50 protein-coding genes and 1 pseudogene (2 of these 51 cut by a window edge) are annotated in these 57,671 nt (G+C 72.3%); 19 read left to right on the top strand and 32 right to left on the bottom strand.

Annotated elements, in window-relative coordinates; genetic code table 11:
• Together O7635_RS03645 and O7635_RS03650 are read left to right on the top strand one after the other, a co-directional pair.
• On the top strand, nucleotides 1-182 hold the 3' portion of the coding sequence (locus O7635_RS03645; protein WP_278085358.1) for an aspartate aminotransferase family protein. 1,165 nt of this gene lie to the left of the window's left edge; only the last 182 of its 1,347 coding nucleotides appear in the window; its start codon lies off the left edge, out of view; the stop codon is at nucleotides 180-182.
• A gap of 11 nt (nucleotides 183-193) precedes the next feature.
• Nucleotides 194-1,528, top strand: a complete 1,335-nt coding sequence (locus O7635_RS03650; protein ID WP_278085359.1) for an FAD-binding oxidoreductase — start codon at nucleotides 194-196, stop codon at nucleotides 1,526-1,528.
• A gap of 1,045 nt (nucleotides 1,529-2,573) precedes the next feature.
• On the opposite strand, the gene O7635_RS03655 is transcribed toward O7635_RS03650, so the two are convergent.
• Nucleotides 2,574-2,936, bottom strand: a complete 363-nt coding sequence (locus O7635_RS03655; protein WP_278078985.1) for a DUF3499 domain-containing protein — start codon at nucleotides 2,934-2,936, stop codon at nucleotides 2,574-2,576.
• 100 nt (nucleotides 2,937-3,036) lie between these two features.
• On the opposite strand from O7635_RS03655, the gene O7635_RS03660 reads away from it, so the two are divergent.
• A complete protein-coding gene (locus O7635_RS03660; RefSeq protein WP_203718471.1) occupies nucleotides 3,037-3,480 on the top strand; it encodes a metallopeptidase family protein in 444 nt (147 codons plus the stop codon).
• Between the two features lie 608 nt (nucleotides 3,481-4,088).
• On the opposite strand, the gene O7635_RS03665 is transcribed toward O7635_RS03660, so the two are convergent.
• The 5 genes from O7635_RS03665 to cofD all read right to left on the bottom strand — a co-directional run bounded on the left by O7635_RS03665 (nucleotide 4,089) and on the right by cofD (nucleotide 10,473).
• A complete protein-coding gene (locus tag O7635_RS03665) occupies nucleotides 4,089-4,352 on the bottom strand; it encodes a WhiB family transcriptional regulator (RefSeq protein WP_089245306.1) in 264 nt (87 codons plus the stop codon).
• 814 nt (nucleotides 4,353-5,166) lie between these two features.
• Nucleotides 5,167-5,448: a hypothetical protein gene (locus O7635_RS03670; RefSeq protein WP_278078986.1), complete on the bottom strand. Its 282-nt coding sequence runs from the start codon at nucleotides 5,446-5,448 to the stop codon at nucleotides 5,167-5,169.
• A gap of 277 nt (nucleotides 5,449-5,725) precedes the next feature.
• A complete protein-coding gene (locus tag O7635_RS03675) occupies nucleotides 5,726-8,245 on the bottom strand; it encodes a bifunctional FO biosynthesis protein CofGH (protein ID WP_278085360.1) in 2,520 nt (839 codons plus the stop codon).
• A 141-nt stretch (nucleotides 8,246-8,386) separates the two neighbouring features.
• Entirely contained in the window at nucleotides 8,387-9,493 is a 1,107-nt protein-coding gene (locus O7635_RS03680; RefSeq protein ID WP_278078987.1) for a coenzyme F420-0:L-glutamate ligase, read from the bottom strand.
• A 44-nt stretch (nucleotides 9,494-9,537) separates the two neighbouring features.
• On the bottom strand, nucleotides 9,538-10,473 hold the full coding sequence (gene cofD / locus O7635_RS03685; protein WP_278078988.1) for a 2-phospho-L-lactate transferase: 936 nt from the start codon (nucleotides 10,471-10,473) through the stop codon (nucleotides 9,538-9,540).
• Between the two features lie 90 nt (nucleotides 10,474-10,563).
• On the opposite strand from cofD, the gene O7635_RS03690 reads away from it, so the two are divergent.
• On the top strand, nucleotides 10,564-11,610 hold the full coding sequence (locus tag O7635_RS03690; RefSeq protein WP_278078989.1) for a hypothetical protein: 1,047 nt from the start codon (nucleotides 10,564-10,566) through the stop codon (nucleotides 11,608-11,610).
• A 957-nt stretch (nucleotides 11,611-12,567) separates the two neighbouring features.
• Complete coding sequence (locus tag O7635_RS03695; RefSeq protein ID WP_278078990.1) at nucleotides 12,568-13,467, top strand: winged helix-turn-helix domain-containing protein; 900 nt, start codon at nucleotides 12,568-12,570, stop codon at nucleotides 13,465-13,467.
• A 4-nt stretch (nucleotides 13,468-13,471) separates the two neighbouring features.
• Here the strand turns inward: O7635_RS03695 and O7635_RS03700 are convergent, their stop codons facing one another.
• Genes O7635_RS03700 through O7635_RS03710 form a run of 3 tightly spaced genes read right to left on the bottom strand, consistent with a single transcriptional unit; the run spans nucleotide 13,472 to nucleotide 16,806 of the window.
• Nucleotides 13,472-14,509: a hypothetical protein gene (locus O7635_RS03700; RefSeq protein WP_278078991.1), complete on the bottom strand. Its 1,038-nt coding sequence runs from the start codon at nucleotides 14,507-14,509 to the stop codon at nucleotides 13,472-13,474.
• 16 nt (nucleotides 14,510-14,525) lie between these two features.
• Nucleotides 14,526-15,626 (bottom strand): sugar phosphate nucleotidyltransferase, encoded by a 1,101-nt coding sequence (locus O7635_RS03705; RefSeq protein ID WP_278078992.1) that lies wholly within the window; start codon nucleotides 15,624-15,626, stop codon nucleotides 14,526-14,528.
• Between the two features lie 37 nt (nucleotides 15,627-15,663).
• A complete protein-coding gene (locus tag O7635_RS03710; protein WP_278078993.1) occupies nucleotides 15,664-16,806 on the bottom strand; it encodes a glycosyltransferase family 1 protein in 1,143 nt (380 codons plus the stop codon).
• A gap of 137 nt (nucleotides 16,807-16,943) precedes the next feature.
• On the opposite strand from O7635_RS03710, the gene O7635_RS03715 reads away from it, so the two are divergent.
• The gene (locus O7635_RS03715; RefSeq protein ID WP_278078994.1) at nucleotides 16,944-17,621 is read left to right on the top strand and encodes a TIGR03089 family protein; all 678 of its coding nucleotides are present in this window, start codon (nucleotides 16,944-16,946) and stop codon (nucleotides 17,619-17,621) included.
• Here O7635_RS03715 and O7635_RS03720 read toward each other — a convergent pair.
• Nucleotides 17,614-19,569, bottom strand: a complete 1,956-nt coding sequence (locus O7635_RS03720) for an acetoacetate--CoA ligase (protein WP_278078995.1) — start codon at nucleotides 19,567-19,569, stop codon at nucleotides 17,614-17,616. The two genes, O7635_RS03715 and O7635_RS03720, sit on opposite strands and share 8 nt — an antisense overlap.
• Before the next feature lie 120 nt (nucleotides 19,570-19,689).
• Here O7635_RS03720 and O7635_RS03725 point away from each other — a divergent pair, with 120 nt between their 5' ends.
• Entirely contained in the window at nucleotides 19,690-20,310 is a 621-nt protein-coding gene (locus tag O7635_RS03725) for a hypothetical protein (protein WP_278085361.1), read from the top strand.
• A 60-nt stretch (nucleotides 20,311-20,370) separates the two neighbouring features.
• The gene (locus O7635_RS03730) at nucleotides 20,371-21,897 is read left to right on the top strand and encodes a hypothetical protein (RefSeq protein ID WP_278078996.1); all 1,527 of its coding nucleotides are present in this window, start codon (nucleotides 20,371-20,373) and stop codon (nucleotides 21,895-21,897) included.
• A gap of 12 nt (nucleotides 21,898-21,909) precedes the next feature.
• Here O7635_RS03730 and O7635_RS03735 read toward each other — a convergent pair whose 3' ends face one another.
• Nucleotides 21,910-23,070, bottom strand: a complete 1,161-nt coding sequence (locus tag O7635_RS03735) for an acyl-CoA dehydrogenase family protein (RefSeq protein WP_278078997.1) — start codon at nucleotides 23,068-23,070, stop codon at nucleotides 21,910-21,912.
• A gap of 285 nt (nucleotides 23,071-23,355) precedes the next feature.
• On the opposite strand from O7635_RS03735, the gene O7635_RS03740 reads away from it, so the two are divergent.
• Together O7635_RS03740 and O7635_RS03745 are read left to right on the top strand one after the other, a co-directional pair.
• Nucleotides 23,356-24,783, top strand: coding sequence for a UDP-glucose/GDP-mannose dehydrogenase family protein (locus O7635_RS03740; protein WP_278078998.1), 1,428 nt, complete (start codon nucleotides 23,356-23,358; stop codon nucleotides 24,781-24,783).
• Between the two features lie 276 nt (nucleotides 24,784-25,059).
• Nucleotides 25,060-30,576 (top strand): permease, encoded by a 5,517-nt coding sequence (locus O7635_RS03745; protein ID WP_278078999.1) that lies wholly within the window; start codon nucleotides 25,060-25,062, stop codon nucleotides 30,574-30,576.
• Nucleotides 30,577-30,651: 75 nt separating this feature from the next.
• On the opposite strand, the gene purE is transcribed toward O7635_RS03745, so the two are convergent.
• The 5 genes from purE to O7635_RS03770 all read right to left on the bottom strand — a co-directional run bounded on the left by purE (nucleotide 30,652) and on the right by O7635_RS03770 (nucleotide 35,671).
• Nucleotides 30,652-31,149 carry a 5-(carboxyamino)imidazole ribonucleotide mutase gene (gene purE / locus O7635_RS03750; RefSeq protein WP_278079000.1) on the bottom strand — a complete coding sequence of 166 codons (498 nt, stop codon included), beginning with the start codon at nucleotides 31,147-31,149 and terminating at the stop codon, nucleotides 30,652-30,654.
• Entirely contained in the window at nucleotides 31,146-32,297 is a 1,152-nt protein-coding gene (locus O7635_RS03755) for a 5-(carboxyamino)imidazole ribonucleotide synthase (RefSeq protein ID WP_278079001.1), read from the bottom strand. The genes purE and O7635_RS03755 overlap by 4 nt, the downstream gene beginning before the upstream one ends.
• 24 nt (nucleotides 32,298-32,321) lie before the next feature.
• Entirely contained in the window at nucleotides 32,322-34,319 is a 1,998-nt protein-coding gene (locus tag O7635_RS03760) for a thioredoxin domain-containing protein (RefSeq protein ID WP_278079002.1), read from the bottom strand.
• Between the two features lie 144 nt (nucleotides 34,320-34,463).
• Nucleotides 34,464-34,586, bottom strand: coding sequence for a hypothetical protein (locus tag O7635_RS03765; RefSeq protein ID WP_278079003.1), 123 nt, complete (start codon nucleotides 34,584-34,586; stop codon nucleotides 34,464-34,466).
• A gap of 194 nt (nucleotides 34,587-34,780) precedes the next feature.
• Entirely contained in the window at nucleotides 34,781-35,671 is an 891-nt protein-coding gene (locus O7635_RS03770; RefSeq protein ID WP_278079004.1) for an oxidoreductase, read from the bottom strand.
• Between the two features lie 96 nt (nucleotides 35,672-35,767).
• Here O7635_RS03770 and O7635_RS03775 point away from each other — a divergent pair, with 96 nt between their 5' ends.
• Nucleotides 35,768-36,337, top strand: a complete 570-nt coding sequence (locus O7635_RS03775) for a TetR family transcriptional regulator (RefSeq protein WP_278079005.1) — start codon at nucleotides 35,768-35,770, stop codon at nucleotides 36,335-36,337.
• A gap of 11 nt (nucleotides 36,338-36,348) precedes the next feature.
• Here the strand turns inward: O7635_RS03775 and O7635_RS03780 are convergent, their stop codons facing one another.
• The 3 genes from O7635_RS03780 to mca form a co-directional block, all read right to left on the bottom strand.
• Nucleotides 36,349-38,874, bottom strand: a complete 2,526-nt coding sequence (locus O7635_RS03780) for a bifunctional diguanylate cyclase/phosphodiesterase (protein WP_278079006.1) — start codon at nucleotides 38,872-38,874, stop codon at nucleotides 36,349-36,351.
• 260 nt (nucleotides 38,875-39,134) lie between these two features.
• Entirely contained in the window at nucleotides 39,135-39,383 is a 249-nt protein-coding gene (locus O7635_RS03785; RefSeq protein WP_278079007.1) for a hypothetical protein, read from the bottom strand.
• A 53-nt stretch (nucleotides 39,384-39,436) separates the two neighbouring features.
• Nucleotides 39,437-40,318 carry a mycothiol conjugate amidase Mca gene (gene mca / locus O7635_RS03790; protein WP_278079008.1) on the bottom strand — a complete coding sequence of 294 codons (882 nt, stop codon included), beginning with the start codon at nucleotides 40,316-40,318 and terminating at the stop codon, nucleotides 39,437-39,439.
• Nucleotides 40,319-40,481: 163 nt separating this feature from the next.
• Between mca and O7635_RS03795 the strand changes: the two genes are divergently transcribed.
• Nucleotides 40,482-40,907, top strand: a complete 426-nt coding sequence (locus tag O7635_RS03795) for a DUF4307 domain-containing protein (RefSeq protein ID WP_278085362.1) — start codon at nucleotides 40,482-40,484, stop codon at nucleotides 40,905-40,907.
• A gap of 87 nt (nucleotides 40,908-40,994) precedes the next feature.
• Entirely contained in the window at nucleotides 40,995-41,495 is a 501-nt protein-coding gene (gene greA, locus O7635_RS03800; RefSeq protein ID WP_278079009.1) for a transcription elongation factor GreA, read from the top strand.
• Between the two features lie 51 nt (nucleotides 41,496-41,546).
• On the opposite strand, the gene ilvA is transcribed toward greA, so the two are convergent.
• The 5 genes from ilvA to O7635_RS03825 all read right to left on the bottom strand — a co-directional run bounded on the left by ilvA (nucleotide 41,547) and on the right by O7635_RS03825 (nucleotide 46,858).
• A complete protein-coding gene (ilvA, locus tag O7635_RS03805; protein ID WP_278079010.1) occupies nucleotides 41,547-42,758 on the bottom strand; it encodes a threonine ammonia-lyase in 1,212 nt (403 codons plus the stop codon).
• The gene (locus tag O7635_RS03810) at nucleotides 42,755-43,483 is read right to left on the bottom strand and encodes a DUF4328 domain-containing protein (protein WP_278079011.1); all 729 of its coding nucleotides are present in this window, start codon (nucleotides 43,481-43,483) and stop codon (nucleotides 42,755-42,757) included. The genes ilvA and O7635_RS03810 overlap by 4 nt, the downstream gene beginning before the upstream one ends.
• A complete protein-coding gene (locus O7635_RS03815; RefSeq protein WP_278079012.1) occupies nucleotides 43,480-44,178 on the bottom strand; it encodes a DUF4328 domain-containing protein in 699 nt (232 codons plus the stop codon). Before O7635_RS03815 ends, O7635_RS03810 begins: the two co-directional genes overlap by 4 nt.
• Before the next feature lie 86 nt (nucleotides 44,179-44,264).
• Nucleotides 44,265-45,665 carry an amidase family protein gene (locus O7635_RS03820; RefSeq protein WP_278079013.1) on the bottom strand — a complete coding sequence of 467 codons (1,401 nt, stop codon included), beginning with the start codon at nucleotides 45,663-45,665 and terminating at the stop codon, nucleotides 44,265-44,267.
• A gap of 50 nt (nucleotides 45,666-45,715) precedes the next feature.
• Nucleotides 45,716-46,858, bottom strand: coding sequence for a cystathionine gamma-synthase (locus tag O7635_RS03825; RefSeq protein ID WP_278079014.1), 1,143 nt, complete (start codon nucleotides 46,856-46,858; stop codon nucleotides 45,716-45,718).
• Nucleotides 46,859-46,881: 23 nt separating this feature from the next.
• On the opposite strand from O7635_RS03825, the gene O7635_RS03830 reads away from it, so the two are divergent.
• The 3 genes from O7635_RS03830 to O7635_RS03840 are packed head-to-tail and all read left to right on the top strand — an operon-like array spanning nucleotide 46,882 to nucleotide 48,601.
• On the top strand, nucleotides 46,882-47,292 hold the full coding sequence (locus O7635_RS03830; RefSeq protein WP_278079015.1) for an HIT family protein: 411 nt from the start codon (nucleotides 46,882-46,884) through the stop codon (nucleotides 47,290-47,292).
• 9 nt (nucleotides 47,293-47,301) lie between these two features.
• Nucleotides 47,302-48,156, top strand: a complete 855-nt coding sequence (locus tag O7635_RS03835) for an NAD(P)-dependent oxidoreductase (RefSeq protein WP_278079016.1) — start codon at nucleotides 47,302-47,304, stop codon at nucleotides 48,154-48,156.
• A 19-nt stretch (nucleotides 48,157-48,175) separates the two neighbouring features.
• Complete coding sequence (locus O7635_RS03840; RefSeq protein ID WP_278079017.1) at nucleotides 48,176-48,601, top strand: VOC family protein; 426 nt, start codon at nucleotides 48,176-48,178, stop codon at nucleotides 48,599-48,601.
• Here the strand turns inward: O7635_RS03840 and O7635_RS03845 are convergent.
• The 3 genes from O7635_RS03845 to O7635_RS03855 all read right to left on the bottom strand — a co-directional run bounded on the left by O7635_RS03845 (nucleotide 48,598) and on the right by O7635_RS03855 (nucleotide 49,589).
• Nucleotides 48,598-48,993 (bottom strand): type II toxin-antitoxin system VapC family toxin, encoded by a 396-nt coding sequence (locus O7635_RS03845; RefSeq protein WP_278079018.1) that lies wholly within the window; start codon nucleotides 48,991-48,993, stop codon nucleotides 48,598-48,600. The two genes, O7635_RS03840 and O7635_RS03845, sit on opposite strands and share 4 nt — an antisense overlap.
• Nucleotides 48,994-48,995: 2 nt before the next feature.
• Nucleotides 48,996-49,199, bottom strand: a complete 204-nt coding sequence (locus O7635_RS03850) for a hypothetical protein (RefSeq protein ID WP_278079019.1) — start codon at nucleotides 49,197-49,199, stop codon at nucleotides 48,996-48,998.
• A 63-nt stretch (nucleotides 49,200-49,262) separates the two neighbouring features.
• Nucleotides 49,263-49,589 (bottom strand): hypothetical protein, encoded by a 327-nt coding sequence (locus O7635_RS03855; RefSeq protein WP_278079020.1) that lies wholly within the window; start codon nucleotides 49,587-49,589, stop codon nucleotides 49,263-49,265.
• Nucleotides 49,590-49,642: 53 nt separating this feature from the next.
• On the opposite strand from O7635_RS03855, the gene O7635_RS03860 reads away from it, so the two are divergent.
• Nucleotides 49,643-50,221, top strand: a complete 579-nt coding sequence (locus tag O7635_RS03860) for a hypothetical protein (RefSeq protein WP_278079022.1) — start codon at nucleotides 49,643-49,645, stop codon at nucleotides 50,219-50,221.
• Between the two features lie 66 nt (nucleotides 50,222-50,287).
• Here O7635_RS03860 and O7635_RS03865 read toward each other — a convergent pair.
• The 5 genes and pseudogenes from O7635_RS03865 to O7635_RS03885 all read right to left on the bottom strand — a co-directional run.
• Nucleotides 50,288-50,371, bottom strand: a pseudogene (locus tag O7635_RS03865) (peptide-methionine (S)-S-oxide reductase); the annotation flags it as partial.
• A gap of 30 nt (nucleotides 50,372-50,401) precedes the next feature.
• Complete coding sequence (locus O7635_RS03870) at nucleotides 50,402-50,731, bottom strand: nucleoside triphosphate pyrophosphohydrolase family protein (RefSeq protein WP_278079024.1); 330 nt, start codon at nucleotides 50,729-50,731, stop codon at nucleotides 50,402-50,404.
• Nucleotides 50,732-50,818: 87 nt separating this feature from the next.
• Entirely contained in the window at nucleotides 50,819-51,478 is a 660-nt protein-coding gene (msrA, locus tag O7635_RS03875) for a peptide-methionine (S)-S-oxide reductase MsrA (protein WP_278079025.1), read from the bottom strand.
• Between the two features lie 170 nt (nucleotides 51,479-51,648).
• Nucleotides 51,649-52,896 carry a lectin gene (locus tag O7635_RS03880; RefSeq protein WP_278079026.1) on the bottom strand — a complete coding sequence of 416 codons (1,248 nt, stop codon included), beginning with the start codon at nucleotides 52,894-52,896 and terminating at the stop codon, nucleotides 51,649-51,651.
• A gap of 135 nt (nucleotides 52,897-53,031) precedes the next feature.
• The gene (locus O7635_RS03885) at nucleotides 53,032-54,708 is read right to left on the bottom strand and encodes a VWA domain-containing protein (protein ID WP_278079027.1); all 1,677 of its coding nucleotides are present in this window, start codon (nucleotides 54,706-54,708) and stop codon (nucleotides 53,032-53,034) included.
• A gap of 471 nt (nucleotides 54,709-55,179) precedes the next feature.
• On the opposite strand from O7635_RS03885, the gene O7635_RS03890 reads away from it, so the two are divergent.
• Nucleotides 55,180-55,707, top strand: coding sequence for a GNAT family N-acetyltransferase (locus O7635_RS03890; protein ID WP_278079028.1), 528 nt, complete (start codon nucleotides 55,180-55,182; stop codon nucleotides 55,705-55,707).
• 651 nt (nucleotides 55,708-56,358) lie between these two features.
• Nucleotides 56,359-57,671, top strand: the 5' portion of a protein-coding gene (locus tag O7635_RS03895; protein ID WP_278079029.1) for an aminotransferase class V-fold PLP-dependent enzyme. Its footprint extends 427 nt past the window's final position; the window shows 1,313 of its 1,740 coding nt (coding positions 1-1,313); it begins with the start codon at nucleotides 56,359-56,361; its stop codon lies off the right edge, out of view.

The raw sequence follows: 57,671 nt of genomic DNA on the forward strand, positions 1-57,671 counted from the left end.
AGCGGCTGCTGCGCGGCTTCCTGTCGTCCGCGCTGTTCCAGGCGGGCCTCTACTGCCGGGCCGACGACCGCGGCGACCCGGTCATCCAGCTGGCGCCGCCGCTGATCTGCGAGCAGCAGCAGTTCGACGAGATGGAGCAGATCCTGCGGGCGGTGCTGACGGAGGCGTGGCAGCGCCTGTGATCTCGTTCTGGATGGGCCCGCCGCCGCCGTTGCGCCCACCCTTGCCGAGTTCGTTGTCGTGCGACGTGGCGATCGTGGGAGCGGGCTTCACCGGGCTGTGGACGGCGTACTACCTGATCTCGGCGGACCCGTCGTTGCGGGTGGTGGTGTTGGAGGCGTCGTACGCGGGGTTCGGGGCGTCCGGTCGCAACGGCGGGTGGTGCTCGGCGCTGCTGCCGACGTCGCTGCCGACGCTTTCACGGCGGTTCGGGCGGTCGGCGGCGGTCGCCTTCCAGCGTGCGATGAACGCGACCGTCGACGAGGTGGGGCGGGTCGCTTCTGTCGAGGGCATCGCGTGCGATTTCCACAAGGGTGGGACGGTGGTGGTGGCCCGGTCGCCGGCGCAGCTCGCACGGGCCCGGGCCGCGGTCGAGTCTTCGGCGTCGTTCGGGTTCACCGATGACGTGCTGCTGACGGCGTCGGAGGCGTCGGCCCGGTTGGGCGCGACGTCGGTGGTGGGCGGCGTCTACACGCCGCACTGCGCGGCGATCCAGCCGGCCGCTCTGGTGCGGGGCCTGGCGTCGGTCGTCGCTGCGCGCGGTGTTTCGATCTACGAGGGGACGCCGGCGACTGCGCTGCGGCCGGGTGCGGTGTCGACACCGCACGGGACGGTGCGGGCGCCGGTGGTGGTGCGGGCGACGGAGGGTTACACGTCGTCGCTGCCGGGCCTCGGTCGCGCCGTGGCACCGATCTACTCGCTGATGGTCGCGACGCCGCCGCTGCCGGACTCGGTGTGGGCCTCGATCGGGCTGGGGTCGCGGGAGACGTTCTCGGACTTTCGGCATCTGATCATCTATGGGCAGCGGACCGCTGATGGGCGGTTGGCGTTCGGTGGGCGGGGGGCGCCGTACCATTTCGGGTCCGCGGTCTCGCCCTCGTTTGACCGGGAGCCGTCGGTCTTCCTGGCGCTGCGGCGGGCGTTGGGCGAGCTGTTCCCTGTGCTGGGGGCGTTGCCGCCGGTGTCGCATGCGTGGGGCGGGCCGCTGGGGGTGACCCGCGATTGGACGGCGTCGGTGGGGCTGGACCGGTCGACGGGGCTTGGGTGGGCCGGTGGCTACGTCGGGGACGGGGTCGGGACGTCGAACTTGGCCGGACGGACGCTGGCCGACCTGATCCTTGGCGCCGAGTCTGACCTTGTGCGGCTACCGTGGGTCAATCATCGGTCGCGGCGGTGGGAGCCGGAGCCGTTGCGGTGGTTGGGCATCAACGCGGCCTTGCGCGCGACGGCGTCGGCGGATGCGGTCGAGGCGCGTACGGGGCGGGGGTCGCGGTTGGCGGCCCTCACCGAACGCCTGACCGGCCACTGACGGCGACCACCGCTCATCCGGGGCGCATCCGGGGCGCATCCGCGTCAGCCGGCGCCTGTCCGCCTGAGCCGACGCCTGTCCGGCACAGCCGGCATCTGTCCGGCCCAGCCGACGCCCGCCCGGCACAGCCGACGCCCGCCCGGCACAGCCGACGCCCGCCCGGCACAGCCGACGCCCGCCCGGCCCAGCCCCCGGCGTGGCCGCCGACCAATCGGCATGGCCGCCAACCGCCCGGCCCAGCCGACGCCCGCCCGGCCCAGCCGACGCCCGCCCGGCCCAGCCGACGCCCGCCCGGCACAGCCGACGCCCGCCCGGCACAGCCAACGCCCGCCCGGCACAGCCAACGCCCGCCCGGCACAGCCAACGCCCGCCCGGCACAGCCAACGCCCGCCCGGCCCAGCCGACGCCCGCCCGGCCCAGCCGACGCCCGCCCGGCCCAGCCGACGCCCGCCCGGCCCAGCCGACGCCCGCCCGGCCCAGCCGGCACCTGTCCGGGCTCAGCCGGCACCTGTCCAGCGGAGCATCGAACCGCCCGGCCCAGCCTCCGGCGTGGCCGCCAACCAAACCGGCATGGCCCCCAACCGGCATGGCCGCCAACCAACCGGCATGGCTGCCAACCGCCCGCCTGAGGCAGCTTCCCGTCCGGTCACGCAGCGCGACCAGACGGTGGGCAAAGGCGAGCGGCGGCCCGGGCGGCGTACTGCGACCGGCCGCCGGTGGGTGTGCGCTGCAGCGTCGTCCTCCATGATCATGTGCAGCACACCTAGGAGTTCGCCGGCGGAAGGCGTGATCATGTGCAGCCCACCTGGAGGTTCGGGGGCGTGTCACCCTGGTCCGATACACATGATCTTGCAGTATGCGATCTGTCCACTCGACTCGGCGCACATGATCAAGGATTCAGCGGCCGAGAATCGGCTGTTCTGAACCCGCGCCACGGTTCCATCGGACGCCCACCCTCGGGGCGCAGGCATCCACTGGCAAGATCGCCTGGCTCCACGCGCCCGACGCGCGGCGGCTCGTCGATCTCGCGATGGAGAGCGGCTCGCTATTGGCTGGGCGGGATGACGCGGAGGTGGCCGCGGCGGCCCTGCTGGTGGCCGGCGTGCGGCATGTCGTCGAAGTCGTCGTAGCGGCCTGGGCGCGCGGCTTCGCGCACGGCGTCGGCGAGGGCTACCAGGTCGTCGGTGGTGGGGGGTGGGGGGTCGAACTCGCCCTCGTGGCGGACCACCTCCCAGCCGCGGGGGGCCGTGAGGGAGCGGGCGTGGGTCTCGCAGAGGTCGTACGTGTGGGGTTCCGCGAAGGCGGCGAGGGGGCCGACCACGGCGGTGGACTCGTGGTAAACGTAGGTCAGCGTGGCGACAGCCGGCCGGGGGCAGCCGTTTCTGGAGCAACGCCGTGGAGACCTCACGGCGGCACGTTATCTCCCCCACCCGGGCGGTGCCCCGCCTTGCGCCGCGACACGCCGATCGGGGGCTAGGCTGAGGCTGCTTTTCTGCAGGAGGTGTGCGATGACCAGCCCGGCCAACCGCCGGCCGCCGTCCGGCCGGCGCCGCGACCGTCACGGTCGTGGGTTGCGGGGGCGCTTGGTCCCGGCGACGGTACCGCTGGCGCGCACGAAGGCCGAGATCTTCGATGATCTTGTGCTCGACACGGTCGAGACGCTGGAACATCGGTTCGCCAAGGAGCTGGCGGGGGTCGAGTTCGCGGTGGAGGACGTGCCGCCGGACCTGAACGTGTACGACACCGACGTGCTGGAAGACGGCGAGGTCCCGCTGGCGCGGCTGTTGCCGGGGCGCCCCGGGCGGGCCGACATGGCCCCGCGAATCGTGCTGTACCGGCGGCCGCTCGAGTTCCGCGCCATGGACCACGACGACCTGGCCGACCTGGTGCACGACGTGATCATCGAACAGGTGGCGAATCTGCTGGGGCTGGATCCTGACGAGCTGAGCTGACGGTCGGCACGTCGGCCTGCCGGGCCGCGGTCGCCGCCTGCCGGCCGCGCTCACCGCCTGCCGGCCGCGCTCACCGCCTGCCGGCCGCGCTCACCCCCCCCGGCCGCGCTCACCGCCTCCCGGCCGCGCTCACCGCCTCCCGCCGTTGCCGCCTTTCGGGCTGCGCTCACCGCCTGCCGGCCGCGGTAGCCGCCTGCCGGTCGCCGTCGCCGCCTGCCGCCGCGATCGCCGCCTCCCGCCGTCGTCGCCTGCCGGACGCCGTCGTCGCCTGCCGGACGCCGTCGCCGCCTGCCGGACGCCGTCGCCGCCTGCCGAGCCGCGGTCGCCAGCCATGCCCTACCGACATTTGGCCATGGTCAGCGGGCCAGTGCGAGGGCCATGCTCGTCCGGTGCCTCAGCCGGCCGCCGGGCGGGTCGGCTCTCGTCGCCCAGCGTTCCCGGCCGCGCCTCGCCGGCGCGATTGTGGTTCTGGATGCGGTCGAGGGCCCGCATCGTGACGATGATGGCCCTCGCTCCCGCTTATGATCTTGTGCCGCTGCCGGTCGCGGGTTCCCCCTCCGCGGTTGTTCGGTCGCGGCTTGCTCCGCTCACTCTGCCGGTCGGCCCGGTCAGGCGACGACGCGCCGCTTCAGCTTGCGCCGCTCCCGCTCCGACAGGCCGCCCCAGATGCCGAACCGCTCGTCGTGCCCGAGCGCGTATTCCAGGCACTCGGCCTTGACATCGCAGCGCGAGCAGATCCGCTTGGCCTCGCGGGTCGAACCGCCCTTCTCCGGAAAGAACGCCTCCGGGTCGGTCTGCGAGCAGAGCGCCCGCTCCTGCCACTCCGGCGCGTTGCCCAGCAGGTCGGCGACCTCGACACGGCCACCATCCATAACGTTGCCTCCTTTCGCACGTCGGCCACTTGCGACCGACGTAACCCCCTCGCGGAAGGCCCTACTTTTTCGCCCGTACGGTCCGTTTTGTCATGTCCCGTTCGAACGACCCCAGTGAAATTACACGCGTGTAATGCGTGCGTCGTCAAGCGGAACCTGATAAATAGGCCCACTCACCGGCGTGCCGTGGGCGACTCGCGGGATGGCGCCTGGCCCTTCGGCTCCCTACCGATCCAGACCCCGAGCGGGTAACGCTCGATCGACCACATTCCCACCAGCTCGGATGTACCAACCGCACACAACAGATCAAACCATGACATCGCTACCTTGATCCACCCGGCCTCCGCTAGTCCCCCAGTCGAGAGCAGGAACCGGACGAGTGATTGCCCACCCAGTTGATCATGCAAACGGGCGGGCTGGGCGTGGCTTTGGTTAGGTTTCGGACCGGCGCGGGCACCGCCCGGGACAGGGACAGGGCCGGCTCGGACCGGCGCGGGGACCGCCCGGGACAGGGACAGGGCCGGCTCGGACCGGCGCGGGCACCGCCCGGGACAGGGACAGGGCCGGCTCGGACCGGCGCGGGCACCGCCCGGGACAGGGACAGGGCCGGCACGTCCTGGAGCATCGCGGCCGCCGCGCCGCCGTCCGGGCCGCGGCCACCTCCTTACCCTTGGGGACCCGCTCAGCCACAGGGCGATCTCCATCAGACGGCCTCGCCTGCCGATGCACGAGACCGATTCAGGGCTGCTTCGGGCGGAAGCTCCAGTTCAGCGTCGCGGCTCGGCGATTGGTGTCGGCACTGGCGCGGCCCGACTCATCCCCGGCGCACCACAACGGCCCGGGCAAGGACGACGGTCTTGCGGTCCAGGCAGTCGCCCGGCCAGACTGCGGCGTCTTGCCGCTGACATCGCACCCGCCCGCCGTGCGGCGCGACGCGCCGGCCCCGGACCCGCCAGCCGACCAGCCGCAGCTGCCGCACGAGCAGCGCCGTCAGGACCAGCGTGGTCGCGACCAGCCGACGGCGACCTGCCGCGTCGTCGCCGAATCCGGCCGTGAGCCGCCCGCGCCGGCGGGCCAGCGCGCTTTGCGCCGGCATGGCGGCTCGGTGGTTCATGGCGGCGCGGCTCAACTATTCCGCGACACACACCGCAGCGGCCTGAGCCTCGACGACGATCCGAGGCCGAAGAGATCGCTGCCCCAGACGGCGTCCTGCCGCCGACATCCCATCCCGGTCGCCTCGTTCGGCCTCACCGGTCGTTGGCGGACGAACCAAGGCGGCTGCTAGCCCGCTGCGACCGGCACGGCCGGTCCTGCTAAGCGATCAGCAGGCGCGCGACTCGGTCCGAGCGGAACCACGAGCCTCCGGGCCCGCGTCAGCGCAGGCCGTACGCGGTTGTGCGCTCGCGGGCCGGGCGTCCGGCCGCGGCCGCGATGGCCTTGAGCTGTTCGACCGTGCGGGCCGAGCCGTTGGCCGAGCCCGCCATGCGCGAGATCGTCTCCTCCATCAGTGTGCCGCCGAGATCGTTGCAGCCGCCGTTGAGCATGGCGACCGTGCCCTCGTCGCCCAGCTTGACCCAGGAGCACTGGATGTTGGCGAGGCGGCCGTGCAGCAGCAGGCGCGCCATGGCGTGGACGACCCGGTTCTCGCGCCAGGTCGGGCCCGGGCGGGCGATGCCGGCCAGGTAGATCGGCGCGTTCGTGTGGACGAACGGGAGCGCCACGAACTCCGTGAAGCCGCCCGTGCGGTCCTGCACGGACGCCAGCACCCGGAAGTGGCCGAGCCATTGGCGGGGGTGGTCGACATGCCCGTACATCATCGTGGAACTGGATCGGATGCCCAGCTCGTGGGCGGTCGACACGACGTCGACCCAGGTGGCGGCCGGCAGTTTGCCCTTGGTCAGCACCCAGCGCACGTCGTCGTCGAGGATCTCCGCGGCCGTGCCCGGGATCGTGTCGAGGCCTGCGTCGCGCAACGTCTCCAGCCAGTCGCGGACCGACATGCCGGCCTTGGCGGCGCCGGTGACGATCTCCATGGGTGAGAACGCGTGGACGTGCATGCCCGGCACACGCGCTTTGATGGCGCGGACCATCTCGGCGTACGCCGTGATCGGCAGTTTCGGGTCGATCCCGCCCTGCATGCAGACTTCGGTGGCGCCCGCGGCCCAGGCTTCCTCGGCGCGGTCGGCGACCTGGTCGACGGATAGTCGGTAGGCGTCGGCGTCGCGCTCACGCTGGGCGAACGCGCAGAACCGGCAGCCGACGTAGCAGACGTTGGAGAAGTTGATGTTGCGATTGACGACATAGGTGACGTCGTCGCCGACCGTGTCCCGGCGGACGTCGTCGGCCAGCCGGCAGAGCTCGTCGAGCGCCGACCCGTCAGCGGTGAACAGCGCCATCGCGGCCGACTCGTGACGCTCCTCGAGCAGCGCGGCGGGGTCGGTGGCGGCGAGGCGCAATCCTTCGAGTACGTCGGACGGCTGCCGCTCCCCCGGCCCCGAGCGCGCTTCCGGCGCAATGCGGTCGGCGATCTCGGACCAGTCGCCGTAGACCGAGTCGAAGTCGCCGCGGCGGTCGCCGGTGCGGCCGGTGGTGTCGATCGTGGCGTGCAGGTCGGTGCGGCCGCCGGGGACGAACGCCTCGTCAGGCTCCTGCCAGGGCCGGCCGACCGGCATCGCGCCCTCGGTCGCCAGGCCCGTCGCCGGGTCGACCAGCGCCGCCACGTGCGCGGCCAGGCGCGGGTCGAGCCAGGGGTCGCCGCGCTGCACGTAGTCGGGATAAATGGTCAATCGCTCGCGCAGCGTGAAACCGGACGCGGCCGAACGGGCGGCGAGTTCGTCGATCATCGGCCACGGGCGTTCGGGGTTGACGTGGTCGGGCGTGACCGGCGAGACGCCGCCCCAGTCGTCGATGCCGGCGTGTAGGAGCAGGTCGTATTCGCCCTCGATCAGGTTGGGCGGCGCCTGGATGCGGGCGCCGGGGCCGAGGACGATGCGGCCGACGGCGATCGTGGCGGCGAGATCGAGCAGCTCGGCGTCGGGCATGCCGCGCATCGCGGTGTCCGGCTTGGCCCGGAAGTTCTGGATGATGACTTCTTGGATGTGGCCGTATTCGCGGGCGGTGCGCCGGATCGCGAACAGCGCGTCGGCCCGCTCGGCCAGGTTTTCGCCGATGCCGATCAGGATGCCGGTGGTGAACGGCACGCCGACCCGGCCCGCGTCGTCGAGCACCCGCAGCCGGACGGCGGGCTCCTTGTCGGGCGAGCCGAAATGCGGGCCGGTCTTGTCGGACCAGAGCCGGGTCGCGGTGGTCTCGAGCATCATGCCCATGCTCGGCGCCACCGGCTTGAGGCGCTGCAGCTCGGCCCAGCTCAGCACGCCGGGGTTGAGGTGCGGCAGGAGGCCGGTCTCCTCGAGGACGGCGATCGCGCTGGCCCGCACGTAGTCGAGCGTCGAGTCGTAGCCGCGCGCGTCGAGCCACTCGCGCGCCGCCGGCCAGCGCTCCTCGGGCCGGTCGCCGAGGGTGAACAGGGCCTCCTTGCAGCCCTGCGCGGCGCCTTCGCGGGCGATCGCGACGACCTCGTCGCGGTCGAGGAAGGCGGCCGGTAGGCGGTGCGGCACGGTCGCGAACGTGCAGTAGTGGCAGCGGTCCCGGCAGAGGCGGGTCAAGGGAATGAAGACCTTGCGCGAGTACGTCACGACGCCCGGCCGGCCGGCGTCGCGTAGCCCGGCGTCGCGGATCCCGCCGGCGATGCGCAGCAGCTCGTCGAGCGCGTCGCCGCGGGCGGCCATCAGATCCGCGGCTTCGCCCTGGTCTAGCGCCTTGCCGTCGGCGGCGCGGGCGAGCGCCCGCCGGATGCTCGCGGCGGTCGGCGGCGTGGGCGCGGTCGGGATCAGATCAGCCACCGTTGAAGCGTAGGCGCTACCACCGACAGGTTCCGTGGCGGCGGTCACGCGGGATAAATCTTGGGCGTGGCGGTGAACCTTTCGCAGCCGCCGGGCTACCAACTGACATGAGCGAACGAAGCCCGCTGGGCGTCAGCCGACGGCGACCACCACGTGCGTCCCTTGGCCGTCGTCGGCGGTCTCCATCGTGGACGGTAGGCCTTCTGCGGCGAGGGCCGCGCGGAGGCGGTGCACGTCTGCGCCCAGCGCGATGAGGGCGGCGGCGGCTGCCGTCGTCGTTGGCTCGGCGCGGCAGACGACCCGGTAGCGGGGGGCGTTTGTTGCCGCCTCGGCGCCGGTGCCGGTCGCGGCCGCTCGCCGGGGTTCGGTGTCGAAGGTCGTGGTTGCGGACCGGCGGACGGCGGCCAGGGCGCGAGCGAGCGCCTTCTGCACGTCGACGTCCTCGAGCACCGGGAAAGGAGGTGGTGCGGTGTCGGCGAGGCGGGCGGCGGCCCGGAGACCGTCGGCGCGGGCCTCGGCGGTGCCGAGGGAGAACAGGTCCTGGTCGGCGCCGCGGACCAGGACGGCGGCGCCGTCGCCGTCGGCGGTGGGCAGTGGGGCGTCCAGGTAGCCGCGGACGACGGCTACCGGGACCTGGGCGCACTTGCCCTTGACCAGTTCGCCGGCTGCGGCCAGTTCGTCGACCACGGCCATCTGGGTGATGGAGAGCTCGTTGCCGTAGGGGTCCACCTCGCCGCGGTGGTCGCGGATGGCGGGGATGCCGGCGGCGCCGAGGGCGACGTCGGTCAGGCCGTTGCGCCACGGGCGGCCCATGGTGTCGGAGATCACCACGGCGACGTCGAGGCCGTGCCGCTCGCGCAGCGTGGTGCGCAGGGCACGGGCGGAGGCGTCCGGATCTTTGGGAAGGAGCACGAGGTGCGCACGGTCAACGTTGGACGCGTCGATGCCGGCCGAGGCCATCACGAAGCCGTGGTGGGTCTGGACGATCCGGGTCTGCCCACGGCGGGCCACGGGTCGCGCCGTCTCGGCCCGGAGCACCTCTTCGCGGGCCACGGCGCGTTCGTTGCCGTCGACCGGCACGTCGACGAGGCTCCCCTCCGCCTTCGACACGATCTTGCTCGTCACCACCAGCACGTCGCCCGAGCGCAGCCACGGCGCGGCGCCGGTGATGGCGGCCGCCAGGTCGTCGCCGGGTCGCACGTCGCCGATGCCTTCGACCGGCAACACCTCGAGCCGCATGCGCCCACTCCCGCCAGCTGTCGTGGTCAACTCGCTCGCCGCAGTCATACCAGGTCGACGGCCGCTCGGACCATGTCGGCGGTGGCCTGCTCGTCGCTCATCCAGAGCGGCACGGCCCGCACCGTGACACCGGGCACCTCGGCGCCGGCGTCCGACTCGTCGACGAGCCAGCCGTCGAGGATGCCGCCGTTGGCGCGGGCGCCATAGAGGTCGCCGACCGCGGCCGCCGTGCAGGGGACGCCCAGCACGGCCAGGCACTTGTCGGCCATCCCGCGGACCGGGCGACCGCCGATGATCGGCGAGAGGCCGACGACCGGGGCCGACAGCGCGGCGCGCAGGCCCGGAACCGCGAGGATCGGGCCGATGCTGACCACGGGGTTGCTCGGGGCGACGAGGACCACATCGGCGGTGGCCAGCGCCTCCAGCACGCCGGCGGCCGGCTTGGCGGTGTCGGCGCCGACGAAGACGAAGCGCTTGGTCGGCACGTCGCCGCGGTGGCGTACCCACCATTCCTGGAAGTGGATCGCCTTCTCGCCCTCAAGATCGACCACGACGTGGGTCTCGAAGCGATCGTCTGTGGCGGGAAGCACACGCACGCCCGGCTGCCAGCGCTGGCACAGTGCCTCGGTCACCGCTGACAGTGGGTAACCGGCGTTGAGCATCTGACTGCGTACGAGATGGGTGGCGATGTCCTTGTCGCCCAGGCCGAACCAGCCCGGCTCGGCTGCGTACGCAGCGAGTTCGTTCTTCACGGCCCAGGTTTCGCCGACCCGTCCCCAACCGCGTTCTGGGTCGGCGGCGCCACCCAGGGTATACATGACGCTGTCGAGGTCCGGGCAAATCCGCAGGCCGTGCATGGTGACGTCATCGCCGACGTTCACCACGGCGGTCACCTCGGCGCCGGTGGACCGGGCATAGGCTCGCACGCCGGTCAGGAACCGCGCCCCGCCGATACCTCCAGCCAAAACGACGATGTGCATCCCGCAATCCTTACCTACACTGCCGGATTCCCGGCGTCCGGGCGACTACGCTCACGAAAGCCATCTTCCGTCATCGCCCCAGGGGGAGCCGTGACCACCCAACCCGAGGCCGGGTCGAGCGAACAGCAGACGACCTCGGCTAGTCAGATCACCAAACCCTGGCGCGAGCTGATCGCGCTGGTTCTCGTGGGCGCGAACGCCGTCCTCCTGTTCGTCGGGCTCATCGATCTCCTCGTGCCCTATTCGGCGAATGTCGGTTTCTCCAGTCGGGCCGGCGGTAGTTTCTTCGACTTCGTCGGCATCGAGGCGATCGTGCTGCCGCTGGTGGCTGTGCTCCTGGCCACACACATCAAGCCGCCGGTGCCGCGAGCGAAGCTGATCACACAGGCAGCTTTGATCGAGTACGCCGTGTCCGCCGTATTCGGCGTCATCGCGCTGCTGGCCTGGCTGTTCGGCTCGCTGGTCGACGGCGAGGTGCGCGCGGCGTTCACCGGCCTGCTGGTGCGCGTCGCCTACGCGGGCATCTTCGCGGTCGCCGGATTCCTGATCTACAAGATCTGGCGGACGCTGTACTACGTGCCGCGCCCCAAGCCGCAGCCCGGTGTCTACGGCGCGCCGGCCGGTGGTCCCGGTGGCTACCCGCCCGCGGGTCCGGGCCCGATGGGCCAGGGCCAGCAGGGATACGGACAGCCGCAGGCGTACGGCCAGCCCGGCTACCCACCGCCGCCGGCCTACCCGGGCGCCACGCCCGGGCTCGGTGGTCCGGCCGCTCCGGGTGCGGGCCAGCCCGCTCCTGGTCCGGGTGCGGCCCCTGGCCAGACCGGTGCGATCCCGCCCGGCGGGGCGGCGCCGTCGGCCTCGGCTCCGTCGGAGCCGGCGACCTGGCCGCCGGTCCCGGGTGCGCCCCAGGCGACCCAGACGATCACCGCGCCGCCTGTTTCGGGAGCACCGGCCCCCGCCGCTCCGGCGGCGCCCGCGGCCAGCCCGCACGACGAGCCCACGGCGGCGATCCCGACACCGGAGGGCGAGCGGACCCAGGTGATCAACCCGGCCAGCCAGCAGCCGAGCGCGGGCTCCGCCCCGCCGCCGGCAGCGACAGCGACCGGCGACGAGCCCACCCGGCCCGACATCCGCTGACACCGCATCGGGGGCAGCAGGCCCGGCACAAGCCGGACCCGCTGCCCCCGACGCATGTCCGAACCAGATGGACCAGAGCCAGCCGGGCCGCTGGCCCGGGAAGCCCGGCGCGGGACGCTGGGTCGCCAGACGCGGAAGGCGCAGCGCGGGGCACGCGGAGAACGCGGCGCGGAGAACGCGGCGCGGAGAACGCGGCGCGGAGAACGCGGCGCGGAGAACGCGGCGCGGAGAACGCGGCGCGGAGAACGCGGCGCGGAGAACGCGGCGCGGAGAACGCGGCGCGGAGAACGCGGCGCGGAGAACGCGGCGCGGAGAACGCGGCGCGGAGAACGCGGCGCGGAGAACGCGGCGCAGGGTCCAACAGCCCCAGGGTCGCGCGGAGAGCACGGCGCGGGAGGCGCGGCGCGGGCGGCGCGGCGCGGCGCGGACGGCGCGGCGCGGCGCGGACGGCGCGGCGCGGCGCGGAAGGCGCGGCGCGGAAGGCGCAGCGCGGAAGGCGCAGCGCGGAAGGCGCAGCGCGGAAGGCGCAGCGCGGAAGGCGCGGCGCGGGAAGCGCGGCGCGGAGGGCGCCAGGAAAGAAAGTGGCACCACCCGCCGGGCCCCCACGTCGCGGCGGGTGGTGCCGGCGTGGACCCGGGAGGAAGGTCTACGCGTGGGTGCCGCCGGCCGCCCACCTCCACGACGTGTGTCGCGGGCCCTCGTTGGTAGGTCGGCCGGACGGCTATGCCGCCCCGCGGCTTGCGGGGCGTTAACACGAGCATGGCCAATCTGCATGCCCAATGCGACAACATTCAGCCTCTGCTGAAACATGCTGGTCAGCGGTAGGCTGAGGGCCCTTCGGACGCCAGTCCGCCCCCGACTACCGGAGCCACCGAGACCGTGCTGCGGATCCACTTCACCCGTGACGACGTCGCGCGCACTCGGGTTGCGCCTGGGGCGGATTCGGTTTGGGAGCTGGTGCTCAGCCTGCATCTGTTCCAGGGCCGGCGGCCAGCGCGGGATCCGTTGCTCAGCGGGTGGCGGCGCGATGTCGCCGCTGGGTTGCGGCTCAGTCCCGACCGCGACAGCGTCAAGCTGTTGTTGGCGCTCAACCCGCCGCAGGGCTATTTCCCGGACTTCCTGACGCCCTACGCCAGCCGGGCCGGGTTGGCGCCCGCGCTCGACGCCATCCGGTCCACGCCGGCCGCCCACCTCCGCCGGGACCTCACGCTGCTGGCCAGCGGTAACCGGCTGCCGGCCAGTGCGGGGGCGCTCGCGCACGGCGACAAGGCCACGCTGATCAGGCTCACCGACTCCATGGAGCGTTACCGCGCCCTCGCGCTCGCTCCCTACTGGCACAGGATCGAGAGCGCTGTCGAGGCCGATCGCGGGCAGCGCGGCCGGGCCATGCTCGCCGACGGCGCCGACGGGCTCCTGGCCAGCCTCCGGCCGGCGATGCGGTGGGACGGCCAGACGCTGGAGGTACGGCACTACCCCGTCAGCCGCGACCTCTACCTCGACGGTCGCGGGCTGCTGCTGGTGCCCTCGTTCTTCTGCGCCCGCACGCCGGTCACCCTGGTCGACCCTGAGCTGCCGCCGGTCCTCGTCTACCCGGTGGACCGGCTCGGCGGCCTCGACCAGGAGCCCGGCCGGCACGCGGCACTCGCCGCCCTGCTCGGGCGCACCCGGGCGCGGGTGCTCGAGGTGGTCGACGGCGGCGCGTCGACCACCGAGATCGCCCAGCGCCTCGCCATCTCGGCCGCCGCCGCAAGCCAGCACACCGCCGTGCTGCGCAACGCCGGTCTGCTCGTCAGCCGCCGCGACGGCAACACCATGCTGCACACCCTGACCCCGCTGGGCCGGGCGATGCTCAACTAGGGGCTCAGTCGTGCCAGAGGGCGATGCGGTGGTCCTCGTCGGTCACATAGATCCGCTCGCCGTCGACCACCGCCAGACCCTCCACGTTGTGGAACGGCGCGAGCTCATCGACCACCGTCCCGGCGACCCGACTGTCCGGGCCCAGGTTGAAACGCACGTGCGTACACGTGATGTCGCCGCCCGTCGGGTGGTCGTCCAGGAGCACCGAGCCCTTCCCGAGCGCGTCGATCGACCCGACTACCGCCTCGAACCCAGATGGCGTCGCCGTCAGCGCGCGGAAGCCCGTCAAGGTGCCCGACGGCGTGACCCCGGTCAGGGCGTACGCCCGCACGACGGCGGGCCAACTGCGCGGATCCGAATCGAACATGCCCTCCACGCCGGAGATCTCCACCATGATCGGCTCGCCGTCCTGGGTCACGGGGAACCGCAAACCCAGCAGCAGCGTCCCGGCCGGGGTGAACGCCGCCGCCTCCACGTTGAGCGGCAGATCGCCGGTGACCACGCGCGTCACCCAGCTCTTCGCCTTGGCCGAGCCGCGTACCTGCGTGTCGCGAATGAAGCGCTGCTGCACCCGCGAACCTGGCGGCAGCGGGCTGATGTCGGCCTGGGCCAGCGCGTCGTTGATCGCCCGGTGCAGCCGGAACTGGTTGCGCACCACGTCGAGCCGCACCACGCCCCGCGCCGCGTCATCCTCGCGGAACCGCGCGAAGAACGCCCGCTTCGGCCGCAGCGGCCCCGCCTTCGAGCCGAAGTGGGAGCCGACCACATAGACCCAGCCGTCGCGGTGGGCCAGCGCCTCGCCGTCCTCGGTGCGGCCCGCCTCCGGCCCGGCGTCGAAGCCCTGGTGGTGCGCCACCCAACCGCCGTCGTGACCCTGCACCAGCAGCGCCACGCAGGCCTCGACCGGACCTTCGTCGAGCACCGTCCACAGGCCACGGCGCGCGCCGTGGGCTTCGAGCAGAGCCGGCGAGAGTACGGGCAGCAGGTCGCTCGCCTCGTTGCCGGCGACGGTGAGCTCCACATGGCGCAGCGGTGCGGTCATGCGATCAGCGTAAGAGTCAGCAGAAACCCTCGTCGCCACGTGCCTTCAGCTCGTCGACCAGCTGTTTCACCTCTTGGGAGCGCTCGCGCGCGCAGACCAGCACCACGTCGGGCGTGTCGACGATCACCAGACCGGACACGCCGAGCGCGGCCACCAGCCGGCCCGACTGCGGGACGACCACGAGCCCGTCGGTGTCACGGAGCAGCACGCCGGGCTTCTCCCCGGAGTCGGGGCCGCCGCCGAGCACCACGTTGCCGCGCGAGTCGCCCGGCAGCACGTCACCCAGCGTCTGGAAGTCGCCGACGTCCGTCCAGCCGAAGTCACCGGGCACGGTGCCGACCTTGCCGGCCGCCGCCGCGCCTTCCATCACCGCATAGTCGACCGAGATCTTGGTCAGCGTCGGCCAGGTCACCGACAGGACCTCGTCGCGCGTCGGCTCGTCCCAGGCCGCGGCGACCCGCATAAGGCCCTCGTGCAGGGTCGGCTGCTGCCGTTGGAGCTCGGCGAGGAACGCGTCGACCCGCCACACGAACATGCCGGCGTTCCACAGGTGGTCGCCGGACTCGACATAGTGCTTGGCCAGCTCGTACGCCGGCTTCTCCTTGAACTCGCGGACCATCCGCACCGGGCCCGGGCCGACCTCTTCGCCGCAGGCCAGATAGCCGTAGCCGGTCTCGGGCCGGGTCGGCTTGATCGCAATTGTCATCAGCAGCCCGCGCTCCGCGCCGGCGACCGCCTGGCGCACCACGTCGACGAACTGCCCCGGGTTGGTGATCAGGTGGTCGGCGGCGAAGGCACCCATGATCGCTTGTGGATCGTGCCGGGCGATCAGCGCGGCGGCTAGCCCGATCGCGGCGCAGGAGTCCCGCGCCGAGGGCTCGACCAGGATGTTCTCCTCAGGCACGGCGGCCAGCTGCCGGGCGACGGCGGCCGCGTGGGCGGCGCCGGTGACCACCAGCGTGTGTTCCGGACCGGCCAGCGGAGCGACCCGCTCGACCGTCGCCTGCAGGAGCGACATCGGGCTGCCGGACAGCGGGTGGAGGAACTTCGGCTGGTGGAGACGGGACAGCGGCCACAGTCGGGTTCCGCTGCCGCCCGCGAGGATGACGGCGTGCATCGGGCAATCATGCCCGAAGGGGGCAACCACGGTTGAGCTACGCTCGCGCCCGTTGCCAAGCCGCGATGTGCACCTCGGCGCTCGACTCCCAGGTGAACTCCTTGGCCCGGTCGAGGCCGGCCTTGCCCAGCGTCGCCCGCCGCGGCTCGTCGTCGAGCAGCGCGACCAGGTCGACGGCGATCTGGTCCGGATCTTCGCTCGTGTAGGCCACCGCGTCGCCGCCGACCTCGGGCAGCGACAGGCGCGGCGTGGTCAGCACCGGCACCGCGCACGCCATGGCCTCGAGGATCGGCAGGCCGAAGCCCTCGCCGAAGGACGGGTAGGCCGCGATCATCGCGCCGCCGAGAAAGCCGGGCAGGTCGGCGTAGCGCAGGTAGCCCGGGCGCAGCAGGCGCAGGTGGCCGGGCACCTCGGCGACCGCGCGGTCGATGTCGTCGTCGTGCCCCTGGCCGCCGGCGACCACCAGGGCCGGCGGGTTGGGCCGGTCGTGCACCGCCTTGACCCAGCCGCGGATCAGGCTCGGCACATTTTTCCGCGGCTCCTTGGCGCCGAGGAACGCGATGTAGCTGGTGCCGGCCAGCCCCAGCCGGGCGGCGACGCGGGCCTTCTCGTCGGCGGTCGGCGGGTGGAACGCGGTCGGGTCGACGCCGTGGTAGGCCACGTCGACCCGGGTCGGGTCGGCGTCGAGCAGGCGGATCAGCTCGTCGCGGGTGGCCTTGCTCGGCACGATCACGCGGTGGGCGCGGCGCAGCGAGGTCTTGATCGCGCTGCGGAAGAAGGTGCGCCTGGACTTGTCGTAGTGCTCCGGCTCGGTGAAGAACGTGGCGTCGTGGACGGTGACCGTCACGGGGCAGCCGGCCCGCAGCGGGCAGGTGTAGAACGGCGAGTGCAGCACGTCGGCGCCGACCTGCTGGGCCAGCAGCGGCAGCCCGGTCTGCTCCCAGGCGAGGCGGGCGGGCCGGTGCGCGACGGCGGCCGGCGCGGCGACCACCTCGGCCGCCGGCAGCATCCGGCTGTAACGCTCCGCGTCGGTGCGCAACCCCACCACGGCAAGCTCCACCTCGGAGCCGATCACCTTGCCCAGCGCACCCAGCAACCCGTCGACGTAGCGGCCGACCCCGCCGCGGTCGGCGGGGACGCTGGTGGCGTCGACGAGTACGCGGGGCGGACCGGAAGTCACGGTGCGGGCTCCTCAAGCGTGTGGTGTGTGCCAGGCCACTATGGCCCCAAGCCTACGCTGGGTCGCCGACCGGTCGGAGCCGGTGACACCGTCACGACACGGCGAACGATCGATGGCTAACCGGTAAGGTGCGACCGATGGTCGAAGTGAGCGCTGACGGAATCGCCCGGATGTTCGCGGCGGCAATCCGGAGAGATCCGACAAGACCCCTTTTGACCTGGTACGACGACGCCACGGGCGAGCGCACCGAGCTATCCGGAGCCACTCTCGACAATTGGGTCGCGAAGACCGCCAACCTGCTCGTCGACGGCGCGGGGCTGGGCGAGGGCGACCGGGCCGGCGTGCTGCTCCCTCCGCACTGGCAGACCGCCGCCGTCCTGCTCGGCTGCTGGGCCGCCGGCGTCGAGGTCACCGCCGAGCAGCAGCCGGTCGACGTGCTGTTCGCCGCCGAGGGCCGGATCGCCGAGGCCGCGGGCTGGTCGGCCGGCGACCGCTACGCGCTGTCACTGCACCCGCTCGCCCTGCCGATGCGCGACGTGCCGGCCGGCTGGCAGGACTACACGGTCGCGGTCCGGGCCTACGGTGACGTCTTCGCCGCGTACCCCCGTGGTGCTTCGGACTGGCACCCGGCCGATCCGTTCGGTCTCGTGCCGGGCGACCGCGTGCTGATCGACGCCGGCCGGCATCCCGACCCGCGCGACTGGCTGCTGGTGCCGCTGGCCGCCGGGGCCAGCATCGTGCTGTGCGGCAACCTCGACCGGGCCAAGCTCGCCGACCGGATAGCCAGCGAGCAGGTCACCCGCGACCTCAGCTGACCCCGTCGCGGGCCAGCTTCTCGAACTCGGCCAGCGACTCCGGGTTGGCCAGCGCGCCCTTGGCCGCCGCCGCCTCCACGGGCGCCCCGGTGAGGATCTTCTTGACCGGCACCTCGAGCTTCTTGCCGCTCAGCGTGCGCGGGACGCCGGTGATCCGGTAGACCGCGTCCGGCACGTGCCGCGGCGACAGGGCGGTGCGCAGCTCTTTGGCGATCTTGGCTGTCAGCGGGCCGTCCAGGTCGCGGCCGTCGGCGGTGACCACGAACAGCAGCAGCTCACCGGCACCGCCTTCGTTGTCTTCCAGGTGTACGACCAGCGAGTCGGCGATCTCCGGCAGCCCTTCGACGACGGAGTAGAACTCGGCGGTGCCCAGCCGCACGCCGCCCCGGTTGAGCGTGGCGTCGGAGCGCCCGGTGATCACGCAGCCGCCGTGGTCGTTGATCGTGATCCAGTCGCCGTGCCGCCAGACACCGGGATAGACGTCGAAGTACGCCTCCCGGTAGCGGCTGCCGTCCGGGTCGTTCCAGAAGCCGACCGGCATGCTCGGCATCGGCTCGGTGATCACGAGCTCGCCGAGCTGGTCGAGCACCGGGGTGCCGTCGGGCGCGTACGCCTCGACCGCCGCGCCCAGCGCCCGGCACGCGATCTCGCCGGACCGCACCGGTAGCAGCGGGACCCCGCCGACGAAGCCCGTGCAGACGTCGGTGCCGCCGGACAGCGACTGGAGCTGCAGAGTGGGGCTGACCGCGTCGTACACCCACTCGAAGCCCTCGGGCGGCAGGGGCGCGCCGGTCGAACCGAGCCCGCGCAACGCGGTCAGGTCGTGGTCGGCCCGCGGCACCAGAGCCGACTTGCGGCAGGCCAGCAGGAAGGGGGCCGACGTCCCGAAATAGGTCATCCGGGAGTCCTGCGCCAGCGCCCACAGCGTGTCGAGGCTCGGCGCGCCCGGGTTGCCGTCGAACAGCACGATCGTCGCGCCGACCGCCGGGCCGGAGACGAGGAAGTTCCACATCATCCAGCCGGTGGTGGTGAACCAGAAGAACCGGTCGGCCGGGCCGAGGTCGTGGTGCAGCGCCAGCATCTTGAGGTGCTCGAGCAGGATGCCGCCGTGCCCGTGGACGATCGGCTTCGGCAGGCCGGTGGTGCCCGAGGAATAGAGCACGTAGAGCGGGTGGTCGAACGGCACCGCCGCGAAGGTGAGCGGCTCGTCCGTCGGCGCGGTCAGCTCGCTCCAGCCCGACCCGGCGCCCGGCTCCAGGTAGTCGATCATCACCAGGTGCTCGACCGAGGGCAGCGCATCGCGGATCGCGGCCACCTCGGCCCGGCGGTCGACCGGCTTGTCGCCGTAGCGGTAGCCGTCGACGGCGACCAGCACCCGCGGCTCGATCTGCTGCCAGCGGTCACAGACGCTGCGGGTGCCGAACTCGGGCGCGCAGGAGGAGAAGATCGCGCCCAGGCTGGCGGTCGCCAGCATCAGCACGTACGTCTCCGGGATGTTCGGTGCGTACGCGGCGACCCGGTCACCCGGTCCGACACCGAGGCGGCGCAGTCCCGCGGCGCACCGGCGTACGGCCTCGCGCAGCTCGTCTTTGCTCAGCGTGACGGGCGCACGGGTCTGGCCGTGCGCGATCACGGCGGGGTCGTCGCCGGCCCGGCCGGGCATCCGCAGCACGTTCTCCGCGTAGTTGAGCGTCGCGCCGGGGAACCAGCGGGCCCCGGGCATGTGCCGGTCACCGACCGTCTCCGTCGGCGGGGTGTGGGCGACCACCTCGAAGTAGTCCCAGATCGAGCTCCAGAAGCCCGCCAGGTCGGTGACCGACCAGTGCCGCAGCGCCTCGTAGTCGGCGAACGCCAGACCCCGCTCGCGCTCGAGCCACCGCAGGTAGTGGCCGATCCGGCTGGTCTCGCGTACGTCGGACGGCGGCGTCCACAGCACCTCGTTGCTCATCCGGCCATCCTCCCCCATCGAGGCAGGCAGACATGTAGGTCCCACGCACACATTCACGGGTCAGAGCCGCTCCGGTACGGTGCTCGCGTGCGTCATCTGTGGAGCCTGCTCGCCGGCATCGTGGTCGCGCCGCTGGCCTGGATCCTGCTCGCGCTCGGCCAGGACGGATCGAACTCGACGATCACCACCTGGGCCGAGACGTCGACGTTCAACACGGCGCGGCTGATCGAGCCCGCGGTCTACCTCGGCGCCGCCGGCGTCGTGATCGGCGTGCTCGCCACGCTGCGCTGGTCGCCGCTCGGCCCGCTGGTCGCGGGGCTGCTGCTGATGGCGCCGTACGTCGGGATGTTCATCGCGCCGCTGCGGGTGCGTTCCGCGGTGCCGGGCGGCTGGCGGCTCTTCGGCGACCCGCTGCCGCTGCGCCTGCCGCTAGACAACGGCACGCTTTTCTTCCTAGGCCTGCTGCTGGCCATGGCGGCGTTCAGCGTGCAGCGGTGGCGCCGCTGGCCGCTCGGCGTCGCCGCCACCGCGGACCGGTCCGGAGTGGACGACACCGACCCCGACCTGTTCGGCGGCGGCTACCCGTCCGACCCCGACACGCGGCCGCCGTCGCTGGCCTACCCGCCGGCCGACGTGCCCGCGCCGCGGTCGGAGCAGCCGTTCGGTGGCGCGCCCACCGCCGGCACCTCACCCTGGGCGTCGCCGCCCGCGCCCTACCGGTCGGAGGGTAGGGCCGAATAGGCGACAGAGTTCGCCTGCCACCCGGGGTAGCGTGCGCCTCACCTACCCGCGGGAGGCCCGATGCGTCACCTCGGATCGCTGCTCCTGTCACTGGTGCTGGGCCCCGCGATCTGGGTGCTGGCCGGCTACGGGATGAGCGAGGTCGCGACCGGGCCCGGCGGGGTCGACCTGCGTGTGGTCGGTGGCTACGCCGCCTTGGCCGCGGCGGGGGTGCTGCTCACGCTGCTCGTCATGACGCGGCTGTCGCCGGTCGGGCCGGCCGTGGTCGGGGTGGCCTTCATCGTGACCAGCCTCTGGGCCGCGCAGGACGCGGGGCTGTTTCGTGACCTTTCGACGGTCGACGTGTTCGACCGATCGGCGGGGCTGGCCAATCCCGTGGTCGGCCTCGGGCCCGTAGTCGGCACGCTGCTGTTGCTCACCGTGACCAGCCCGCGGCGGTGGCGGCGGCATCCTTCGCCCGCCGGCCAGCAGCCGGTTGGCCAGCCGCCCGTCTATCCGGGTGCCGCCGTGGCGGGGGCGCCGGGTTACCCGCCTCCGCCTCCGCCGCCCCCGCATCCGGGGGCGCCCGGCTTCGATCCTGGGCCCTATGCGACGGCGGCGATCTACGGACCGGGGCGCGGCGGACCGGCGCCGGCCACCGTCACTCCGGCGCCGACGTCGGGGGCACCGGCTCCCTGGGGCCCGCCGACTTCTGGCGCTCCGGTGGGTGGGGTCGGCGCGCCAGCGCCGACCAGCGGCGCGCCAGCGCCGACCAGCGGCGCGCCAGGTTTTGGGGCGCCAGCGCCGACCAGCGGTGCGCCGGGCTACGGGCCGTCGGCGCCGACCAGCGGCGTGCCCGGCCCTGCCTCGGCACCGTTCAGTCCTGCGCCCGCGCCGCCGGTGGGGCATTCCGGGTCGTTCAGCCCTCCACCGGCCGGGCCGCCGACGCAGGGTCCGGCCGGGCGACCGCCCGCGACTCCGCCGCCGCCACCGCCGCAGTTCACGCCGCACGTGCCGCGTCAGCCGGGCGCCGACGAGGCCGCGGACGCCACCGAGGCCACCACCCGGCTCAGCGCCCCACCACCACCGCCGCCGCCCGCGGACGAGACGACCCGGCTCAGCGCCCCACCACCGCCGCCGCCCGCGGACGAAACCACCCGGTTCAGCGTCCCGCCGCCGGCCGCACCCGCGGACGACACGACCCGCCTCACCGCTTCGGAAGCGACGGACGAGACCACGCGGCTGACGCCGCGCGCGGAGCCGCCGGCCACCGCGGACGGCGACGAGGACACGACCCTCCTGCGCCGGCCGACCGAGGAGGCCGCCCCGCCGGCCGCCGGAGACGGCGACGAGGAGACGACGCTGCTGCGCCGGCCCGATGCGCCGGACGACGACGAGAAGACGACGGTCCTGCCGTCCCGATCAGCCGACGAGGAGACGACGCTGCTGTCGCCGCGGGCCGAACCAGCCGCCGACGAGCCCAGTGACGACAGCGGCACCCGGCCGCTGCGGGGCACACCGCCGCCGCCGGCGGCGTACCCCCCGCCGGGTCATGCGACCCCGACCTCGCCCCCGTCGGACCCGGACGCGACGACCCGGCTGAGCTGACGCTGACGACCGTCAGCCGGCCAGCAGCTGGCGGGCCATCACGACCCGCTGCACCTGGTTGGTGCCCTCGTAGATCTGCGTGATCTTGGCGTCGCGCATCATCCGCTCGAGCGGGTAGTCGCGGGTGTAGCCGTAGCCGCCGAGCAGCTGGACCGCGTCGGTGGTGATCTCCATGGCGGCGTCGGAGGCGAAGCACTTCGCGGCCGCGCCGAAGTAGGTCAGGTCGGCGTCGGCCCGCTCGGAGCGGCCGGCCGCGGCATAGGTCAGCTCCCGGGCGGCCGTCAGCTTCATCCCCATGTCGGCGAGCATGAACTGCACACCCTGGAAGTCGGCGATCGGCTTGCCGAACTGGCGGCGCTCCTGGACGTAGCCGAGGGCGTAGTCGAGCGCGCCCGACGCGATGCCGACGGCTTGCGCGGCGATGGTGACCCGGGTGTGGTCAAGGGTGCGCATCGCGGTCGCGAAACCGGTGCCGGGCTCGCCTATAATCCGCGAATCCGGAATATGCACATTGTCGAAGTAAACTTCGCGAGTCGGTGAGCCCTTGATGCCGAGCTTCTTCTCCGGCGCGCCGAACGACACACCGGCATCCGACTTGGACACCACGAACGCGGATATGCCGCGCGACCGCGCGCCGGGCTCGGTGACCGCGAAGACGGTGTAGAACTCCGACACACCGGCGTTGGTGATCCAGCGCTTCACGCCGTTGAGCACCCAGCCGTCACCGACGCGCTCGGCCCGGGTCGTCATCGACACCGCGTCACTGCCCGCCTCGGGCTCCGAGAGGCAGTAGGAGAACATCGCCTCGCCGCGCGCGACCGGCGGAAGGAACTCGGCCTTGACGGCGTCGGATCCGGCCAGCAGCAACGGCATCGTGCCCAGCTTGTTGACGGCGGGGATCAGCGATGACGCCGCGCAGGCGCGGGCCACCTCCTCGATCACGATCGCGGTGGCCAGGGCGTCCGCGCCGGCGCCGCCGTATTCCACCGGGATGTGCGGCGCGTGGAAGTCGGCCGCGCGCAGGGCCTCGTACGACGCCTTGGGGAACTCGCCGGTTTCGTCCGCGTCCGCGGCGTTGGGCGCGACCTTGGCGTCGCACACCTCGCGGACCGCCGCCCGAATAGTCCGATGCTCTTCGGGTAGTTGGTAAACATCGAACGAAGCGTTTGTCATGATTGCGGCCCTCCCCTTGGCCGGCGGTGAGCGCCACCGGTAGCGTGCGTCGGGCATGCGTCTATCTGGCCCAGTGCAGAGGATACCGACCGGTAACGTCGGCTCGGATGCACAGTGGGTAGGCTCACGCACTATCCTCGCCTGCGCGGGCGAACCGCAGGCGAGCCCGCCCAGTGGCGGGGATACAAGAAAATGTCCTAACTGACGCGCCGTGCGGGCGCGGCCAGCCCCGACAACCGACGTGGCGCGAAGAAGCGCCGCCGAGCGTGAGCGGAGAACCAAGGCGTGACGATCCCGTACCCGAACACCCAGCCCATGCCGGCGATCGCGGCGGTGACACCCCCGTCCGGCGCGGCCCGCCCGCGGCTGACCTTCCTCGGCACCGGTTACCTGGGTGCGACGTACGCCATCTGCTACGCCGAACTCGGCTACGAGGTGCTGGGCGTCGACGTCGACGAGGCGAAGATCGCCGGCCTGGCGTCCGGCGTCGTGCCGTTCCACGAGCCCGGTCTTGACGAGCTGCTGCGCCGCAACATCGCCGCCGGCCGCCTGCGGTTCTCCACCGACTACAAGGAAGCCGCCGACTTCGGCGACGTCCACTTCATCTGCGTCGGCACCCCGCAGCGGGGCGACGGGATGGGCGCCGACCTGAGCTACGTCGAGGGCTCGGTCGTGGCGCTGACCCAGCACATGACCCGCAAGGCGCTGATCGTCGGCAAGTCCACGGTTCCGGTCGGCACCGCCGAGTGGATCGAGCAGCTCGTCGGCAAGCACGTCGCGCCGGAGCTCGGCGTCGAGGTCGCCTGGAGCCCCGAGTTCCTGCAGGAGGGCTTCGCCGTCGAGGACGTGCTGCGGCCCAACCGGATCGTCGTCGGCGTGAAGAGCGACTGGGCCAACGGCCTGCTCTACTCGGCGCACAAGGGCGTCTTCGACCTGGCCGCGACCGAGGACCGCGAGGTCCCGCTGGTCATCACCGACTTCGCGACGGCCGAGCTGGTCAAGGTCGCCGCCAACGCGTTCCTGGCCACCAAGATCTCGTTCATCAACGCGATGGCCGAGGTCTGCGAGGTCGCCGGCGGTGACGTCACCCAGCTGTCCCGGGCGATCGGCTACGACCCGCGCATCGGCAACCGGTTCCTCCAGGCCGGTGTCGGCTTCGGCGGCGGCTGCCTGCCCAAGGACATCCGCGCGTTCCAGGCGCGGGCCCAGGAGCTGGGCGCCGGCGAGGCGCTGCGGTTCCTGCACGAGGTCGACCTGATCAACCTGCGCCGCCGCACCCGGGTGCTCAACCTGGCCGCCGACCTGCTCGGCCGCCGCTCCGGCCCGGCGGGCCCGGACCTGTCCGGCGCCAAGATCGCGGTGCTCGGCGCCACCTTCAAGCCCAACTCCGACGACATCCGCGACGCGCCCTCGCTGGCGGTCGCCGGGCTCCTGCTCAAGGCCGGCGCCGACGTGCGGGTCTACGACCCCGAGGGCATGGACAACGCCAAGAAGGCCGCGCCCGACCTGACGTACGAGCCGACGCTCAACGACGCCGTGCGCGAGGCCGACCTGGTCTGCGTGCTGACCGAGTGGGCGGACTTCCGCAACGCCGACCCGGTGGCGCTCGGTGAGCTGGTCGCCGGCAAGAAGGTGATCGACGGCCGCAACTGCCTCGACCCGGCGCTGTGGACCCAGGCCGGCTGGGTCTACCGGGGCATGGGCCGCCCGTAACAGTCCGTTTCGCCGAAGGGCGCTTCCGGGGTTCCGTACCCCGGGGGCGCCCTTTCACATTGGAGGGACGTCACCGATTTCGGGTGTCGCGTCCGGACACGCCCAAAGGGACTGTTCAATCGACGTCCGGTATGGGCATGCTTCGGTATAGGCGTCACTGTCCTGCCGCGGAGAGGTGCGATGGAAAGGTATCCCTGTCCCTCCTGCGGCCGGGAGATCGACCCCGCGCCCCGGTGCCCCTATTGCAACGCGCAACAGGGCCGGTGGGCCGACGAGGTGTCGCGCATCGAGCGCGAGATCTCCGAGATCCGACGCAAGGACATCCAGCTCGTCCGTGAGCAGCGGCTGCTGGCACAGCGGATGCAGGCCGCGCAGTTCCAGCGCGACATCCTCAACGCGGCCAACCAGGAGCGGCTCAAGGAGCAGATCAAGAAGCCGCGCAAGGTGCTGCGCAAGCGGGTGTTCCGCCGCCCGCCGACCGCGGACCCCACCGGCCCGCGGATTCCCCGACAGCAGCCCGCCGGGGGCACGCCACCGACACCGGAGCCGCCTCCGCCGCCGCGGGTGCAGGACCTCGACGACGACGGCGTACGCGAAGAGGCCTCCACCCGCGAGATCCAGAACGTCTATCTCGGCCTGGGCGCCCTGCTCCTGGGCGTGGCGGCGGTCGTGTTCGCCGGTGTCACGCCCTACGCGATCCCCCGGCTCGTGATCCTGGCCGGCGCCGCCGCCCTGATGCTGGGCGTCGCGCCGTTCGTGCGGGCCCGACGGCTGAGCTCGACCGCCGAGACCATCTCCGCGGTCGGCCTAGTGCTGGTGCCGCTGATCGGCTACGCCTTCTGGCTCGTGCCGGACGTGCGCGTCGGGCCGGTGCCGGGCGACGTGTTCGCCGGGATCGTGTTCGCGGTGACAGCGGCCATCGCGGCGGTCTACGCGAGCGCCACCGGGCTGAGCGTGCCGCGGTACGGGACCGTGCTCGCCCTCCAACCGGTGATCCCGCTGCTCACCCACCGGTGGATCGAGGGGCCGACGGGTTGGGCCTTCTCGCTCGCGGCGGTGGCCGCGCTGGACATCTGGCTGGGCCGGCAGTACGCCGCGTTCGGCGCCCTCGTCCCCCCGGCCTGGTCGGCCCGGCTGGTCCCGCCGGCCGACGAGCCCCCACCCACAGCCGCCGGGCGGTTCTGGCGGCGTGCCGACGGTTCGGGCGCGGACGGGTCGGCAACCGTCGCGGAGCCTTCCCGGCGAACCGACGCTCCGGCCGGTGATTCGCCCGCCGCTGGCGGGCGCTTCTGGCGCCGTTCCGAGGGCCCGGCCGATGTGGGGCCGATTTCTGGGAAGCGGGGGACCACCGGGCGTGCGTGGCGGCGTTCGGACGACGCCACCGATGAGCCGGCGACCGGCGGCCCGTCCGGGGCGGTTCCGGCCACGGGCGGCCCCAAGGTGTCGCGGATCGTGTCCTCACCGATCCCGCCCAAGCAGCGCACCGACGAGGCGCCGGCCGAGCCCACGGGCAAAGCCGCGACGGAACCGGCGGGCGGCCCGGACCAAGGCCCGACGGCTGGTCCGACACCGGAGACTGCGGCGACGCCGAAGGAAGGTGCGGCCGCCGGGCCAACCCCGAACGCCGGCGCGACGCCGACGAAGGCCGCGGACGCCGGGCCAACTCCGGAGGCCGCCCCGACGCCGAAGGACGCGGCAGAGCCGCGGCGTCGGCCCGAAGGGGCCGCCGAGGAAGACGAGGTGTTGATCGACGCCGGCCCGGTCGACGCGCCGGTGTCCGGACCGCCGCCGCAGACCGAGGTCGCCGCCCGCTGGCTGCGCGAGATGTCGTGGGTGCTGTTCGGCATCGCGATCGGTGCCGCGCTCATCTACGCCGTGGCCGGGCTCGTCGACGCCCGCACCCTGCCAGCCGCCACCGTGGCCGGCATCGCGCTGGTCACCGCCGCCGGTGTCGGCCTGATCGGCTCGATGTCGCTGCGCCACCGGCCCCTGCCCGACGTTGCCGGCGGCATCATGACGCTGGCCATCGTCGGCGCCGCCGGTCGGGTCGCCGCGGTCGCGATGCCCGGGCACGCGCTCGTCGTGATGGCGGCGATCATCGTGCTGATCGGCTTCGCGATACGTGCGCTGCCCGACGACGCCAGAAAGGGCCCGCAGCTCGCCTCGACCGCGGCGCTGCTGGTGATCGGCATGGTGGTCGCCGGCAACACGCTGCGCGCCGCGATCGCGCCGATCGACGCCGCGCTGCCGATGTGGGGCGCGGACCTGACGGCGTACGACGCTCGCCTGGACGCCGCCATCGGCTCCGCGCAGTGGCAGCTCGCGGTCGCCGCCGCGCTGCTCACGGTCGCCGCCGTGCTGGCCGCGCCGGCGGAGATCCGGCGGGAGCTCGCCGTCGCGGGCGCCGCGCTGACCGCCCTCGCCGCGCCCGCCTCGTTCGACCTCAGCTGGGCCGCCGCGCCGTGGCCGCCGGCGATAGCCGCCATCGCCATCGGTGTGGCCGGGCTCTGGGCCCGCACCCCGCGAGCCGGCGCCGCCCACGCCGTCGGCGCGGCCCTGGTCGGGCTGGCCGCCGCCGGCGCCTCCGCGGCCCGGCCGTCGCTCAGCGCCGCGGTGCTGTTCGTGATCGCGGCCAGCGGCGCGCTGATCGCCGCGGCCGCCCGCAGCGCCCCGCTCCGCTCGCAGAACGCGGGCGCCGAGCCGGTCGGCGAGTGGGCCGCCGGGGGCGCCGCGTTCGCCTTCCCGGGCGCGGTGGCGAGCTTCGTCGCCGCTACCGTGCCGGCCAACGCGGCCACGGTGCCGATCCTGGCCACCGCCTTCCTCGCCGTCTGCGCCACGCTGAGCTTCGCGGCGCTCAACCAGGTCGCCGAGCGGCAGCTCAGCGTCCCGCTGACGGCGGGCACCGGGCTCGGGGCGATCACCGTGGCGATCACGGCGTTCGCCGCGAGCCAGTCCACCGTCGCCGACAAGCTGGTCGGCGCGCTGATGCTGGTCGCCGCCGTGCTGCTGTTCCTGGCCCCGTCGATCGACCACGGCCGGCGGGCCGACCGGATGCTGGACGGCGCCGACTTCGCGTCGGCCGCGGCGACCACGGCGCTGATCGGCGCGCTGGCCCGCATCGCCGCGATCCTCGCGCCGGGCGGCGAGATCGCCACGGTGGCCGCGATGATCCTAGTGGTGGCGATCGTCGTCCGGGCGCTGCCGGAAGGCTGGCGGCGCGGTCCGGCGCTCGGCATCGCCGTCGGCGGGGGCGTGATCGCGGCGATCGCCGGCTACCAGTGCCTGGCCGGCGGGCTGCGCATCCTGGCGACCCCGGGCGCGCTCTGGTCGGCCGACCTCAGCCAGTGGCCCGGCAGCACCGACGCGGGCGGCGCCTGGCAGGCCCCGGTCGCCCTGGTGCTGCTCGCCGGCGCGGCCGCGATCGTGCTGCCCCGCCCCTGGTCCTACGACGTCGCCGCGGTCTTCGTCGGTCTCGCCACGATCGGGGCGCCGGCCGCGCTCGGGCTGCCGTGGTACTCCCCGATCATCGTCGGCGGCGCGGTCGCCACCATCTACGGCGTGGCCGCGGTGATGGCCGCCGACCCGCGGGCCGGGCTGGCCCGCATCTGGGTGGCCGCTGCCGTCGCGCTGCACGCCGTCGGCGCCAGCGTGGTGCGCCCGTGGACCACCGCGGCCGCGCTCGCCATCATCGTGCTGATCGGCGGGGTGGTCGCCGCCCTCGCCGGCAACGTCGTCGCCACCCCGCCCGGGGAGCCCCGCGAGCCGGTGGCCACGGGCGGAGGCACCGGCGCGACCACCGAGTCGTCGGGCTATCCGGGCGCGGAAGCGGCCCCACCCGTCGGCGCCGAACGGATCGTCGTCGACAACGGTGTCGGCGTCGGCGCCGGCGCGGCGACCGCCACGATGACCCGGCCCCGACCGACCCCGACCGGTGCGGCCGTCGCGGCGCCGGCCGAGGTCGCCGCGGCGCCACCACACCTGAGCACGATCGGCGGCCTCGCCCTCGGTGGCGCGTTGCTGGCCCTGCCCGGCGCGCTGGCCGGCTTTGCCGCGTCGATGGGGAGCTCGGCCGTCGTGGTGCTGACCGCCGCCCTGGCCGGTTCGAGCCTGGGGATGGCGGTGCTGGCGGCGTCGCGTACCCGGATGGCGCCGTTCCTGTCCTATGCCTCCGTCGGCCTCGCCGGCGGCGCCACGGTGACTGCCGGCACCGCGCTGGCCACCAACGTCTCCCCGGGGGTTTACGCGGCCGGCGCGGCCATGCTGGGCATCCTCGCGGAGCTGCTGCGGTCGACCGCCCCGCCGAGCGGTGAGATCGACTCGGCCCGCCGCTGGAGCGCGGCCGGATCAGGCCTGTGGCGACGGGTGCCCGGAGGCTTCGGCCGGCGGTGGTCGCTCGACCCGGCGATGGGTGCGCTGCTGCTGGCCGTACCCGGCGTGCTGTTCGCCCTCTATGCCCTCGGCCCGGCGCTGATCGCCGCCCTGATCGACCCGCTGCAGGTCCTCAACGGCGTCTGGGAGGGCCCGCCGGCGGCGCTGCTCGACCCACCGCCGGGCGCCGTCGAACCGTCCAATGTGCTCGCCGCGCTGCTGCTCACGCTCGCCGCCGGCCTGGCCGCGCTGGCGTTCTCCGGCGGCCGGCCGCTGCGGGCCGTGCCGGTGGCGCTGCCGGGCATCGCCGTCACCATCCTGATCACGCCGGTGTCGCTCGGCTACGGCTGGCCACACAGCACCCGGGCCGCGCTGGCCGTGTTCGCGGTCGCGATGCTCGGCCTGGCGCTGACCCCGCCGCCGCCGGAGTCGGAGCTGGCGCAGTCGCTGCGCACGGCCCGGATCGCCACGTTCGTGATCGGGCTGGCCGCCGGAAACGCCGGCCTGGTCGGCAGCCTCGCCACCCGCGCGATGACGCTGCTGACCCTCGGCAGCGCGGTGCTCGTGGGCGCGATCGCGGCGTTGTACGGGCGGACCGAGCGCTCCCGCATCCTCGGCTGGCTGTTCGCGGCGATCATGGGCCAGGCCTTTGTGCTGACCGTCGGCCTCGTCGGCGGCCTCCCGCGCACCACGTCGGCGTTCGGCGTCCTGGCGGTCGGCGCCGCGCTGCTGATCGGCGCCGCACTGCTGCCCCGGCTGCGCCGGCCCGAGGCGTCCCGCGAGGCGACGACCGTCGAGTGGAGCGGCTACGCGGGCGGCCTGATCGCGTTCGCGCTCGCCTTCGACTCGCGGCCGCACCTCGCCGGCCTGCTCGCCGCCTGGGGCGCGGTGCTCGGCGTCGCGGCGGGCCGCCCCGGCCGGCAGGCGTCCCGGCGCCGGGTCATCTTCTACACCGCGCTCGGCTGCGAGGTGGCGGCCTGGTGGCTGCTGATGGACCTGGCCGAGGTGCGGCTGCTGGAGGCCTACACGCTGCCGTTCGCGGCGGTCGCGCTGGTGGCGGGCCTGATCGAGCTGCGGCAGCGGCCGTCGCTGGGGAGCTGGGTGGCGTACGGACCGGCCCTGGTCGCGGCCTTCCTCCCGACCACGGTGATCGTGCTGATCGGCGACACGACGGACACCCGCGAGCTGCTGCTGCTGGTCGGGGCGGCGGCGACGCTGGTCTTCGGCTCGATGGTCAAGCAGCAGGCGCCCTTCATCGTGGGCGCGGTGGTCACCGCCATCTCGGCCATCCATTTCACGGTGACTCGCGTCGGCCCGTACTACGTCGTCCTGCCGATCGGCGTCATCCTGCTGATCCTCGGCGCCAGCAACGAGAACCGCCGCCGCGCCCAGGAACGCATCCGCAGCCTGGGCCGGATGCGTTAGGACGCGCCGCGGCAGGCTGCGCCGACCGACAGCCCACGCAGGTCGACTTCCGACCGCGGCCGGATCACGCCGCCGTCACGCCGGGCGCAGGGAGGCCTTGAGCGCCGCTTCCTTCTCGGCGACCAGCACCTCGAGGCCCGCCTGGAAGTCGACCATGCGTTGCCGCAGGGCCGGATCGGCCGCCGCGAGGATGCGGACCGCGAGCAGGCCCGCGTTGCGGGCGCCGCCGATCGAGACCGTGGCCACCGGCACGCCGGCCGGCATCTGCACGATCGAGAGCAGGGAGTCCATGCCGTCGAGATATTTCAGCGGCACCGGGACGCCGATCACCGGCAGCGGGGTGGCCGACGCGACCATGCCCGGCAGGTGGGCGGCCCCGCCCGCACCCGCGATGATCACCTGGAGGCCACGGTCGGCCGCCGTTCGGGCGTACGCGATCATCTTGTCGGGTGTGCGATGGGCGGAGACGACGCCGACCTCGTAGGCGACGCCGAACTCGTCGAGGGCCTCCGCCGCGGCGCGCATCGTCGCCCAGTCGGAGTCGCTGCCCATGATCACGCCGACGGCGGTCACCAGTGCGTCCCTTCGCGTAGCCACCAGGCCGCACGGGCGGCGCGGGCGCGCAACGACTCGAGGTCGTCGCCGAGAACCGTCACGTGGCCGATCTTGCGGCCGGGCCGCGACTGCTTGCCGTAGAGGTGCACCCGGGCGCCCGGATCCTCGGCGAACAGGTGGTGCAGCCGCTCGTCGGTCGACATGCCGCCCGCCGGCCCGCCGAGCACGTTGGCGCTGACCACGACGGGCGCCGCCAGCGCCGTGTCGCCCAGCGGGTAGTCGAGCACCGCCCGCAGATGCTGCTCGAACTGCGACGTGCGAGCGCCCTCGATCGTCCAGTGGCCGGAGTTGTGGGGGCGCATGGCCAGCTCGTTGACGACCAGCCCGCCCGGCGTCTCGAACAGCTCCACCGCCAGCAGGCCGACCACGTCGAGCGCCGTCGCCAGGTCGATCGCCAGCTTCTGCGCCTCGACCGCGAGGTCCTCGGGCAGCAGCGGCGCCGGCGCCAGCACCTCGACGTTGATGCCGTCGCGCTGCACGGTCTCGACCACCGGGTACGCGGCCACCTGGCCGAACGGCGACCGCGCCACCTGCACCGCCAGCTCGCGCCGCAGCGTCACCAGCTCCTCGGCGATCAGCTCGGTCCCGCTGCCCAGGACCTCGGCAGCCGCGGCGGGCGAGTCGACGACCCACACGCCGCGCCCGTCGTAGCCGCCCCGGGCCGCCTTCAACACCAGCGGCCAGCCGGCCTGCGCGCCGAACGAGGCCAGGTCGGCCGGCGAGGCGATCGGCTGCCACCGCGGCACCGGCGCGCCCAGCCCCGACAGCCGCTCCCGCATGCGCCGCTTGTCCTGCGCGAACACGAGCGCGTCGGCGGACGGGAACACCTTGACGCCCTCGGCGGCCAGCGCGCGGATGTGCGCCTCCGGCACGTGCTCGTGGTCGAAGGTGACGACGTCACAACCCTTGGCGAAGGTACGCAGCGCGGCCAGGTCGGTGTGCTCGCCGATCTGCACGTCGGCGACGACCATCGCGGCGCCGTCGTCGGGGTGGGCGGCGAGCACGCGCAGCGACTGGCCGAGCGCGATGGCGGCCTGGTGGGTCATCCGGGCCAGCTGGCCCGCGCCCACCATGCCGACGACAGGCAGTCCGGTCCGGGAATCCATGGCGCGGGAAAGCCTATCCCGGGGTCACCGACGGGCGAGCTGCGCGGTGAGGTCCGCCACCGCCGTCGTGGGGCGATCACAGACGAAACCGCGGCAGACGTACGCCGTGGGCGCGCCGTCGAGCAACGGACGATCAGCCAACAGTGGTACGCCCGGCGCGTCCGGCGGCCCGACCAGCACCACGGCGCCCGGCGGGGCGAGCTCGTAGGCGGTCGCCACCAGCGGATCGCCGGTCGGGTCGTCGGTGGTGGCGATGACGATTTCGTAGGGGCCGGAAAGCAGTGCCTCCGCGGTGGCGGCGGCGTACCCGGAGAACCGCGGGTACTGGGCGACGATCGGGGCGACCGTGCCCAGCGCGGCCTCGGCCGCCTCCCGGTAGGCGGGCTCGCCGCTCACCGCGGTGAACGCGGTCAGCGCCGCCGCCAGCGCCGTCAGCCCGGACGGTGTCGCGTTGTCGGTCGGGTCGGCCGGCCGGGTGACGAGCCGCTCCGCGTCGTCGGCGGTGTCGTAGTAGCCGCCGTTGCCGGTCGGGAAGTGCGCCAACGCGGCGTCGAGCAGCGTGCGGGCGAGGTCGAGCCAGCGCGGGTCGAGGGTGGCCTGGTGCACGGCGCAGAACGCCTCGGCCATCGCGCCGTAGTCGTCGAGCACCCCCGGCGGGTCGCCGACCACGCCGTCGCGGGAGACCCGGCGGAGCCGGCCGTCGACCACGTGCCTGTCCGCGATGAGACCGGCCGCCCGGACCGCGGCGCCGAGCGACTCGCCGGTGCCGGTGGCCATGAAATGCTCGACCAGGCCGGTGATCGCCAGGCCGTTCCAGGACGCGACCACCTTGTCGTCGCGGGCGGGCTGCGGGCGCTGGGCCCGGGCCGCCAGCAGGCGCGCGCGGACGTCGGTCCACCGGTCGACCACCGGCGGGTTGGCGTCGTCGATGTCGCGGGCCAGCCGCAGCACGCTGGCGCCCTTCTCGAACGTGCCGGCGGCGGTGACACCGAAGACACCGGCGGCGTACGCCCCGTCCTCCGGACCGAGCGCCTCGACGAGTTGGGCCGGGGTCCACGAGTAGGTGAGGCCCTCCACGCCGTCGGTGTCGGCGTCGAGCGACGAGGCGAACCCGCCTTCGGGGGTGCCGAGGTCGCGGACGATGAACTGTGCCGTCTCGTCGGCGATGCGGCGGGCGAGCGGGTCGCCGGTCAGCCGCCACAGGTGCGTGTAGACGCGCAGGAGCAGGCCGTTGTCGTACAACATCTTCTCGAAGTGCGGCACGATCCACCGGGCGTCGACCGAGTAGCGCGCGAACCCGCCGGCCAGCTGGTCGTAGATGCCGCCGCGGGCCATCGCCTCGCAGGTGTGCCGCACGATCTCGAGCGCCTGCTCGCTGCCGGTGCGCTGGTAGTGCCGCAGCAGGAACAGCAGGTTCATCTGCGGCGGGAACTTCGGTGCGCCGGAGAAGCCGCCGTTCTCGCTGTCGTACTCCGTGGCCAGTTTCTCCGCCGCGGTGTCGAGCATCTCCGCGGTCAGCGGCGCGCTGATCCCGCCGAGCGCCTGCGCCCCGCCGACCGCCTCGACCACCGCGGCGCCCTGGCGCATGACATCGTCGCGCTGGTCGCGCCAGGCTTTGGTGACCGACTCGAGCAGCCGGCTGAAGTTGGCCTTGGGAAAGTAGGTGCCGCAGAAGAACGGCGTGCCGTCGGGCGCCGCGAACACCGTCATCGGCCAGCCACCCTGACCGGTCATCGCCTGGGTAGCCGTCATGTAGACCGCGTCGACGTCGGGCCGCTCCTCGCGGTCGACCTTGACGCTGACGAAGTTGTCGTTCATCAGCTTGGCCACACCGGCATCTTCGAAGCTCTCGTGCGCCATCACATGACACCAGTGACAGGCCGCGTAGCCCACCGAAATGATCACCGGCACGTCCCGCCGTTTGGCCTCGGCAAAGGCGTCGTTTCCCCACTGCCACCAGTCGACGGGGTTGTCGGCATGCTGCAGCAGATAGGGCGACGTGGCGTTGGCTAGCCGGTTCACTTCTCCACCATGGCACATCGGGCCGTCCCACGACCGCCTGCGGCCCGCCGGTCGCTGTGTCGCGCGGTCGGCGCCCTGCCCGCCGTCAAAGTGAGCTGGCCATGGGTCACAGTCCCCTGTCCGCTGTACGAGGTTTGGCGGTGGTCACCGCCGCTGGGTCTCGACCGGGTGGCGTCTGTAGGTGGAGCCGGGTTCGTCGAATTCGAAGCCGTTCTGGTCCAGGGCGTTGAAGATGGTCAGCCAGGATGGTGCGAAGTGGAAACCCACCGCGATGCTGCCGTTGGCGACGTCGCGGCCGACCCATTCGAGCAGCTCGACGCCGCCCAGTTGGCTGCCGGGGAAGCCGGCCAGCCGCGGAAGCGGTTCGGCCCGCCAGGCGATGCGGAAAAGTCAACCACTGCGGCTCCGAACCGCCATCCTCTGCGGACAGGACGCCAAGCCCACGCCGCACCCACAGCCTTTCAGACGACGTGCGGCCGGTCGCGGGACGACGCCAGCTCATAGGACACTCCGGTCAGTCGCTCCGATGTAGCCCACAGGCGAGCACGAAACTCAGGGTCCTGGGCGGCCGCGGGGATCCGGGCCGGCGCCGGGCGGCCGCGGCCCTCGCCGATGCCGTTGGGGGCGTAGTAGGCGCCGCTGGCGATGGTCGGGTCCGTGGCGGCCAGGAGCGACGGACGGGCGGCGTCCGCCGCGCTCTGGCCGGCCAAGGCGACCACACGGTCGGCGACGAAGCGCAACCACGGCGGCACGTGGCGCTGGATGCCGGTCGGTGCCGTGCCCGGGTGGACGCCGATGCTGCGCAACCGGTCGGTGCGGGCCGCGAGTTCCAGGGCGAACGCCACGTTGGCCAGCTTGGACGCGCTGTAGGCCCGCATCGGCCGGTAGCCGCGGTGCAGGTCGAGGTTGTCGAAGTCGATGCGGCCCCGCCGGGCGATCACGGCGCTCACCGTGACCACGCGCGGCGCGGGGGCGGCGAGCAGGGCCGGCAGGAGCAGCCCGGTCAGCGCGAAGTGCCCCAGGTGGTTGGTGCCGAACGTGAGCTCGAACCCGTCGGCGGTCAGCCGGCGCTCGGGTACGGCCATCACACCGGCGTTGTTGACCAGGACGTCGATCCGCGGGTGTTCGGCGCGGACCCGCGAGGCGAACTCCCGCACCGACGCCAGGTCGGCGAGATCGAGCTCGCCGGTGCTGACCCTCGCGGACGGGTGCGTCGCCCGGAGCCGGTGAGCGGCCGACTGGAGCACATCGGCCCGGCGCCCGGCGATGAGCACGTCCAGGCCGCGATCGGCGAGGCCGGCCGCTGTCGCGTACCCGATGCCCGCGGCACCGCCGGTAACGATCGCGATCATGATGACCACTCCTTCGATTGGGCTTGACTAACTAGATAGTTAACCGGGCCGCACCCCAGTCGTCAACTAACCGGTTAGTCAAGTAACCTGAACCACATGCCACCCAGCGGAGACGCCCAGGAGACCCGCCGCCGGCTCGTCGAGGCCGCTTACCGCGAGTTCGCCGCGCACGGCATAGCCGGCGCCCGCGTCGACCGGGTCGCGGCCAGCGCGGGCGTCAACAAGGCCCTGATCTATTTCCACTTCGGCAACAAGGAGGGCCTCTTCACCGCGGTCTTCGAGCAGATCGTCAACCAGACCCTCGCCGAGGCCCCGATGGATGCCGCGAACCTCCCGGAGTACGCGGCCCGCTTGTTCGACGCCGGCCAGACCCACCCCGACGCCCTCCGCCTGGCCACCTGGCACCGCCTCGAGCGCGCTGCCGACCACCCGCCGCTCAGGGCGGTCCTGGACGCCAACCAGTCCAAGATCGACGCGATCGCCAAGGCCCAGGCCGCGGGCCAGGTGACCACCCGCTACACGGCCGCCGAGATCCTGGCGCTGGTCCTCACCCTCGCCAACATGTGGTCGGTGATGACTCCGGAGATGCACCTGGCGGCGCCCAAGGACCCCGCCACCCGCCGCGCGCTGGTCATCTCAGCGGTGGCCACGCTGGTCCAGCCCTGACAACGCGCGGCTCAGGCCGACCCGTCGGCCCGCAGCGGAAAGACCTGCGCCCGCGCCGAGTCCGTCAGCTGGCTCAACACCGCGACGATCTTGTCGGCCGGCATCGGCTTGAAGAAGTGGTAGCCCTGGGCCGCGCCGCAGCCGAGGTTTTCCAGCGCCGCCCGCTGCGCGGCGGTCTCGACGCCCTCGGCGACGACCCGCAACCCCAGCTCCTGCCCGAGCCCGATCGTGAACCGCACGATCGCCGCCGCCTGGGGTGACTCGGCCATCCGCATCACGAAGGACCGGTCGACCTTGACCTCGTCGACCGGTACCCGGGCGAGGAAGGCCAGCGACGAGTAGCCGGTGCCGAAGTCGTCGAGCGCGATCCGGACGCCCAGCTGGCGCAACCCGGCCAGGACCTCGTCGATCACTTCCTGGTCGCTCATCACGACGGTCTCGGTGATCTCGAGGACGAGCCGGTCGGGGCTGACGCCGTGGCGGCGCAGGAGCTCGTTGACGTCGGAGGGCAGGTGCTGGTCGAGCAGGTTGTGCGCCGACAGGTTCACGGCGATCGGCACGTCCATGCCGTGCGCGGCCACGTCGGCGGCGACCCGCAGCGCGCGGTCGATGACGTACAGCGTGAACGCGCCGAGCAGGTCGCTCTCCTCGGCGGCACGGACGAAGTCACCGGGCTTGAGGACGCCCCGGCGGGGGTGGCGCCAGCGGATGAGGGCCTCGACGCCGGTCGGCGCGCCGGTGGTCAGGTCAACCGCGGGCTGCAGCGCGAGCACGAGCTGATCCTCGGCCTCCAGCGCCTCGCGCAGCTCGGACAGCAGCGTCAGCTGGTCGGTGCTGCTCTCGTCGCGGCTCGGGTCGTAGCAGGCCGTGTTGCCGCCGCCGCCCTCCTTGGCCTGGCGGAGCGCGATGTCGGCGCGGCGCAGCAGCTCGGCCACGTTGGCACTGCCGGGCACCGCGACGACGACGCCGGCCGAGGCTTCGACGGCGAGCTGGATGCCCTGCACCTCGGTGGTGGCGGCGACGGCTTCGATCAGCTCGGCGGCCCGGTCCAGCGCCCGTGACGTGGTCATCCGCTCGGCGCCGGCGATCAGCAGCGCGAACTGGTCGCCGCCGAGCCGGCCGAGCAGCTCGCCCTGGCCGGTCAGGGCCTTCATGCGGGTGGCGGTGGCGGCGAGGAGCTCGTCACCGGCGGCGTGGCCGAGGGTGTCGTTGACCGTGCGGAACCGGTCGATGTCGACGACGACCAGCGCCACCGGGTGGTCGCGGCCGAGCCGGCGCAGGGCCGCGTCACCCTGCGCGACGACCGCGGCCCGGTTGAGCAGGCCGGTCTGGGCGTCGTGCACGGCGTCGTACGACGATCGCTCCTGGAGCAGCGACCACGCGCGGTGGGTGACGGCGTCGTGGAGGGCGACGGCCAGTGTGTCGCCGAAGGAGCGCAGCGCGAACTCGTCGCGGGCGGACGGCAGCGTGGGGCGCGGCAGCGCGACCCGGATCTGGCCGACGAGCTGGCCGCGTACGGTGAGCTCGCGCACCAGGGTCGACTCGTCGCCGCCGGTCGCGGGCCGCTCGTCGAGGTCGGTAACGCCGTTGCCGCCGTCGGCGTCGGCGTGGTAGCGCCGCCAGCTGCCGTTCATCCGCACCACGTCGAGGTCGACGCGCTCGGCCACCAGCAGCCGCAGCGCGCCGGCGACGCCGGCCACCGCCACCTCGTCCTCGTCGAGCTTCTTGAGGGCGCTGGTCGCGCCGGCGAACTCCTCCCAGGCACGGCGCTCGTCGGCGGCCCGCAGCCGGTGGCCATAGGTCTGCTGGAGCAGCCACAGCACCGGCGGCAGCAGGAGGAGCCAGCGCGGGTCAGAGTCGACCATCGCGACGGTGGCGAGGCCGACGACGACGTTGCCGATGAACATCAGCAGCTTGTCGTGCAGCGCGCGGACCAGGGTGGCGAAGACCGGAACGCCGTGGACGAGCCGCAGGTAGCAGACGGCGAGCAGGGCGCCGACCAGGAGATAGGTGAGAGCGCCGAGGACCAGGGCGCCGGCCAGCGGCGGGGTGAGCGGCGCGCCGATCGGGTCGGCGAGGCGGCAGGCGACCGTGACGGCCGCGGCGACGGCGACGGTCTGGCTGGCCGCGATGTGCACGACCTCGAGGGGTGTGCGGAGCTTCGCGAAGGTGGCGAGGAGGAGCCAGGCGGCGAGCGCGGCGGCGAACGTGGCGGCCGGCAACCAGCCCGATGGTGCGGCGTAGAGGCCGATGATCAGCGCGGCCTCGCCCCAGGTGACGGATAGTCGCCCGGAGCCGATGCGTAGTCGGAGGCTGGCGAGCTGAGCCAGGGCCATCACGCCGCACGCGATGCCGAACCGGGCGATCGGTGGCAGCGGGTCGCCGGCCGGGATGTGCGCCGGCCAGAGCAGCCCGACCATGGTGGCGACCACGGCGAGCACGACCAGGAGGGCGGTGAACGCGTGCGCCCGGGCGGGCACCTCCGCGGCGCCGGCGCCCCGGGCCACGCGACCCAGGCCGGTGCGCAACGAACTCATCGTCGACTCCCACCCACGGGACCGTGGACGGGACCTGCGCGATGATCGCCAAAGGACAGGTCGCGCCGGGAGCGGCCGGCGATGGTCATCGGCGCCCCCTTCCGCGCACGCCACGGGGAACCCACGTGGGTGCCCACGGCGGAAGGCTAAGCCAAAGATTGAGGGCGCAACAGGGGGCAGACGTCTGGTTTGGCCCTCAATGGGAGTCGTCGTGCCTGGTCAACACCGGATTGCCCAGTCTGGAACGAATCCAGTGCTGGTCAGGATCGGTCATTCTCCTCAGATGGTTTCGCTGCGACAGATTTCGTCGTGGTCGGATCCACGACACTCTCGTCGGGCGCGGGGAACCGCTCGGGCAGCCGCCGGAGGCGGCTGTTCATGTTGCGGATCAACAACACGGTGGCGGTGCCCAACAGAATGATCAGGAGCAGTCCCATGGGGCCGGCCAGACCGCCCTCCCGGGTGTCACCGAAGTTGTTGACCGCGAGCACGTCGACGACCGTCAGCATGGCGGCACACTCCTTCACACCCGGGGGAACCACCCCACGCTACGCTCGCCCGCTCAGCGGGCGCGCACCGCCTCCCGAACGCCCGCGAACAGGTCGGACTCGGGCACCGGGCTGTCGACCAGCGACTTGACCAACTCGAAGTCCTCGGTCGGCCAGACCTTGCGCTGGATGTCGAGCGGCACCTGGAACCAGCCGCCGTCGGGGTCGACCTGGGTAGCGTGGGCGCGCAGGGCGTCGTCGCGGACCTCGAAGTAGTCGCCGCACTCGACCCGGGTGGTGACCCGGTCGCCCTTGTCCTCGCGCTCGTCCCACTTCTCGAGCCACTCGGTGTAGGGCGACTCCAGGCCGGCGGCCAGCAGCGCCTCGTGGGTGGCGAGCAGGCGACCCCGGCTCCAGCCGATGTTGTAGTAGAGCTTGAGCGGCTGCCACGGCTCGCCCAGGTCGCGGTAGCGCTCCGGGTCGCCGGCGGCCTCGAACGCCGCCACGCTGACCTTGTGACACATGATGTGGTCGGGGTGCGGGTAGCCGCCGTTCTCGTCGTAGGTCGTCACGACGTGCGGACGGAACTCCCGCATCAACTTCACCAGCGGCGCCGTGGCCACCTCGAGCGGCTGCAGCGCGAAGCAGCCTTCGGGCAGCGGCGGCAGCGGGTCGCCCTCGGGCAGGCCGGAGTCGACGAAGCCCAGCCAGGCCTGCCTGACCCCGAGGATCGCCCGGGCCGCGTCCATCTCGGCGCGGCGGATCTCGGCGATGTTCTCCCACACGTCGGGTCGGTCGAGCTTGGGGTTGAGCACGCTGCCGCGCTCACCGCCCGTGCAGGTCGCGACCAGCACGTCGACACCCTCGGCGACATAGCGCGCGGCGCTCGCCGCACCCTTGCTCGACTCGTCGTCCGGATGTGCGTGCACGGCCATCAGACGCAACTGCTCTGCCACGGACTGCTCCCCCACTCGTCCCTGCCTCGGACCTGGTCATCCTCGGCTGCGAGGATGGAACCCTGCCATTCTGGCCGATCGCACCGACAAGATTTCGTCGGGACCGACTGCAGAGGTGCTCCCCGTGACCGAGACGCCGACATCAGCCACCTCGGCTGGTCCGCTGCCGACAGCAACCACACCGGCCGCGCCGGTGTTCCCGCCCGGTCGCTACGGCCGCCGGCGGGAGCCCCAGCGCCGCCGCCCGTGGCTGGTCGCCGGTCTCGCCCTGGTCACCGTCGTCGTCGGCGCGCTGGTGGCGGTGCGGCTCTACAAAAACTACGGCGACCCGGCGTACGACGCCCAGGTCGTCAACTACACGGAGATCGACGACTCGGGCCTGACGCTGCGGTTCCGCGTGACGATCCCAGAGGGTGGACAGGCCTCCTGCCTGCTGCGGGCGCGGTCCCGCGACGGCGCGGATGTCGGCAAGCAGGAGATCGTCGTCCGTGACCGGCCCGGCGACGGGACTACAGCGGTCACCCAGCGCCTGGTCACGTCGGCAAGGCCATTCGTCGGAGAAGTCCTGCGCTGCGTACCGGTGGCATAAACGGGTGTTTCGGGCACGACACCCAGCTGTACATCGCTGGTAAGTTGGAAGTTCGTACTTGTCACCCGCCACCCAAGGAGATCGTCTGTGTCCACGACCGACCGCGGGACTCCCGTCACCTGGTTGTCCCAGGACGCGCATGACCGGCTCCAGGCGGAACTCGACGAGCTGATCGCGGCCCGCCCGGTGATCGCCGCCGAGATCAACGCCCGCCGCGAGGAAGGCGACCTGCGCGAGAACGGTGGCTACCACGCCGCGCGCGAGGAGCAGGGCAAGCAGGAGCACCGGATCAGCTACCTCAAGGAGCTGCTGCGCACCGCGCAGGTCGGCGACGCCCCCAAGGCCGACGCCGTCGCCCCGGGCACCGTCGTGACGATCCACTTCGACGACGACGCCGACGACACCGAGACGTTCCTGCTCGGTTCGCGTGAGATCTCCGCGACCACCGACCTGACCGTCTACAGCCCCGAGTCCGCGCTCGGCAAGGCGATCCTCGGGGCGCACAACGGTGACACCGTGACCTACACGGCCCCCAGCGGCGCCGACATCAAGGTCACCGTGGTCAAGTTCGCGCCCTTCGAGGGCTGAGTTCGCGCAACCGGGTCCGCATCCGCCTGGCGGGTGCGGACCCGTGCGGCATCAGGCGAACGAGACGACGTAACCGCTCGCCCGCAGCGCCCCGACCACCTGGTCGGAGTGCTCCGAGCCGCGCGTCTCGACCGACAGCGCCACCTCGACCTCGCCGAGCCGCAGGTGCGGGTTCTGCCGCTGGTGCACGACGTCGACCACGTTGGCGTGCTGGTCGGCGATCTGCGTGAGCAGGTTGGCCAGCGAGCCGGGCCGGTCGGCGCAACGCACCGTGACCCGCAGGAACCGGCCCGCCGCCGCGAGGCCGTGCTCGATCACGCGCATCAGCAGCAGCGGGTCGATGTTGCCGCCGGAGAGCACCGCGACGGTCGGCGGCTCTGCCTCGACCACCCCGGCCAGCAGGGCGGCCACCCCGACCGCGCCGGCCGGCTCAACGACCAGCTTGCCGCGTTCGAGCAGCATCAGCAGCGCGCGCGAGATGTCTTCCTCGGTCACGGTGACGATCTCGTCGACCAGCTTCTCGACGTGCGCGAAGGTGATGTCGCCGGGGCAACCGACCGCGATGCCGTCGGCGATCGTCGAGTAGTTCTCGAGCCGGGTCGGCGCGCCCGCGACGAGGGAGGGCGGGAAGGCGGCGGCCGCCGCGGCCTGCACGCCGATCACCCGCAGGTGCGGGTTGAGCGCCTTGGCCGCGACCGCGATGCCGGAGACCAGCCCGCCGCCACCGACCCCGGTGACGATCGTGCGGACCTGGGGGCACTGCTCGAGGATCTCCAGCGCGACCGTGCCCTGCCCGGCGATCACGTCGTGGTGGTCGAAGGGATGGATGAACACGGCGCCCGTACGATCGGCGAACTCCTTGGCCGCCACCAGCGACTCGTCGACGGTGGCGCCGACCAGCTCGATCGCGGCCCCGTAGCCCTTGGTGGCCGCGACCTTGGGCAGCGGCGCCCCGACGGGCATGAAGACGGTGGCGCTGGCCCCGAGCATCTCCGCGGCCAACGCGACACCCTGCGCGTGGTTGCCGGCGCTGGCCGCCACCACGCCGCGGGCACGCTCCGCGTCGCTGAGCCGGGCGATCCGCACGTACGCCCCGCGCACCTTGTAGGAACCGGCGCGCTGCAGGTTCTCGCACTTCAGCCAGGCCGGACCGCCGAGCCGGGCGCTCAATGGGCGGGAGGGTTCCAGCGGCGTGGTGCGCACGACGCCGGCGAGCAACTCACGCGCCGCCTCGACGTCGGCCAGCCCGACAAGGTCCGTCATGCCCCGATGGTCGCACTTCCCACGCCGCCGGGCGCGCCGGGTGACCCTGAGACACCCGTCACCCGATCTTCCTGCGCCGCGGAGATCCGGGGCACGGCGTAGCCGAACGCGAGCGCGGCCAGCAGAGCGGCTGCGGCGGCCACCGTCATGACGATCGCCACCGTGCGGTGATGGTCGGCTACCAGGTCGACCAGCTCCGGCAGGGTGGCGTCCGGGCTGACCGACGTCGGCACGAACACGCCGGTCAAGCGCGGGACGAGCACCATCAGGACCAGCGCGGCCCACCAGGTGATGGCGGCGGCGGTGACCCGGCGGTCACCGGTGCTCTCGCGGGCGACAGTGCGCATGATCCGGCCGGGAATGGCCACATTGGCGATCGGTACGAACCAGCCGCCGACCGCCCAGCCCGCGCCCATCGTCGACGGTGGGTCAGGAAAAGCGTCGAGGTTCTTCCGAGCCCGCCACAGCCAGATGATCGTCAACACCAGCGCGGCCGGTTGGACGAGCAGGCTCGCCACCATCACGCCCAGCTCGGCCTGGCCGAGCCGCACCGACGTCGCCATCTTGTCCGGGATGACCACGCCGGCGATGCTGATCGCGTAGACCCAGTCGAGGACTGCCGAGAGCACGTACAGGAGGGCGGCCAGGCCCACCAGCACCACCGCGGCCAGCCCGAACGCCCGCACCCGGTACGTGCGGGGCCCCGGCACTACGAACTCATTCACGCGCCGACCGCCGTGCGGTTCTGCTCCTCGTACCAACCGCGGTGGATGCGTTCCTCCTGGGCCCCCGAGATGCGCGGGACGGCGACGGCGAACGCGACCGCGGCGATCACCGCCGCCCCCACCGAGACCGTCAGGATGATCGAGATGGTGAGGTAGTTGTCCATCACCGCGATCACCACGTCGTCGGTCTGGGACGGCTGCACCACGCCGGCCAGCCGGTCGGCGACCGTCGCCAGCACCAGCGCCACCCACCAGATCACGGCGACCGCGCTGACCCAGCCCTCGCGCACGCTCTGGCGCGCCACGTTGGCGACCATCCGGCCCGGCACGACCAGGTTCGCGATCGGCAGGAACCAGCCGCCGATCGCCCAGCCCGGGCTCAGCACCGGTTGGGTGTCGGGGAACGCGTCCAGGTTCTTGCGGGCCCGCCACAGCCAGATCATTGTCAGCACCACGGCGACGATCTGGGCCAACCCGACACCGAGGCCGGCGTACGGGAGCAGGTTCTCCAACGAGATCGTCGTGTCGAGCTGGTCGACGTCACCGTTTGCGGCCCGGCCGGTGATCGTGATGGCCCAGTACAGCGCCAGGTTGGCCAGGTAGGCCAGCGCGGCCAGGCAGACGACGGCCACCGCGGCCACGCCGATGCCGCGTACCCGGTAGGTCTTGTGTCCCTCGTAGACGAACTGGTTCATCGCCGCTCCCCGTGATCTTGAACCGCATGATTCTGCGGTCCGCGCCGGGAGCGGAGATCAACCGGATGGCTCGATGTCGACGCCGATCAGGGGGTGCCGGCCGGGTCGGCGACTCGCGGCCACGAGCGGGCGTGCCGTGGCCAGGGCGCGGCCATCTCGAACTGCCCGGCGATCGCGAGCAGCAGCAGCTCGCTGCCGGGCGGGCCGACCAGCTGCACACCCAGCGGCAGGCCGTCGGGGCGCATCCCGACCGGCACGACCAGCGACGGCAGGCCGGCGAGGTTCCACGGCGCGGCGTACGGCGCGTACCGCAGGCTGGTCAGCAGGTTGGTCCGCCACGACCGGGCCGACCACTGGTCGGCGGCCGGCGGCGCCCCGGCCAGGGCCGGCGTGACGAGCACGTCGACACCGTGGTCGGTGAAGAAGTCGATCGAGCGCTGGCGCCAGGCGTCGCGGTCGTCCTGGCGGACGTAGCCGCGGCGGTTGGCCCAGTCGCCGAGCGCCGCCTGCCGCCGGGTGCGCGGCTGCAGCGCGCCCCGGTCGAGAGCGTCGAACTCGGCGTCACTGGCGGCCGCCGCGAACCAGTGCGCCATGCCCTTCAGGCCGAGCGACACCGGGTAGACGGGGTCGATCGCGGCCACGTCGTGCCCGGCACCGATCAGCAGCTTGGACGCCGTCGCGACGGCCTCGCGGTTGGGCGCGTCCGGGCGGATGCCGGCCACCGGCGACCGGGTCGACACCGCGAACCGCAGCCGGGCCGGCTCGACCAGCTTGTCGGGGTTGCGGCCGGCGAGCACCGCGAACACCAGCGCCGCGTCGGCCACGCTGGTCGCCAGCACGCCGTGCTCCGTGAGCCCCCACCAGCCGTCGGCGCCGAGCTCGCGGGGCACCACGTCGAGGCCCGGCTTGAGCCCGACCAGGCCACAGCAGGCCGCCGGGATGCGGATCGAGCCGAGGCCGTCGTTGCCGTGCGCGACCGGCACCATGCCGCTGGCGACCGCGGCGGCCGAGCCGCCCGAGGAGCCGCCCGGCGTGCGGTCGGTGCGCCACGGGTTGCGGGTCACCGCGGTCTCGTCGTCGGTCATGGCCCACAGCCCGAGCTCCGGCATGCGGGTGATGCCGACCGCGACGGCGCCCGCGCCGCGCAACCGGCGGACCACCTCGTGGTCCTCGGCCGCGACCGGCGTGCTGGCGGCGGCCGACCCGTTCCAGATCGGCGCGCCCGCGATCGCGGTGTTCTCCTTGATCGCGATCGGCACACCCGCCAGCGGCAGGCTCGACAGGTCCTCCAGGACGTCGACCTCTTCCGCCTCGACGATCGCCGCGCCGGCCCGGACGGTCCGGAACGCGGACAGCACCGGGTCGGCGGTGGCGATGTGGTCGAGGTGGTCGGCGACCACCCGGGTCGCGGTGGTGTCACCGCGCCGCACGGCGCGGGCGATCTGGCGCGCGGTCGCGCCGACCCAGCTCGGGACACTCTCAGACACGGGCCACCCTCCCCATCGGGCCGCTGTGGACACCGCAGTGTCTCAATAGGTCAGCCGAGCGCGCGCTCCAGGTCGGCCAGCAGATCGTCGGCCGTCTCGATGCCGACAGACAGGCGCACGAGATCGGCGGGCACCTCGAGCGGCGAGCCGGCCGCGCTGGCGTGCGTCATCCGGCCCGGGTGCTCGATCAGCGACTCCACGCCGCCCAGCGACTCGGCCAGGATGAACAGCTCGGTGCGCTCGCAGATGCGTACCGCCGCCTCCTCGCCGCCCGCCGCCCGGAACGACACCATGCCACCGAACCGGCGCATCTGCTTGGCCGCGGTCTCGTGCCCCGCGTGCGTCGGCAGGCCCGGGTAGAGCACCTCCGACACGGCCTGATGGTTGCGCAGGTACTCCACGACCCGCTCGGCGTTGTCACAGTGCCGATCCATCCGTACGCCGAGGGTCCGGATGCCCCGCAGCGTCAGCCAGGCGTCGAACGGGCCGTTGACCGAACCCATCGCGTTCTGGTGGTACGCGAGCCGCTCACCGAGCTCGTCGTCGCCGACGATCAGCGCGCCGCCGACGACGTCGGAGTGGCCGCCGATGTATTTCGTGGTCGAGTGCACCACCACGTCGGCGCCCAGGCTCAGCGGCTGCTGAAGGTAGGGCGACGCGAACGTGTTGTCGACGACCAGCAGCGCGCCGGCGTCCCGCGCGAGGGCGGCGGTGGCGGCGATGTCGTTGATGCCCAGCAGCGGGTTCGACGGGGTCTCGATCCAGATGACCTTGGTCTGCCCCGGCCGGATCGCGGCCCGCATCGTGTCGATGTGGTGGATGCTGGCCGCCGTCCAGGTCAGCCCCCAGCGCTCGGCCACCCTGGCGAAGAGCCGGAACGTGCCGCCGTACGCGTCGTCGGGGATCACCACGTGGTCGCCCGGCTGGCAGACGGTGCGCAGCAGGGTGTCCTCGGCGGCGAGTCCGCTCGCGAACGCCAGGCCGCGGCGGCCGCCCTCCAGCGCGCGCAGGGCCTCCTGCAGGGCGTCGCGGGTGGGGTTGCCGGAGCGGCTGTATTCGTAACCCTCGCGGGGCTGTCCGACCCCGTCCTGGGCGTACGTGCTGGTCTGGAAGATCGGTGGCACGACCGACCCGGTCCGCGCCTCCGGGTCCTGGCCGGCGTGGATGGCGAGCGTCTCGAAACCGTAGGTCATTGGATGGAGGCTAGTCTTCCTCGGTGGCGGACTGCGTGTTCTGTGGCATCGTGGCGGGCGAGGTGCCCGCGTTCGTGGTCGGCTCGACCGCCGACTGTGTCGCGTTCCTGGATACCCGGCCGGTGTTCAAAGGCCACACGCTGGTGGTGCCGCGTACGCATCTCGTGGTTTTGTCTGATTTGCCGGGCTTGGCTTTGCCCGGATATTTCGGGTTTGTGCAGGAGGTCGACCGGGCCGTGCAGTCCGCGCTCGGCGCCGGCGGCTCGTTCGTCGCCATCAACAACCGGGTCTCGCAGTCGGTGCCGCATCTGCACACGCACGTCGTTCCGCGCACCAAGGGTGACGGTTTGCGGGGATTCTTCTGGCCGCGGACCAAGTACGCGTCCGACGAGGAGGCGCAGGACTACGCGAAGCGGATCGGTGCGGCGCTGTAGTTTCTGCTGATGACCACTCGAGTCGTCGTCACGGGCGGCAGCGGCAAGTTGGGGCGGGCGGTGGTGCGCGATCTCGTCGCGCACGGCTACGAGGTGCACAACATCGACCGGACGCCGTCACCCGACCCGGTGGCGCCGTACACGCGGATTGATCTCGGTGATTATGGGCAGGTCGTCGAGGCGCTGGCCGGGATCGAGGACCGCTATGCGGCGGTCGACGCGGTCGTCCACCTGGCCGCGATCCCGGCGCCGGGCCTGACCGGCAACGCGGCCACGTTCACCCACAACATCACGGCGACGCACCACGTCTTCGCCGCCGCCCGCGCCGCCGGCATCACCAATGTGGTGTGGGCGAGCAGCGAGACCCTGCTGGGCCTGCCGTTCGGCGAGGTGCCGCCGCCGTACCTGCCGGTCGACGAGGAATATCCGGCGCGGCCCCAGTCGTCGTACGCCCTGGCGAAGCATCTCGAAGAGCAGATGGCGGCGCAGTTCTGCCGCTGGAACCCGGGCTTGAAGATGATCGGCCTGCGCTTCTCGAACGTGATGGAGCCGGCGGACTACGCGGCGTTTCCGTCCTATGCGGACGATCCGGTGCTGCGGAGCTGGAACGCCTGGTCCTACATCGACGCCCGCGACGGCGCCCAGGCGGTGCGGCTGTCGCTGGAGCTCGACGCGACGGGGATGGACATCTTCGTGATCGCCAACGCGGACACGGTGATGCCGCAGAAGTCGGCCGACCTGGCGGCGCAGGTCTTCCCTTCCATCCCGATCACCCGGGACGTCGGGTCGCACGGGACTTTCCTGTCGATCGAGAAGGCGCGGCGGGTGCTCGGCTATTCGCCGCAGCACAGCTGGCGGGGGTAGCACCGTGGCTGTCCGGCGCATGGACAACGTCTTGATCGTGGTCTCGGACCTGGACGCCGTGATCGCCTTCTTTGTCGCGCTGGGGATGGAGCTGGAGGGCCGCGGCCCGGCCGAGGGCCAGTGGGTGGAACGCGTCATCGGCATCGACGACGTGCGGCAAGAGGTCGCGATGCTCCGCACCCCGGACGGCCAGGGCAAGGTGGAACTGGCGATGTTCCACGAGCCGTCGGCAGTCCGCTCCACGCCGGTGGACGCGCCGGCGAACACGCTGGGGATCCGAAGGATCATGTTCGCGGTGGACGACGTCGAGGACACGATCGCCCGCCTACGCCGACACGGCGCCGACCTGGTGGGCACGGTGGAGCGGTTCGAAGACCTCTACCTGCTCTGCTACGTCCGCGGCCCGGAAGGCATCATCGTCGGCCTGGCCCAGGAACTTCGCTAAACGAGCGCCAACCCGTGGTGTTCGGCGAAGTCGGCGTAGTCCTTGGTGTTCAACGTGGCGAGCGGAAGACCTTCGGTCAGACACGAAGCCGCGATCCAGGCGTCGTTGATCGGATGCATCCGACCACGACGCCTGCCGGCGGCCGACAGGCGACCCCAGGTGCGGGCGGTCTCCCACGTCCCGTCAATCGTGAGGCAGCGGGACATGAAGGCTTCCAGCGCGCCGAGATTGCGTGGGCTCCAATCGCGCATCGCGGCCCATTGAGTCAGCTCGCCGACGGTCACAAACGTCAGACACCAAGCGGACGCCGTCAACCGGCCGGCGAGCCGGCCATCGAGCTTGCCACGAAAGACATGCGAAGCGACGTCAGTGTCGAGGACGACGTAGCGCACGGTCACACCAGGTTGGCGTGGCGCTCCGCGTATACGTGCCCTAGGAAGGCAGCTAGTTCGGCGTCGGTGTCGAAGATGTCGAAGTTGGCCATGTCAGCGACCTCGGCGACCGGAACGATCCCGCGACGTCGAGCCTGCTCATCGAGCGACTCCCGGTGGGCCGGATGCCCGGGCCGACCGGCGAAGCGCGTGGCTTCGGTAGACATGTGTCACACCTCCATGGCTCAGTGTGACAGCTCCGGACCGGATCCGGTGCCCCGCGGCAGTGCTTAGGTCAGGCCGTAGAGATTTCCGAGGTCGAGCAGGTAGTGGCCGAGGACCTGATCGCGCTCGAGGTCGAGGATCAGCACGAGGAACACGTTGGCGGTCTCGCATCGGATGAGGACGTGCTGGCAGTCCGTCGCCGGCATCGTCCAGGCGTAGGAGACCGTGCCGGACGAGAAGTCGTGGCCGTCGCAGTCGTCCTGCGGAATCGACTCGAAGTAGTCCCAGAAGTCGAACGGCGGCGCCTCGTCCGGCCCCACCTCCACCGGGTGCGGGTCCATGGTCGCCCGGTATTCCGACTCGGTCAGCAACGCCATGACCAACCTTGACACGCACCACCTCCTCCGCGAGCGCCCACCCGCCCGGCCCGGTGCACCATGGAGCGGTGCTGAACGACGCCGACTTGCCCACGTGGTCTCAAGGCGCTGTCGCGGAGGCCAGGAACTCGATTTCTCGGTTCGGGTGCCTGCGGGCAAGGCTGAGCCTCGTCGATCCTGCCGTTGGCGGTCGCCGGCACCCGGTCTTCGCCGGTTGGCGGGTCGCGTGGAACATCGGCAACAGGGCCGACGGTCAGCGGCCGGACAACGACGCGATCGTCCTGCCCGAGGGCTCCTCGTCGATCAGTCCAGGTGGGGCCAGCATGGTGCTGGTCGTCCCGATCTACCCCAATCGCTGGGTTCACGTTGAGTCGGGAGACGTCCTGCGGATGAGGGATGGAAACCGGATCATCGGGTCAGCCACCGTTGTCGATCGAGTGGCGCCGACCAATGAACACCTCGTTGGACGATGGCCGCCCTTCACCATCGTCCGCTTCCTCCACGACCTTGAAGGGTTCCCGGCCGGGACTACAGCAACGATCGTCGACGTCTTCGCTGACGGCTACGAGGTCGAGATCGAAGGCGAGTCCGGTGAGACAACGGGCCTGGCCTTCGTCGGCGACGATGACCTTGAATGGCGCGGATGATCCGGAGCGGCACGCTCAATGCGCCTGGCGCGGATCCTCGAACCCGCGCCAGGCCAATGGCGGCGGCTACGCCGTCCTGGCCACGCCCACCGGGCAGGTCATGCCGTTGGGGCCGTGGTTGCAGTAGCCGTACGGGTTCTTCGACCCTGGCGGACGATGCGGTGCTCTCCCCCTCGTTGGTCAGCGGTTGTCGCCGCTGCCACCCAACAGACCACGGCTCTGGCGACTTGCCAGCTTGGCTAGATTGCCGGTCGCGATGTCGTCCAGCGAAAGATCGAGATAGTCGGCGAGCACCGCCAGATACCAGAGCACATCACCGAGTTCCTTGGCGATGTCGACCCGGTCGATCCGCGACTCCTCGCTGTCGAGGTCTCGAACCCACTTCTTGAACTTCTCGGCGACCTCACCGGACTCGCCGACCAGGCCGAGGACCAGGTGGAGCAGTTCGTTCTTCTTGTCACGAGGAGCGGCAGTACGCAGGGCGGCGCGCTGATAGTCGTCAAGGTCCATGGCGGATCAGTATGGAGCACCTTCTCCGCTGTCCAGTCGAAGGCGAGTCTGGCGCGGATCCAGGGACCCGCGCCAGGCATGGAAGGGTTACGCCGTCCTCGCCACGCCCACCGGGCAGGTCATGCCGTTGGGCCCGTGGTTGCAGTAGCCGTACGGGTTCTTCGAGTCCGACAGGTACTGCTGGTGGTAGTCCTCGGCGTAGTAGAAATCGGTGAGCTTGCCGATCTCCGTCGTGATGTCGCCGCGGCCCGTCCCTCGGACGATCGGGTTGAAGGCGTCCCGGGACGACTGGGCCGCGGCCAACTGCTCGTCCGTCGTCACATAGATCGCCGAGCGGTACTGGGTGCCGACGTCGTTGCCCTGGCGCATGCCCTGGGTCGGGTCGTGGTTCTCCCAGAAGACCTTGAGCAGGTCCTCGTACGCGATCCGACTCGGGTCGTAGACCACCTGGACCACCTCGGTGTGGCCGGTGCCGCCGGAGCAGACCTCTTCGTAGGTGGGGTTGGGCGTCTGGCCGCCCGCGTAGCCGGCCGCCGTCGAGATCACGCCCGGCAGCGTCCAGAACAGGCGCTCGGCGCCCCAGAAACAGCCCATGCCGAAGACGGCGACCTGCGCGCCCGCGGGCCACGGCCCGGTCATCGGCGTGCCGAGCACGACGTGCTGGTCGGCGACCGGCATCCCGAGCGGGCGGCCCGGAAGCGCCGCACCCGGCGCTGGCAGGTCGTTCTTCATTCGACGCAGGAACACGGTGGTACTCCTCTCGTTCCGCCATGTGTAACACCGCGACCATCGCGAGCCTTACCCGCGACGGCGAGGTCGGACCGGGTGCGACGAACGAGGAGGAAGGACAGAACGAAGGGGCCCACCCAGGACGGAAATGGGCCCCTTCGTCCGAAGCGGTCGGGCGGGCAGCGGATCTAGCTGCGCGACCACTTCTGGTTGGCACCGCCGGTGCAGTCCCAGATCTGCAGCCGGGTGCCGTTGGCCGAGCTCACCCCGGTGGCGTCCATGCACTTGTTGGACTGGGGGTTGCGGATCTCACCGGCGCTGTTGAGCGTCCAGCGCTGTGCCCCGCTGCCGTTGCAGTCCCAGATCTGCAGCTTGGCGCCGTTGGCCGTGGAGCCGCTCGGCACGTCGAGGCACTTGCCGAGCGCCCGCACGGAGCCGTCGGAGTTCCAGGTCCAGTTCTGCGCGTTGGTGCCGTTGCAGTCCCAGAGCTGCACCGCGGTGCCGTTGGCGGAGTTGGCGCCCGACACGTCGACGCACTTCCCGCCGTAGCCGGTGATCCGGTTGCCGCCGGTCGGTGGCGGGTTGGTCGGGCCGCCGCCGCCCGGGACCTCGTAGACGCGGACGTAGTCGACCGTCAGCGACTGCGGGAACTGCGTCGAACCGTCGGGGTAGCCGGGCCAGAGGCCGCCGACCGCGACGTTGAGGATCATGAAGAAGTTGTGGTCGAAGACCCAGCGGTCGCCGCCGAGGTCGGCCGGGGTGCGGCGCTGGTACTCGTTGCCGTCCACGTACCAGATGATCAGGTTGGGCGACCAGTCGACGGCGAAGGTGTGGAACGCGTCGGCGAACGCCCCGCCGATCGTGTAGCCGGCGCCGATGCCCTCGCCACCCGAGTAGCCCGGGCCGTGGATCGTGCCGTGCACCGTGTTGGGCTCACGGCCGATGTTCTCCATGATGTCGATCTCGCCGCTGGTGGGCCAGTTGACCGGGGCGCCGAGCATCCAGAACGCCGGCCAGATGCCCTGACCGCGCGGGATCTTCATACGGGCCTCGAACCGGCCGTACGTGCGGCTGAAGGTGCCGTTGGTCAGGATCCGGGCCGACGTGTACTGGCACGTGCCGTAGTGACACTGGAAGTTGGACGGGTTCTCCCGCCGGGCGGTGATCACCAGGTTGCCGGCGCCGTCCATGGCGGCGTTGCGCGTGCTGTTCGTGTAGTACTGCTGCTCGTTGTTGCCCCAGCCGCTGCCGCCGATGTCGAAGCGCCACTTCGACGAGTCGACGGCGCTGCCGGCCGGTCCGTTGAACTCGTCGGACCAGACCAGCGGGCCGGGTGCTGGAGCCGCACTGGCGGGCCCGGCGAGCGGCACGGTCAAAGCCGTTGCCACCAGGAGGGCGCTCGCCGCCGCGGCGATCAAGGTGCGGGGACGGAGCACGACGATCACCTCATCAGCGCAAGAGAAAGAGACGGGCGTAACTATCTGGAAACCTGTCAGATAGACGAACGTCGTGTCAAGAGAGCGCTCTCGCAGAGGTGCCAGAATTTTCTGGCGACCGGGACCGCCCGGGAATCAGCCGTGCAGGCCGCCGGCCGCGACGTGGATGAAGACCGCGGACACCTCGTTGGCGTTGGCCAGCGTGTCGACGTAGCCGTCGGCCGGCTCGAGCGCCTTCTCGAGCGCCGCCGACGAGTCCTTCGTCTCTTCGCCGTCACCGAAGACGACCACGCTGAGGCTCACCGGGCGCTCGTCGTCGTGGGCCGCCTTGAGCTCGGCGCTCAGGGCCGGCAGGTCCAGCTTCGAGTCGCTGTCCTCGTTGCGCCCGTCGGTGAAGATCAATACCCGATTGGGTACGTCCTTACGGGCGTTGTCCTGCGCGCTCTTGTACGCGGCGAGGATCGTCTCGTAGAGCCCCGTACCGCCGGAACGGGTCGTCAGCTGCTTGCAGGCCTCGAGCGTCCGCTCCCGGTGCGACGGGGTCAGCGACTCCGCCGGCAGCACCTCGCGGTAGTCCCGCGGCGGGTCGAGCTGCACCCCGAACTCCCAGAGGCCGAGCCGGCTGTCGTCGGGGAGCAGGTTCTCCAGTTCCTGGCATCCGTCGGCGACGAGCTCCATCAGCGAACGGTTGGAGCCCGGCGCGGGGTCGTTCATGGAGCCCGACACGTCGACCACCACCAGGAGGTCGGTCTGCCGGTCCTCGGAGTACCAGGTGGCCAGCACGTGGTCGACGTGGTGCGCGCCGAGGAACGGCATCATCTCGGCGGCCAGCAACGGCAGCTGCTCGGCGCCCGGCGGTGGCTCCTCGGGCTCGCCGGAGCGCGCGGTGCGCAACCCGGCCGCGGCGATCGCGTCGACGCCCTCGGGCCCGGCGAGCGCGTCGAGCAGCCGGCTGAGCCCGGCGGCCCGCTCCTCGTCGGCCAGTGCGGCGTTGGTCGGGAACCAGGTGTAGCGCAGCGCCACCCGCCAGTCCTTGCCGGCCAGCACCGCACCGTCCTTGCGGAGCTTGCCCAGCTGCGGGACCAGCGCGTACTCCGGGATCAGCCCGACCTCGCCCGGGTTCTCGGGCAGCGCGATGCCGCCGCCGCGAATCGTGCGGGACTTCGCGTAGGCCCGGGACAGCACCTGGGCCGACGCGTCCATGCCCGCCTGGTCCCAGACGGTCTCGGCCATCGAACCCGCACCGACCATGCCGTCGCCGGACGTGCCGGGCTCGCGGATCACCATCTTCACGGTCGCGTCGGTGTCGAGCAGGGTGGCCAGCGCGAGCCACGAGTCGCCGGCGGAGCGCAGCTTCGCGGCGGTCGCCCCGTCGGTGACCATGTAGATCGGGCTGTCGGCGACGACGGTGCCCGCCCCGCCGGTGCCGATGGTGTTCTCCGGGCCGAGCCGGGCCAGGTCGAGCGTCGGCGCCGTGCCCACCCACGACGTGTCGTCGGGGATCCACAGGTCGGCGCCGGTCTGCCGGACCGTGTCGGGGGCGGCGCGGCCGTCGGCGATGACGATGTCCATCCGGACGCACTCGTCGCCGTCGGCCAGCTTCGGCGCCATCGCGGTCAGCACCGGCGCGAACGACGAGGCGGTGACCACCTTCAGCTTCTTGCCGCACGGTGACCCACCGCCCGAGAGCGCCGACCAGCCGTCGCTGCGGACGACGACGATCCCGGCGGCGACCAGGGCCGGCAAGCCGAACAGCAGGAAGGTGAGCACGGTCCAGCGGACGACCCCGGAGCGGGCCGCGTGCTTACCCATCACGTTGTCCTATCCCCCCTCGACCGCGGCCCGGACCGTCCCCCAACGCCGGCCACTCACGCCGCTACCCGCGGTTACTGCTCACATTTGATCTTTATTCCTGCGCTAAAAGTGGCATATGACCCAGAAAAAACCGTTGCTGCGCACCTCGTCGCGTGGATAGCGTGGCCATACACGGGAAAGGAGGTGGTCCAGCTTTGTATAGCACTGGGACTCGTGAGGTGGCTGCCCGCTAGCCGCTGTCCTTGACAGTTTCCGTTCGTCGAGACCGTGTGGCAGCGGCGCGGCGAAACTCAAGCAGCCACCCGACCCCCGAGGTGCCGGCCCAGTCCACCGGCCCGTGCGCGCACGGTATGCCTCGGGGGTCGAACCCTTTCTGGACCAGATTCTCCGGCAAAATAGCGATCCGTACGGACGACCGACTTCGAACCGATCAGACAATCGGCTGACAGCCGTTATGGAGCCATTTCCGTGACGCTATCGCTACGGCTCGCACAGGCGACCGACATCGACGCCATTGGCGCTCTCCACTACGACTCCCGGATTGCCGCCTATCGCGACTTCGTGCCGATTGCGGGGCTCCGGGGGCTCGCGCCGGAATCGTTGGCGGCGTGGTGGCGAGAACGATTCGCGTACGAGGCGGAAACGCACCGCCTGACGGTTGCGGAAAGCGACGGTCGACTGGTCGGCTTCAGCTACGTCGGCCCGGAGGAGGAGCACGAGGCCGGCGTCGGTCAGCTGTACGCGATCCACCTCGACCCGGCGGCGCAGGGGCGCGGGTTCGGCCGGCGGCTGATGAGCGACGCGCTGGCCACGATCGACCGCAACGGCTGGCGGCGGGCCGTGCTGTGGGTGCTCGAGGGCAACGCGCACGCCCGGCGCTTCTACGAGCGGGGCGGCTGGCGGCCCGACGGCCGCGAACGCGAGGAGTTGATGGGCGCGGCTCCCACCCGCCAGCTCCGCTATGTGCGGGAAAGCTGGCTGGGCGAGAGTGCGTGACCGAGATATGCGGGGGAACCGATTGGTCACGCACCCTCGCCCGCCGTACCCAACCGCTGCCGGTGATGCCTGGCCGGAGGCACCGTGACCGACGGAGGCTAGTCGGTCCGGACCGCGGGTGGGTGTTCGCGGGATGCCGCTGTGCTGGCGGAGCACGCGGCGGTCACCGCTGTGGGGAGGTCTTCAGTTAGGTGACGGCGACCCGCCGGCGACCCGCGCGGGCGACCACGCGAACGCTGTTGAGGTCGTGCCGTGCTGTCCAGCCCTCACGCCAGGAGCGACGGGATGCCGCCATGGCGTGCTCGGCGACGCGCCGGGAGTGGCAGGGCCAGGCCCCACCGCATCCGTCGCAGCCACCGTCGCGGCCGGGTCGTGCGTGCCGCCCGAGAATGTCCCGGGCGTCTTGCCAGAGGAGCCGGTCGACGACATCGTCCGGCGCGGTTTCGCGGGCCGGGTCGGTCCGCACGGTATGGTCGACGCTGACCACGATCGGTCCCCCTTGTTCGCGGCGGCCCGCCGGCCGCCGTACGCATATGGAACCGTCTCTCGGTCGCCCGCAATCGGACAGTCTGTGCGACTTCCCGGATTAATCCGGTTTGTAAGGGCTGGCATTCCCGTCCGCAAAGCCGTAACGGCCTCACATAATGAGCCATGGGTACGGGTGAGCCGCCGCTCCTCCGCCTGATCCGCGAAGGCGTCATCGGCGATGACCAGGTGATGTGGGGTCCCTACGGGCCGCGCCGGGTCACCTATGCCGACTACACCGCCTCGGGCCGGGCGCTCACCTTCGTCGAGGACTTCATCCGGCACGAGGTGCTGCCCCGCTACGCCAACACGCACACCGAGTCGTCCGGCACCGGGCGGCAGACCACCCGGCTGCGCGAGGACGCCCGGGCGCTGATCCGCGAGACGGTGGGCGGCGACGACGACACCGTCGTGATCTTCGCCGGCTCGGGCGCGACCGGCGCGATCGACAAGCTGATCCGCATCCTCGGCATCCGGATCCCGGCGGAGCTCGACGACCGCTACGGGCTGCGGGCCCAGATCCCGCCCGAACGCCGGCCGGTGGTCTTCATCGGCCCCTACGAGCACCACTCCAACGAGCTGCCCTGGCGGGAGTCGATCGCCGACGTGGTGGTCGTGCCGGAGGACGCCGACGGCCACGTCGACTGCGCCGCGCTCGCCGCCGAACTGGTGCGCCACGCCGACCGGCCGATCAAGATCGGGTCGTTCTCGGCCGCCTCCAACGTCACCGGGATCATCACCGACGCCGCCGCGATCTCCGCCCTGTTGCACGAGCACGGCGCGCTGGCCTGCTGGGACTACGCCGCCGCCGGCCCGTACGTCGACATCGACATGGCCGGCAAGGACGCCATCTTCCTGTCGCCGCACAAGTTCGTCGGCGGCCCTGGCACACCCGGCGTGCTGGTCGTGCGCCGCCACCTGCTGCGCAACCGCGTGCCGACCGTCCCCGGCGGCGGCACCGTCGACTACGTCAACGCGGTCGAGCACCACTACCTGCGCGATCCGGCCCACCGCGAGGAGGGCGGCACCCCGGCAATCGTCGAGTCCATCCGGGCGGGCCTGGTGTTCGCGCTCAAGCGGGCGGTCGGCACCGAGCTGATCCGGGCCCAGGAGGAGCGGTTCCGGCGGCTCGCGATGGACGCCTGGGCGGCGAACCCGGCCATCGAGGTGCTCGGCAACCCGCGCGCCGACCGGCTCTCGATCCTGTCGTTCGTGGTGCGCCGGCCGGGCGGCCGCTACCTGCACCACAACTTCGTGGTCGCGCTGCTCAACGACCTGTTCGGCATCCAGTCCAGGGGCGGTTGCTCGTGCGCCGGCCCGTACGGCCATCGCCTGCTCGGCATCGACCTCGACCACTCGCACCGCTTCGAGCGCGAGGTGATGGCCGGCCGCGAGGGCATCAAGCCAGGATGGGTACGGGTCAGCTTCAACTACTTCCT

It is taken from the genome of Asanoa sp. WMMD1127 (genome assembly GCF_029626225.1).
In the GTDB taxonomy this organism is placed as follows: Bacteria; Actinomycetota; Actinomycetes; order Mycobacteriales; family Micromonosporaceae; genus Asanoa.

Coding starts and splice junctions, on each gene's coding strand:
- O7635_RS03660 (WP_203718471.1), top strand. CDS start 3,037: ATGACCAGCCCGGCCAACCGCCGGCCGCCGTCCGGCCGGCGCCGCGAC.
- ilvA (WP_278079010.1), bottom strand. CDS start 42,758: ATGACGGACCTTGTCGGGCTGGCCGACGTCGAGGCGGCGCGTGAGTTG.
- O7635_RS03825 (WP_278079014.1), bottom strand. CDS start 46,858: ATGACCTACGGTTTCGAGACGCTCGCCATCCACGCCGGCCAGGACCCG.
- cofD (WP_278078988.1), bottom strand. CDS start 10,473: ATGCACATCGTCGTTTTGGCTGGAGGTATCGGCGGGGCGCGGTTCCTG.
- O7635_RS03665 (WP_089245306.1), bottom strand. CDS start 4,352: ATGGATGGTGGCCGTGTCGAGGTCGCCGACCTGCTGGGCAACGCGCCG.
- O7635_RS03705 (WP_278078992.1), bottom strand. CDS start 15,626: ATGCACGCCGTCATCCTCGCGGGCGGCAGCGGAACCCGACTGTGGCCG.
- O7635_RS03815 (WP_278079012.1), bottom strand. CDS start 44,178: ATGAACCAGTTCGTCTACGAGGGACACAAGACCTACCGGGTACGCGGC.
- O7635_RS03840 (WP_278079017.1), top strand. CDS start 48,176: ATGGACAACGTCTTGATCGTGGTCTCGGACCTGGACGCCGTGATCGCC.
- O7635_RS03670 (WP_278078986.1), bottom strand. CDS start 5,448: ATGCCGGCGCAAAGCGCGCTGGCCCGCCGGCGCGGGCGGCTCACGGCC.
- O7635_RS03780 (WP_278079006.1), bottom strand. CDS start 38,874: ATGAGTTCGTTGCGCACCGGCCTGGGTCGCGTGGCCCGGGGCGCCGGC.
- O7635_RS03885 (WP_278079027.1), bottom strand. CDS start 54,708: ATGGGTAAGCACGCGGCCCGCTCCGGGGTCGTCCGCTGGACCGTGCTC.
- O7635_RS03835 (WP_278079016.1), top strand. CDS start 47,302: ATGACCACTCGAGTCGTCGTCACGGGCGGCAGCGGCAAGTTGGGGCGG.
- O7635_RS03700 (WP_278078991.1), bottom strand. CDS start 14,509: ATGACCGCACCGCTGCGCCATGTGGAGCTCACCGTCGCCGGCAACGAG.
- O7635_RS03850 (WP_278079019.1), bottom strand. CDS start 49,199: ATGTCTACCGAAGCCACGCGCTTCGCCGGTCGGCCCGGGCATCCGGCC.
- O7635_RS03775 (WP_278079005.1), top strand. CDS start 35,768: ATGCCACCCAGCGGAGACGCCCAGGAGACCCGCCGCCGGCTCGTCGAG.
- O7635_RS03755 (WP_278079001.1), bottom strand. CDS start 32,297: ATGGATTCCCGGACCGGACTGCCTGTCGTCGGCATGGTGGGCGCGGGC.
- O7635_RS03720 (WP_278078995.1), bottom strand. CDS start 19,569: ATGAGCAACGAGGTGCTGTGGACGCCGCCGTCCGACGTACGCGAGACC.
- O7635_RS03730 (WP_278078996.1), top strand. CDS start 20,371: ATGCGTCACCTCGGATCGCTGCTCCTGTCACTGGTGCTGGGCCCCGCG.
- O7635_RS03870 (WP_278079024.1), bottom strand. CDS start 50,731: ATGGACCTTGACGACTATCAGCGCGCCGCCCTGCGTACTGCCGCTCCT.
- O7635_RS03715 (WP_278078994.1), top strand. CDS start 16,944: ATGGTCGAAGTGAGCGCTGACGGAATCGCCCGGATGTTCGCGGCGGCA.
- O7635_RS03785 (WP_278079007.1), bottom strand. CDS start 39,383: ATGCTGACGGTCGTCGACGTGCTCGCGGTCAACAACTTCGGTGACACC.
- O7635_RS03650 (WP_278085359.1), top strand. CDS start 194: ATGGGCCCGCCGCCGCCGTTGCGCCCACCCTTGCCGAGTTCGTTGTCG.
- O7635_RS03735 (WP_278078997.1), bottom strand. CDS start 23,070: ATGACAAACGCTTCGTTCGATGTTTACCAACTACCCGAAGAGCATCGG.
- O7635_RS03770 (WP_278079004.1), bottom strand. CDS start 35,671: ATGATCGCGATCGTTACCGGCGGTGCCGCGGGCATCGGGTACGCGACA.
- O7635_RS03680 (WP_278078987.1), bottom strand. CDS start 9,493: ATGCGGCTCGAGGTGTTGCCGGTCGAAGGCATCGGCGACGTGCGACCC.